Source organism: Nitrospira japonica, from assembly GCF_900169565.1.
Lineage (GTDB): Bacteria > Nitrospirota > Nitrospiria > Nitrospirales > Nitrospiraceae > Nitrospira_C > Nitrospira_C japonica_A.
On sequence record NZ_LT828648.1, the window covers coordinates 1,429,954 to 1,485,124 of the forward strand.

Annotated in this window: 61 protein-coding genes and 1 tRNA gene (2 of these 62 running past the window's edge); 37 read left to right on the forward strand and 25 right to left on the reverse strand. The window is 58.7% G+C overall.

What is annotated here, in order from left to right:
• Positions 1-320 carry the 5' portion of a hypothetical protein gene (locus tag NSJP_RS06820; protein WP_080886164.1) on the reverse strand. The gene continues 214 nt to the left of window position 1, outside the view, so 320 of the gene's 534 nt are visible here — the first part of the coding sequence; the start codon lies at positions 318-320; the stop codon falls past the left edge of the window.
• 243 nt (positions 321-563) lie between these two features.
• Here NSJP_RS06820 and NSJP_RS06825 point away from each other — a divergent pair, with 243 nt between their 5' ends.
• Positions 564-869, forward strand: a complete 306-nt coding sequence (locus tag NSJP_RS06825; RefSeq protein WP_080886165.1) for a group I truncated hemoglobin — start codon at positions 564-566, stop codon at positions 867-869.
• 35 nt (positions 870-904) lie between these two features.
• On the opposite strand, the gene NSJP_RS06830 is transcribed toward NSJP_RS06825, so the two are convergent.
• From NSJP_RS06830 to NSJP_RS06850, 5 genes are all read right to left on the reverse strand, one after another.
• On the reverse strand, positions 905-1,177 hold the full coding sequence (locus tag NSJP_RS06830) for a hypothetical protein (protein ID WP_080886166.1): 273 nt from the start codon (positions 1,175-1,177) through the stop codon (positions 905-907).
• 82 nt (positions 1,178-1,259) lie between these two features.
• Entirely contained in the window at positions 1,260-2,516 is a 1,257-nt protein-coding gene (locus NSJP_RS06835) for a Glu/Leu/Phe/Val family dehydrogenase (RefSeq protein WP_231989505.1), read from the reverse strand.
• On the reverse strand, positions 2,509-3,252 hold the full coding sequence (lipB, locus tag NSJP_RS06840) for a lipoyl(octanoyl) transferase LipB (protein ID WP_080886168.1): 744 nt from the start codon (positions 3,250-3,252) through the stop codon (positions 2,509-2,511). The genes NSJP_RS06835 and lipB overlap by 8 nt, the downstream gene beginning before the upstream one ends.
• Complete coding sequence (locus NSJP_RS06845) at positions 3,249-4,304, reverse strand: S1C family serine protease (RefSeq protein WP_080886169.1); 1,056 nt, start codon at positions 4,302-4,304, stop codon at positions 3,249-3,251. The genes lipB and NSJP_RS06845 overlap by 4 nt, the downstream gene beginning before the upstream one ends.
• Positions 4,305-4,420: 116 nt before the next feature.
• A complete protein-coding gene (locus NSJP_RS06850; protein ID WP_080886170.1) occupies positions 4,421-5,677 on the reverse strand; it encodes an RNA polymerase sigma factor RpoD/SigA in 1,257 nt (418 codons plus the stop codon).
• A 403-nt stretch (positions 5,678-6,080) separates the two neighbouring features.
• On the opposite strand from NSJP_RS06850, the gene NSJP_RS06855 reads away from it, so the two are divergent.
• The 5 genes from NSJP_RS06855 to NSJP_RS06875 all read left to right on the forward strand — a co-directional run bounded on the left by NSJP_RS06855 (position 6,081) and on the right by NSJP_RS06875 (position 9,391).
• Complete coding sequence (locus NSJP_RS06855; protein ID WP_080886171.1) at positions 6,081-6,947, forward strand: tRNA (adenine-N1)-methyltransferase; 867 nt, start codon at positions 6,081-6,083, stop codon at positions 6,945-6,947.
• Positions 6,944-7,699 (forward strand): SDR family NAD(P)-dependent oxidoreductase, encoded by a 756-nt coding sequence (locus tag NSJP_RS06860; RefSeq protein WP_080886172.1) that lies wholly within the window; start codon positions 6,944-6,946, stop codon positions 7,697-7,699. Before NSJP_RS06855 ends, NSJP_RS06860 begins: the two co-directional genes overlap by 4 nt.
• Positions 7,700-7,894: 195 nt before the next feature.
• A complete protein-coding gene (locus tag NSJP_RS06865; RefSeq protein ID WP_080888529.1) occupies positions 7,895-8,749 on the forward strand; it encodes a shikimate dehydrogenase in 855 nt (284 codons plus the stop codon).
• Positions 8,746-9,246 (forward strand): shikimate kinase, encoded by a 501-nt coding sequence (locus NSJP_RS06870; protein WP_080886173.1) that lies wholly within the window; start codon positions 8,746-8,748, stop codon positions 9,244-9,246. Before NSJP_RS06865 ends, NSJP_RS06870 begins: the two co-directional genes overlap by 4 nt.
• 68 nt (positions 9,247-9,314) lie before the next feature.
• Positions 9,315-9,391 (forward strand) — tRNA-Arg (locus NSJP_RS06875).
• Between the two features lie 146 nt (positions 9,392-9,537).
• On the opposite strand, the gene NSJP_RS06880 is transcribed toward NSJP_RS06875, so the two are convergent.
• The 4 genes from NSJP_RS06880 to NSJP_RS06890 all read right to left on the reverse strand — a co-directional run bounded on the left by NSJP_RS06880 (position 9,538) and on the right by NSJP_RS06890 (position 11,757).
• Positions 9,538-9,942: a response regulator gene (locus NSJP_RS06880; protein ID WP_080886174.1), complete on the reverse strand. Its 405-nt coding sequence runs from the start codon at positions 9,940-9,942 to the stop codon at positions 9,538-9,540.
• A 101-nt stretch (positions 9,943-10,043) separates the two neighbouring features.
• Complete coding sequence (locus NSJP_RS19195; RefSeq protein WP_155969958.1) at positions 10,044-10,337, reverse strand: hypothetical protein; 294 nt, start codon at positions 10,335-10,337, stop codon at positions 10,044-10,046.
• A gap of 442 nt (positions 10,338-10,779) precedes the next feature.
• Complete coding sequence (locus NSJP_RS06885) at positions 10,780-11,172, reverse strand: response regulator (RefSeq protein ID WP_172834212.1); 393 nt, start codon at positions 11,170-11,172, stop codon at positions 10,780-10,782.
• Positions 11,173-11,331: 159 nt separating this feature from the next.
• Positions 11,332-11,757: a response regulator transcription factor gene (locus NSJP_RS06890; protein WP_080886176.1), complete on the reverse strand. Its 426-nt coding sequence runs from the start codon at positions 11,755-11,757 to the stop codon at positions 11,332-11,334.
• A 737-nt stretch (positions 11,758-12,494) separates the two neighbouring features.
• On the opposite strand from NSJP_RS06890, the gene NSJP_RS06895 reads away from it, so the two are divergent.
• From NSJP_RS06895 to msrA, 5 genes are all read left to right on the forward strand, one after another.
• Positions 12,495-13,376 carry an SGNH/GDSL hydrolase family protein gene (locus tag NSJP_RS06895; RefSeq protein ID WP_080886177.1) on the forward strand — a complete coding sequence of 294 codons (882 nt, stop codon included), beginning with the start codon at positions 12,495-12,497 and terminating at the stop codon, positions 13,374-13,376.
• Between the two features lie 840 nt (positions 13,377-14,216).
• Complete coding sequence (locus NSJP_RS19200; RefSeq protein WP_155969960.1) at positions 14,217-14,363, forward strand: hypothetical protein; 147 nt, start codon at positions 14,217-14,219, stop codon at positions 14,361-14,363.
• A 213-nt stretch (positions 14,364-14,576) separates the two neighbouring features.
• Positions 14,577-15,269 carry an OmpA family protein gene (locus NSJP_RS06900; RefSeq protein ID WP_172834213.1) on the forward strand — a complete coding sequence of 231 codons (693 nt, stop codon included), beginning with the start codon at positions 14,577-14,579 and terminating at the stop codon, positions 15,267-15,269.
• A 104-nt stretch (positions 15,270-15,373) separates the two neighbouring features.
• Positions 15,374-15,724 (forward strand): PilZ domain-containing protein, encoded by a 351-nt coding sequence (locus NSJP_RS06905; RefSeq protein ID WP_080886179.1) that lies wholly within the window; start codon positions 15,374-15,376, stop codon positions 15,722-15,724.
• Between the two features lie 136 nt (positions 15,725-15,860).
• Positions 15,861-16,397, forward strand: a complete 537-nt coding sequence (gene msrA / locus NSJP_RS06910; protein ID WP_080886180.1) for a peptide-methionine (S)-S-oxide reductase MsrA — start codon at positions 15,861-15,863, stop codon at positions 16,395-16,397.
• Between the two features lie 16 nt (positions 16,398-16,413).
• Here the strand turns inward: msrA and NSJP_RS06915 are convergent, their stop codons facing one another.
• Together NSJP_RS06915 and ttcA are read right to left on the reverse strand one after the other, a co-directional pair.
• The gene (locus NSJP_RS06915) at positions 16,414-16,848 is read right to left on the reverse strand and encodes a hypothetical protein (RefSeq protein WP_172834214.1); all 435 of its coding nucleotides are present in this window, start codon (positions 16,846-16,848) and stop codon (positions 16,414-16,416) included.
• 11 nt (positions 16,849-16,859) lie between these two features.
• Positions 16,860-17,738, reverse strand: coding sequence for a tRNA 2-thiocytidine(32) synthetase TtcA (gene ttcA / locus NSJP_RS06920; RefSeq protein ID WP_080886182.1), 879 nt, complete (start codon positions 17,736-17,738; stop codon positions 16,860-16,862).
• A gap of 317 nt (positions 17,739-18,055) precedes the next feature.
• Here ttcA and NSJP_RS06925 point away from each other — a divergent pair, with 317 nt between their 5' ends.
• Together NSJP_RS06925 and NSJP_RS06930 are read left to right on the forward strand one after the other, a co-directional pair.
• Entirely contained in the window at positions 18,056-19,090 is a 1,035-nt protein-coding gene (locus NSJP_RS06925; protein ID WP_080888530.1) for a putative zinc-binding metallopeptidase, read from the forward strand.
• Positions 19,087-20,109 (forward strand): D-alanine--D-alanine ligase family protein, encoded by a 1,023-nt coding sequence (locus NSJP_RS06930; RefSeq protein ID WP_080886183.1) that lies wholly within the window; start codon positions 19,087-19,089, stop codon positions 20,107-20,109. Before NSJP_RS06925 ends, NSJP_RS06930 begins: the two co-directional genes overlap by 4 nt.
• 181 nt (positions 20,110-20,290) lie before the next feature.
• Here NSJP_RS06930 and NSJP_RS06935 read toward each other — a convergent pair whose 3' ends face one another.
• Positions 20,291-20,845, reverse strand: a complete 555-nt coding sequence (locus NSJP_RS06935; protein WP_172834215.1) for an outer membrane beta-barrel protein — start codon at positions 20,843-20,845, stop codon at positions 20,291-20,293.
• A gap of 123 nt (positions 20,846-20,968) precedes the next feature.
• On the opposite strand from NSJP_RS06935, the gene NSJP_RS06940 reads away from it, so the two are divergent.
• The gene (locus tag NSJP_RS06940; RefSeq protein WP_080886185.1) at positions 20,969-21,445 is read left to right on the forward strand and encodes a hypothetical protein; all 477 of its coding nucleotides are present in this window, start codon (positions 20,969-20,971) and stop codon (positions 21,443-21,445) included.
• Positions 21,446-21,460: 15 nt separating this feature from the next.
• Here the strand turns inward: NSJP_RS06940 and NSJP_RS06945 are convergent, their stop codons facing one another.
• On the reverse strand, positions 21,461-22,066 hold the full coding sequence (locus tag NSJP_RS06945; RefSeq protein ID WP_172834216.1) for a 2,3-bisphosphoglycerate-dependent phosphoglycerate mutase: 606 nt from the start codon (positions 22,064-22,066) through the stop codon (positions 21,461-21,463).
• Between the two features lie 138 nt (positions 22,067-22,204).
• Between NSJP_RS06945 and NSJP_RS06950 the strand changes: the two genes are divergently transcribed.
• On the forward strand, positions 22,205-23,029 hold the full coding sequence (locus NSJP_RS06950; protein ID WP_080886187.1) for a hypothetical protein: 825 nt from the start codon (positions 22,205-22,207) through the stop codon (positions 23,027-23,029).
• A gap of 13 nt (positions 23,030-23,042) precedes the next feature.
• Here NSJP_RS06950 and NSJP_RS06955 read toward each other — a convergent pair whose 3' ends face one another.
• Complete coding sequence (locus NSJP_RS06955; protein WP_080886188.1) at positions 23,043-23,687, reverse strand: DUF2628 domain-containing protein; 645 nt, start codon at positions 23,685-23,687, stop codon at positions 23,043-23,045.
• 107 nt (positions 23,688-23,794) lie between these two features.
• Between NSJP_RS06955 and NSJP_RS06960 the strand changes: the two genes are divergently transcribed.
• The 8 genes from NSJP_RS06960 (at position 23,795) to dapB (ending at position 31,958) form a co-directional block, all read left to right on the forward strand.
• Positions 23,795-25,006 carry an acetylornithine transaminase gene (locus NSJP_RS06960; protein ID WP_080886189.1) on the forward strand — a complete coding sequence of 404 codons (1,212 nt, stop codon included), beginning with the start codon at positions 23,795-23,797 and terminating at the stop codon, positions 25,004-25,006.
• A 16-nt stretch (positions 25,007-25,022) separates the two neighbouring features.
• The gene (gene argF / locus NSJP_RS06965; protein ID WP_080886190.1) at positions 25,023-25,994 is read left to right on the forward strand and encodes an ornithine carbamoyltransferase; all 972 of its coding nucleotides are present in this window, start codon (positions 25,023-25,025) and stop codon (positions 25,992-25,994) included.
• A complete protein-coding gene (locus NSJP_RS06970) occupies positions 25,991-27,202 on the forward strand; it encodes an argininosuccinate synthase (protein WP_080886191.1) in 1,212 nt (403 codons plus the stop codon). Before argF ends, NSJP_RS06970 begins: the two co-directional genes overlap by 4 nt.
• Positions 27,202-28,608 (forward strand): argininosuccinate lyase, encoded by a 1,407-nt coding sequence (gene argH / locus NSJP_RS06975; protein ID WP_080886192.1) that lies wholly within the window; start codon positions 27,202-27,204, stop codon positions 28,606-28,608. The genes NSJP_RS06970 and argH overlap by 1 nt, the downstream gene beginning before the upstream one ends.
• A complete protein-coding gene (locus tag NSJP_RS06980; RefSeq protein ID WP_080886193.1) occupies positions 28,605-28,847 on the forward strand; it encodes a hypothetical protein in 243 nt (80 codons plus the stop codon). Before argH ends, NSJP_RS06980 begins: the two co-directional genes overlap by 4 nt.
• 65 nt (positions 28,848-28,912) lie before the next feature.
• Positions 28,913-30,175 (forward strand): diaminopimelate decarboxylase, encoded by a 1,263-nt coding sequence (gene lysA, locus NSJP_RS06985; protein WP_080886194.1) that lies wholly within the window; start codon positions 28,913-28,915, stop codon positions 30,173-30,175.
• 80 nt (positions 30,176-30,255) lie between these two features.
• Positions 30,256-31,128 (forward strand): 4-hydroxy-tetrahydrodipicolinate synthase, encoded by an 873-nt coding sequence (gene dapA, locus NSJP_RS06990; RefSeq protein ID WP_080886195.1) that lies wholly within the window; start codon positions 30,256-30,258, stop codon positions 31,126-31,128.
• Positions 31,129-31,154: 26 nt separating this feature from the next.
• Positions 31,155-31,958, forward strand: a complete 804-nt coding sequence (gene dapB / locus NSJP_RS06995; RefSeq protein WP_080886196.1) for a 4-hydroxy-tetrahydrodipicolinate reductase — start codon at positions 31,155-31,157, stop codon at positions 31,956-31,958.
• A gap of 719 nt (positions 31,959-32,677) precedes the next feature.
• Here the strand turns inward: dapB and NSJP_RS07005 are convergent.
• Positions 32,678-32,989 carry a hypothetical protein gene (locus NSJP_RS07005; protein ID WP_080886198.1) on the reverse strand — a complete coding sequence of 104 codons (312 nt, stop codon included), beginning with the start codon at positions 32,987-32,989 and terminating at the stop codon, positions 32,678-32,680.
• Between the two features lie 194 nt (positions 32,990-33,183).
• Here NSJP_RS07005 and fsa point away from each other — a divergent pair, with 194 nt between their 5' ends.
• Positions 33,184-33,834, forward strand: a complete 651-nt coding sequence (fsa, locus tag NSJP_RS07010) for a fructose-6-phosphate aldolase (protein WP_080886199.1) — start codon at positions 33,184-33,186, stop codon at positions 33,832-33,834.
• Between the two features lie 79 nt (positions 33,835-33,913).
• Here the strand turns inward: fsa and NSJP_RS07015 are convergent, their stop codons facing one another.
• Positions 33,914-34,606: a uracil-DNA glycosylase gene (locus NSJP_RS07015; protein ID WP_080886200.1), complete on the reverse strand. Its 693-nt coding sequence runs from the start codon at positions 34,604-34,606 to the stop codon at positions 33,914-33,916.
• Positions 34,607-34,743: 137 nt separating this feature from the next.
• On the opposite strand from NSJP_RS07015, the gene NSJP_RS07020 reads away from it, so the two are divergent.
• The 6 genes from NSJP_RS07020 to NSJP_RS07045 all read left to right on the forward strand — a co-directional run bounded on the left by NSJP_RS07020 (position 34,744) and on the right by NSJP_RS07045 (position 42,382).
• Positions 34,744-35,811 carry a lytic transglycosylase domain-containing protein gene (locus NSJP_RS07020; RefSeq protein WP_080886201.1) on the forward strand — a complete coding sequence of 356 codons (1,068 nt, stop codon included), beginning with the start codon at positions 34,744-34,746 and terminating at the stop codon, positions 35,809-35,811.
• Positions 35,812-35,921: 110 nt separating this feature from the next.
• A complete protein-coding gene (locus tag NSJP_RS07025) occupies positions 35,922-37,259 on the forward strand; it encodes a glycerate kinase type-2 family protein (protein ID WP_080886202.1) in 1,338 nt (445 codons plus the stop codon).
• Between the two features lie 14 nt (positions 37,260-37,273).
• Positions 37,274-39,892, forward strand: coding sequence for a PEP/pyruvate-binding domain-containing protein (locus NSJP_RS07030; protein ID WP_080886203.1), 2,619 nt, complete (start codon positions 37,274-37,276; stop codon positions 39,890-39,892).
• A 160-nt stretch (positions 39,893-40,052) separates the two neighbouring features.
• Entirely contained in the window at positions 40,053-41,441 is a 1,389-nt protein-coding gene (gene rmuC, locus NSJP_RS07035; protein WP_080886204.1) for a DNA recombination protein RmuC, read from the forward strand.
• Positions 41,431-41,841: a pyrophosphohydrolase domain-containing protein gene (locus NSJP_RS07040; protein ID WP_080886205.1), complete on the forward strand. Its 411-nt coding sequence runs from the start codon at positions 41,431-41,433 to the stop codon at positions 41,839-41,841. Before rmuC ends, NSJP_RS07040 begins: the two co-directional genes overlap by 11 nt.
• Before the next feature lie 34 nt (positions 41,842-41,875).
• Positions 41,876-42,382 (forward strand): PilZ domain-containing protein, encoded by a 507-nt coding sequence (locus tag NSJP_RS07045; protein ID WP_080886206.1) that lies wholly within the window; start codon positions 41,876-41,878, stop codon positions 42,380-42,382.
• A 6-nt stretch (positions 42,383-42,388) separates the two neighbouring features.
• On the opposite strand, the gene panC is transcribed toward NSJP_RS07045, so the two are convergent.
• The 4 genes from panC to NSJP_RS07065 form a co-directional block, all read right to left on the reverse strand.
• Entirely contained in the window at positions 42,389-43,273 is an 885-nt protein-coding gene (panC, locus tag NSJP_RS07050; RefSeq protein WP_080886207.1) for a pantoate--beta-alanine ligase, read from the reverse strand.
• Positions 43,270-43,824, reverse strand: coding sequence for a 2-amino-4-hydroxy-6-hydroxymethyldihydropteridine diphosphokinase (folK, locus tag NSJP_RS07055; RefSeq protein ID WP_080886208.1), 555 nt, complete (start codon positions 43,822-43,824; stop codon positions 43,270-43,272). Before folK ends, panC begins: the two co-directional genes overlap by 4 nt.
• 18 nt (positions 43,825-43,842) lie before the next feature.
• Entirely contained in the window at positions 43,843-45,018 is a 1,176-nt protein-coding gene (locus NSJP_RS07060; protein ID WP_080886209.1) for an LL-diaminopimelate aminotransferase, read from the reverse strand.
• An 84-nt stretch (positions 45,019-45,102) separates the two neighbouring features.
• Entirely contained in the window at positions 45,103-45,783 is a 681-nt protein-coding gene (locus NSJP_RS07065) for a type 1 glutamine amidotransferase (protein ID WP_080886210.1), read from the reverse strand.
• Between the two features lie 121 nt (positions 45,784-45,904).
• Here NSJP_RS07065 and NSJP_RS07070 point away from each other — a divergent pair, with 121 nt between their 5' ends.
• Together NSJP_RS07070 and NSJP_RS07075 are read left to right on the forward strand one after the other, a co-directional pair.
• Complete coding sequence (locus NSJP_RS07070; protein WP_080886211.1) at positions 45,905-46,408, forward strand: hypothetical protein; 504 nt, start codon at positions 45,905-45,907, stop codon at positions 46,406-46,408.
• A 110-nt stretch (positions 46,409-46,518) separates the two neighbouring features.
• Entirely contained in the window at positions 46,519-47,352 is an 834-nt protein-coding gene (locus tag NSJP_RS07075; RefSeq protein ID WP_155969962.1) for a hypothetical protein, read from the forward strand.
• A gap of 124 nt (positions 47,353-47,476) precedes the next feature.
• Here the strand turns inward: NSJP_RS07075 and NSJP_RS07080 are convergent, their stop codons facing one another.
• Positions 47,477-48,190 carry a class I SAM-dependent methyltransferase gene (locus NSJP_RS07080; RefSeq protein WP_172834217.1) on the reverse strand — a complete coding sequence of 238 codons (714 nt, stop codon included), beginning with the start codon at positions 48,188-48,190 and terminating at the stop codon, positions 47,477-47,479.
• Positions 48,191-48,459: 269 nt separating this feature from the next.
• Here NSJP_RS07080 and NSJP_RS07085 point away from each other — a divergent pair, with 269 nt between their 5' ends.
• A complete protein-coding gene (locus tag NSJP_RS07085; RefSeq protein WP_080886214.1) occupies positions 48,460-49,077 on the forward strand; it encodes a hypothetical protein in 618 nt (205 codons plus the stop codon).
• On the opposite strand, the gene NSJP_RS07090 is transcribed toward NSJP_RS07085, so the two are convergent.
• Positions 49,067-49,411: a hypothetical protein gene (locus NSJP_RS07090; protein ID WP_155969964.1), complete on the reverse strand. Its 345-nt coding sequence runs from the start codon at positions 49,409-49,411 to the stop codon at positions 49,067-49,069. The two genes, NSJP_RS07085 and NSJP_RS07090, sit on opposite strands and share 11 nt — an antisense overlap.
• An 85-nt stretch (positions 49,412-49,496) precedes the next feature.
• Here NSJP_RS07090 and NSJP_RS07095 point away from each other — a divergent pair, with 85 nt between their 5' ends.
• Positions 49,497-49,982, forward strand: a complete 486-nt coding sequence (locus NSJP_RS07095) for a hypothetical protein (RefSeq protein ID WP_080886216.1) — start codon at positions 49,497-49,499, stop codon at positions 49,980-49,982.
• A 75-nt stretch (positions 49,983-50,057) separates the two neighbouring features.
• Here NSJP_RS07095 and NSJP_RS07100 read toward each other — a convergent pair whose 3' ends face one another.
• Positions 50,058-51,095 (reverse strand): WD40/YVTN/BNR-like repeat-containing protein, encoded by a 1,038-nt coding sequence (locus NSJP_RS07100; RefSeq protein ID WP_155969966.1) that lies wholly within the window; start codon positions 51,093-51,095, stop codon positions 50,058-50,060.
• Positions 51,096-51,441: 346 nt separating this feature from the next.
• Between NSJP_RS07100 and NSJP_RS07105 the strand changes: the two genes are divergently transcribed.
• Positions 51,442-52,002 carry a YdeI/OmpD-associated family protein gene (locus tag NSJP_RS07105; RefSeq protein ID WP_080886218.1) on the forward strand — a complete coding sequence of 187 codons (561 nt, stop codon included), beginning with the start codon at positions 51,442-51,444 and terminating at the stop codon, positions 52,000-52,002.
• A 378-nt stretch (positions 52,003-52,380) separates the two neighbouring features.
• Here NSJP_RS07105 and NSJP_RS07110 read toward each other — a convergent pair whose 3' ends face one another.
• Complete coding sequence (locus NSJP_RS07110) at positions 52,381-53,508, reverse strand: lipocalin-like domain-containing protein (RefSeq protein WP_080888531.1); 1,128 nt, start codon at positions 53,506-53,508, stop codon at positions 52,381-52,383.
• A 173-nt stretch (positions 53,509-53,681) separates the two neighbouring features.
• Between NSJP_RS07110 and NSJP_RS07115 the strand changes: the two genes are divergently transcribed.
• On the forward strand, positions 53,682-54,371 hold the full coding sequence (locus NSJP_RS07115) for an LON peptidase substrate-binding domain-containing protein (protein ID WP_080886219.1): 690 nt from the start codon (positions 53,682-53,684) through the stop codon (positions 54,369-54,371).
• A gap of 5 nt (positions 54,372-54,376) precedes the next feature.
• A protein-coding gene (locus NSJP_RS07120; RefSeq protein WP_080886220.1) for an ATP-binding cassette domain-containing protein crosses the window boundary here: on the forward strand, positions 54,377-55,171 show its 5' portion. It continues 177 nt past the right edge of the window; only the first 795 of its 972 coding nucleotides appear in the window; it begins with the start codon at positions 54,377-54,379; its stop codon lies beyond the right edge, outside the window.

The window sequence follows — 55,171 nt, forward strand, 5'->3', positions numbered from 1 at the left end:
AGGTCGACTTTCCCGTCCTGAACCCGCACGCCGGCCATCGGGCCTGTGGGTTTTCGCTGGTCCAGAAGAAAAATAAACAAGGCCTCCTGTTCAACCTTCACCCCCGGGATCTTCTCGTTGACCAGTACATCGAGAGCCTTTGCTTCGCTGTCGCCAAGCTTCACCCCGAATAGCGACACCTCGGAACTTTTGATGCTCTTGGCATCCATCACGTCGTTCTTGCTCAATTCATAGGGTTCCGCGGATCCTGCTGAAACGGAGAGGCACATGGCGGCTAAGGACATACAGGTCAGCATCGCAGCTCGCACGATTGCGCTCATTCATTCCTCCTTGAGACACATACCCGTATGACTGTGGGAAGCCACTGCTTCAGTGCGGGGGCACATGGGCAGGCTCATTTTAACGAAGGCAAGAGGTAACTTGCAAGGAAAGGCTTGGATTCCTGAATGGTTAGGCCTAGAAGGAGGGGTGCTTCTTGGCCGCAATCTTGTGGGCTGGACGGCGGATACCGGCTGAAAGGCGTCCCGGTATCTCGTCCATGACCGTACGGCAGAGCAGGCCAAATTCCCGCGCCGCGAGGTTTTGATAGTGGCCGGTCTTGTAGGCCAAACCAACAGGATGGTGCGGAATCGGATCGTAAGCAGCATCTGGTGGACCAAGTATGTAGTGGAGCCGGAGGACTTTGCATCTACAAGGGGCGGGACATGAAAACGACACATGCAGGAATGAAGATCTCGGAAGCAGAATTCGGAGCGTTAATAGGGGATCTTGTGAAAGCGCTCACTTCATTCAATGCGCCGTCCCGTGAGCAACAGGAACTTCTCGCCGTTTTGGGCCCCATGAAAAAGGACATCGTCGAATATCCGTAGGATCGGAGAGAGAGTCCTGCAAGAGAACGCCGGTGTCAGGTAGTGATTAACAGAAGGGTTCCGATCTCGCGCAAACGGCCAAAGTAGGAGCGGCACTCGTCGTTGATCTCGATTTCGAGGGTGTCCAGTTCTGCCAGGCAGTCGCTTACGATGGCTCGCCGCTGTTCATCGAGATCTTCTTCGCCGTCGAGCACATAGACGACGCATCCGCTGATGACCGTGTCCAGTGTCATCAGCGGACCTTCTTGGCCCGTTTCGACATGGGGCCACTCATCGTTCTTATGCGCCTGCCACAGTTTGATCAGCATCTCTCGGTTCATGGGGTCCCCTGTCTCATAGTCCCATTCCCCCCAAGGCCGCGGCTCACGATCTTGACGGGCTATGACGATCTCATGGATACAGGCCTCGATGCTGATGCGCTTGAGCGACCTTGTCGATCCCGCTCATGAGGGCCGCCATGCGCATCGAGGTCCGTCTGGTTTCCGCGAATTGCAGGGTTCGTTGGAAGGCGGCTGTCATCAAGTCGTGCAGCCGTTCCTGGATATCCGATGCTTTCCAAAAGAACCGCTGGGCATCCTGTACCCATTCGAAATAGGACACGATCACGCCTCCAGAATTGGCCAAGATATCGGGAATGACGAAGATGCCCTTGTCCTGGACGATTCGATCTGCTTCCAGCGTGGTCGGACCATTGGCTCCTTCAGCCAGAATCTTGCAACGCAGCATTGAGGCATTTCGACCGGTAATTTGCTCGGACAACGCGGCCGGTACAAGCACGGTGCAGTCAAGCTGCAGAAGTTCCTCATTGGAAAGTGCATCACCCAGCTTCGTTTCACCCAAAGGCGTACCGGCTTCCTTGTACCGAGAGAGCAATAGGGGGATATCCAGGCCTTTTGGATTGTAGATGCCTCCGCCGACGTCGCTGACGGCAATTACCCGTGCGCCGCATTCCTGCATGATACGGGCCGTATGTGCCCCGACATTCCCGAATCCTTGAATGGCTACCGTGGCCTTCTGAATATCCAAGTCGAGATGTCGGAGGGCTTCGAGCGTCACGTAGACGACCCCACGTCCGGTCGCCTCCTCTCGTCCGAGGCTTCCGCCGATTGAAAGGGGTTTTCCCGTCACGACTCCCGGCACCGCATACCCCACCTGCTGGCTATAGGTGTCCATGATCCAGGCCATTACCTGCGCGTCGGTCCCTACGTCGGGCGCGGGTACGTCCTTGTCGGGACCGATGATGGGAAGAATTTCGGCGGCATAGCGACGCGTCAGGCGCTGCAGTTCGCCCGATGTCAATTGCTTGGGATTGACGGTGACTCCTCCCTTGGCTCCACCGTACGGCAAGTCGGCCAGCGCGCATTTCCACGTCATCCACATGGCGAGTGCCGCGACTTCGCCGAGGCTGACATCAGAATGGTACCGGATTCCTCCTTTTGACGGTCCCCTTGAGGTGTCATGCTGCACGCGGTAGCCCGTAAAGACTTGGACCCTGCCGTCGTCCATGCGAACAGGAATGCTGACGACTAGCGATCGCTGAGGATACTTGAGGCGCTCCCTCAAATTGGGATCCAAGCCCATGGCCTCCGCTGCCTGGTCGAATTGCGCGACGGCGAGACGGAAGGTCGGGGTATCAAGTTCATGCATGATGAGCGTGCTCCTCAGCGAATTCCGTGCCTCCGGACAAAGCCTCGAGGTCCCAGGTCAGCTTGAACGTAAGGGCGAACTGTTCTGCCACCTGCCGCGCGACCTGATGGATCGGAACCGATGAACGGCAGAGGGCGGCCATAGAAGTCGGTCGATAGGAGTTCAGCCCACAGGGAATAATGCGTGAAAAGGGCGTCATGTCCAAATCCACGTTCAGGGCAAATCCGTGCAACGTCACGCCGTGCTCCACCCGTACTCCGATGGAGGCGACTTTTGCGGTTCGTCCCTCGACGTTGACGAAAAGTCCGGGCGTCTTGCTGATACGATGGGCCTCGATCCCCCAATGGGCCAGGGTACGGCACAGGGTTTCTTCCAACAACCAGACGTATTGTTTAGGACCTGACGCGCTATGCGACAGTCGGATGACGGGGTAACCGACCAGCTGCCCGGGGCCGTGATAAGTCACGGACCCGCCGCGATTCGTGACTGCAACTTGAGCACCCGTTGCCCGAAGTGCGGACTCCCCTTGCGGAAGATGGGCAGGAAGGGTACGCCGTCCCAGCGTATAGACCGCATGATGCTGTAACAATAGCAACGTATCTGATCTTCGGTCGGCAACGCGTTCGGCATGGAGTTGCTGTTGGAGGAGCCACGCGTCGGCGTAATCACGAGGCTCGGCCACGATGAGCAGGCGGCCCGGTCTGGTCGCTTCTCGACGCGTCGACGGTTCGTTCACGGTGTGGTCCTAATCGGCGCCGGAGGCTTGGGAAGTTCCAGCGTGGCAGGGCCGCTCTTTCCATGCAATGTCAACTGGACGGTCGGCTGATCGCCCGAGCGTAGCAATGCGTGCCAGAAGTCTCCGGTGTTGAAGATCTGACGTTGATCGACGGCCGTGATGATATCGTGGTCTTGAAGCCCTCCGATCGCGGCCGGCTTGGTGCCGTCTACTTCAAGCGCCAGTACGCCACGGTCTCCGTCCAAGCCGAACGTCGCCATGATACTGGGGGTTACCGTCACAGGCACGAATCCCAGGTCGGGTCGGTAGATCGAGCCCCGCACGATCATAGACTGGATATGTGGGTAAATCGCATCCATTGAAATGGCATAGCTGATGGCCTGCGCCGACGGTGCGATCGCCACGTTGATTCCGATCACTCGACCTGACAGATCGACCAACGGACCCCCGCTGTTCCCGGGATTGATCGCTGCGTCGGTTTGGATCAGATCGTACAACGTCTCGCCATCCGGCGTCAGCACGGACCGATCGAGCGCGCTGACGACCCCGACCGTCACGGTCGAGCCGCCCTTGAGGGGATTGCCGATCGCCACGACTGACTCACCGATTTCCAATGTGGGCGAAGGGCTCAAGGCGGCGGGAACCAGATCCTGCGCGTTGATTTTCACGAGCGCAAGGTCGAGCAGGAAATCGCGTGCCACCACCCTCCCCGGCGTCATCCGACCCGTTGAGAGCCCGACGACGATGCTCTTTGAGCCGGTCACGAGATGGTTGTTGGTCAGAATGTAACCGCCCTCGTCGATAATGACACCGGAGCCGGATCCGGATTGTGATTGAGTCGGGGAGGCAGCTGGAGCGCCGCGCGTCAAAATCGTGACGACCGACGGTCTGACCTTGGCCACGACAGCTGGTACCGAAAGAGTCTTGTCAGAAGCTGAGACGGGAGCCGATCCCGGATCACCCCAAGAGGGCGAATTAGACATGACGCCGAACACGCAGAGGAGAAAGCATAGGCGGCAAGATTTGTGGAAGAGGGTCATGACGCGCATCATCTCCGGCGCTCATTCTGGCATAACCGCTCCCTCGAGTGAAGGCACGGACGAAAAAGGGGACGGGAAAGCTTCCCGTCCCCCCCAGGACCGTGATTACCCGATTGATGTATGGCGTACTACTGAATCGATGCAAACATCTCCTTGATGGCCGGAGTTTTCAACTTCTTAAGCGCCTTGGCTTCGATCTGTCGGATTCGCTCTCTGGTGACCGAAAGATTCTGACCCACCTGCTCAAGGGTCGATGGTTGATCATACCCGATGCCGAAACGCAGCCGGATGACGGTCTGCTCTCTCGGTGTCAGGGTGTTTAGAATCCGGTCCAGTTGATTCGCCATTTCCGTCCGATGGACGTGCGCATCTGGCGGTACTGCGTGTACATCCGGTAGCAGCTCGCCCAATTCGGTCGTCCCGTCCCCCACAGGATGTTCGAGCGCGATCGGTTCCTGAAACGCCTGAACGGTTTCATGAAGCCGCTCCGGCCTCATTCGGAGCACTTGCGCGATCTCTTCCAGTTTGGCCGGGCGACCCAGCTGCTGGCCGAGACGTCTGGTCACCCGCATGATGCGGTGCGATGCTTCAGTCTGGTGCACGGGAATCCGGATCGTCCGAGACTGATCGGCCAGCGCACGCGTAATGCCTTGCCGGATCCACCACGTTGCGTAGGTACTGAACTTGAAGCCTTTTCGATATTGGTAACGCTCGGCGGCCTTCATCAGGCCGATGTTGCCTTCCTGCACAAGGTCAAGCAACGTCAGCCCTCTACGTGTGTAATGTTTCGCCACATCCACGACCAGACGAAGATTGCATCGCACCAATTCGTCTTTGGCCGTTTCCAACACACTTCTGGCTTCACGGATGATTCCGAGCGACTGCTTGAGTTGCCGTACGACTCCGGCCGGAAATTTGGCTTGTCCGGAGGAATTTCTGATTAATGCCGCCAAGCACAATTCGGCTTTGTCTAACGCCGTGGCCGACAGACCGCTCAAACGACGCACCAGTTGCAACGTCTGGCAGGCCTCTATTACCGCATCCGAACGTCTTGCATGCGACAGGACCTTAATGATTGAACGGAGGGTGGTTCGAATAGATGCGGTTCCTTGATCGATGCGTTTAGCTAACGCGGTTTCCTCTTCCCTCGTCAACAACGCCCGCTCGCCGAACGATTGAAAGTACAGCGACTCCAGCATAAAAGGTCCATCGGTCGCCGCCTGGCGCCTGGACGGTTGCGCGGCATCACGAGATGTCCGTTCACCGGCCGAGTCGCGGCCGATCATATCGAGGAGATCACTGGCTTCCGGATTATCTGCGTCGGTATCCTTCTCGACCGGTGTGTTCTTTTCGGCTTCTTCGACGGGGAACAATTTGTCCTTCATATTGCCCTCCCTGCTCCTGACCTCCGCGTACCCTGATTCAGCACCGCGATCAATCTGACTAAGTAAGAGCCTCGTCTCTGCAAAACGATTCACACCGCACCACTTGTCTCAGGAGATCTACGGAGCAAGTCCTATGCTGGATTGTTCATGAGAAATTCATCGCGCGATCATGCTGAAAAGGCGAGTTTATTAGAGTCGCTTAATGAAAAAAACCTGTGTCGCCTGAGGCGATCCTGTAGGAATTCATCGGGTATCGAGGACACGTTGGTTGCGCATTCGCCACAGTGTACTGAAGCAGCGGAGCGACCGACGCGAGAACAAGCCGGTGCTGGCCGGCTAGGGATAGATGATGGATAAACGGTGGTGGCGCAGCTTTTCCTCATGCTGCTAGAATGGCCCCCCTATGATCACCCTATGTCACGGAGAACGGATTCATCTCGTGGATAAAAAGGGGCGGCACTACGCTCTGACGCTGAAGGCCGGGGAGACGTATCAGTTCAGCGGGCAGACCATTCCCCACGACGAACTCATCGGCAAGGCGGACGGGACATTGGTTACCCTCTCAGGCGGCAAGGCGATGTTGGCCCTGCGTCCCACCTTCGGCGAATACGTATTGAAGATGCCCCGCGGCGCACAGGTTCTCTACCCGAAAGATCTCGCGCTCATTACCATGTGGGCGGACATTTACCCGGGGGCCAGAGTGTTCGAGGCGGGAACCGGCTCGGGCGCCCTGACCATGGCACTCTTGCGCGCCGTGGGACATCGTGGGCTCGTCGTGACCTACGAGGCACGGGAAGATTTTTCCCGGACCGCCTTGATGAATATTGAACGATACATGGGCGTCGCGCCGAATCTCGTTCCGCTCCGTCGAAATGCCTATGAAGGCATCGATCTGCCGGAAGACCGGTTGCCGTTCGATCGCGTCGTGCTCGACTTGCCGGAGCCCTGGCAAGTGGTGAGCCATGCGGCCTCCGTGCTCCGTTCCGGAGGAATTTTTCTCAGCTTCGTCCCGACCGTCCCGCAGGTTCAGCGAACCGTCGAGGCATTGGAACGGGCCGCGGTATTCGGCATGCCGGAGACCTTCGAGACACTGTTGAGAACATGGTCTATTCAAGGCCGCAGTGTGCGACCCGATCATCGCATGGTCGCCCATTCCGGCTTTCTGACGGTGGCGAGAAAAGTCGACCCTGGCTTCTGTGGAGGCGCCGAGGTTCCGTGTCACGACGGGGTCGACCAAGACGAACGTGCTGATCACGAGGACGCTCCATGAGCCGAATGCTGGGCAAGGTGGCGATCATCACGGGGGGCAACGCGGGGATTGGCGAAGCCGTCGCCAAACGGGTGGCTGCGGAAGGCGGCCTCGTCGTGATCACCGGCCGGCGCCAGGCCGAATTGGATCGGGTCGTTCTCGACATTGAGTCGAAAGGCGGTCATGCCCTGGCCGTCGCCGGATCCGTCGCCGACGAGGCGCATGCTCGTGACACGGTCGCCACTGCGCTGAAGACCTTCGGTCGGATCGATGGGCTTGTCAACAATGCGGGTGTCGGCGATTTCGGAAAGCGCATTCATGAGACGGATGATGCGACGTGGGCGAACGTCATCGATGTAAATGTCACCGGCGTCCTGCGCATGACGAGGGCGGTCGTCCCGCACATGTTGAAGCAGGGGCGCGGATCGATCGTGAACATCTCTTCGATCGCCAGTGTCGTGGGGATTCCGGCCTTGCCGGCGTATGCCGCCTCCAAAGGCGCCGTTGATGCATTGACTCGGGCCATTGCCGTCGATTATGCGCAGGACGGCATTCGATGCAACGTCGTCAACCCGGGCCTGATCGACACGCCGATGGCGGCGCCGCTCATGGCCAATCCCGAACAGCTCGCCCCGATTCTGACGCATTATCTGCTCAAACGGCCTGGAAAACCCGAAGAAGTTGCATCGATGGTCCTCTATCTTCTCTCTGATGAAGCGGCGTGGGTTACGGGGGGAACCTACATGATCGATGGTGGGATGACTGCCTGGTAGGGGGGATGATGCGAGCCCTATACGCGGTGCTGCTGGGTCAACTTCGTTATGCGACATCGTGTATGGCCGTCGCAGGGGACGGGATGGGATTTCCGGGGACGGTGCTGACAGAGGATCACCCCAGGGAAAACTGGCCGTCCCTTGCTTTTCGAATCACCGGATAGCCATAGCCGCAGAAAGGCCCAAACGAAAATCGTGAACATCGATGCCCATACACAATTCTGCGGAGTAATCGGCAATCCGGTCGAACACTCCTTGTCGCCAGCGATCCACAACGCTGCCTTTCAACGGCTTGGGCTGAATTTCGTCTATCTCGCTTGGCGGGTCGAATCGATCGGGGACGCGATCCGAGGTCTTCGTGCGCTGGGGAATTTCCGTGGCGCGAGCGTCACGATTCCGCACAAGGTGGGAGTGATGCCGTTTCTGGACAACGTGGAGCCGGTCGCAGGCCATATCGGCGCGGTGAATACCATCGTGTCCGACAAGGAAGCGCTTGCCGGCTATAACACGGACGCCACGGGAGCCTTGCGTGCGCTTCGGGAGGGAGGCGCTCCGTTGAAAAATGAATCAGTGGCCGTCCTCGGTTCCGGAGGCGCGGCGCGCGCGATTACCTTCGCTCTTGCAGGACAGGCCGGAGTCGGGCGGATTCATCTCTTGGGGATTGAAGAACAAGAACGGGTCGCATTAGCGCGTGAATTGAGGGATAAGACAGCCGTGGACATTTTGGATGCGGTTCTGGAGGAGGCCGTCCTGCGACGGATCCTGCCTGAAGTACGAGTCCTCATCCATTGTACTCCGGTGGGAATGTCCCCGAAGGTCGGAGCAAGTTGTGTCCCGGCCGGGCTGTTGCATCGCGATCTTACCGTCATGGACATCGTGTATAACCCGCGACATACTCGACTGCTCACGGATGCCGCCGCCGCCGGCTGCCGCATCATTGCCGGACTGGAAATGTTTCTATACCAGGCTGCCGCGCAATTCGAGCTGTGGACCGGTCGACCCGCACCGATTGACGTGATGCGCGGGGTACTGGAATCGCACTTTTCATGAACATCGTGCTCATTGGATATCGAGGCGTGGGTAAGAGTTCCGTGGGTAAAATTCTCGCCTCGCAGTTGAAGCGAGAATTGATTTCCACGGACGCAGAAGTCATACGACGCGCGGGCCAAACGATACCCGCGATCGTGGAGCAACATGGATGGGAATATTTCCGTGAACGGGAATCCGACGTCTGCCGAGACCTCTCCGTCCGGGACAACCTCATCATCGATACCGGCGGCGGGGCCATTTTGCGACCGCACAATGTGGACGCCCTGAAGGCAAATGGGAAACTCTTTTGGCTCACGGCGTCAGTCGAATCGATTGCAGCTCGAATCGGCGGTGACACCCAGCGGCCTTCATTGACCGGTACCAAGTCTTTTGTCGAAGAAATCGAGGAAGTGCTCAGGGAGCGTACGCCAAAGTATCGGGCGGCAGCCGATTGTATCGTTACGACCGACGGCCAACTGATTGAGCAGGTGGTGGAACAGATTATCGGAGACGTCTGAATCCCGGAGACAGGCGAAGGCCACCATTCTTGACAACTTCTCCTTCGAGGTGGTTCAAATACCTATGTGCGCCCGTAGCTCAGTTGGATAGAGCGTCGGGCTTCGAACCCGCAGGTCGCAGGTTCAATTCCTGCCGGGCGCACCAAATGTTTCAAGCACTTCGACGCGCAGAACCTGCCACCCTAACCTCAAAACCCACAAATTGTCCGTGAAAGTGTCCGTGTCGATTTCTTCACCTCGTTCGCTCCTCACTCAGTGGACCCTTACGCTTCCGGCGATTGACATGCGGCGCTAATGGAAGGCCGTCGACCGCCTGTGCACGGATGTTAGGATTTCAGTGCGCAACTGGTTCACGGCCATGTCTTTTGAGATAACGGTGGCAGTGCCGGCCAATCGCAGGACCTGGCACGTCTCATCAGTCGCATAAGCGGAAATCCCGATAATGACGATGTGCGGAAAGATCTGCTTGATCTTCACCGTAGCCCTGATCCCATCCAATCGTGGCATGTTGATGTCCATCACCACGACGGATGGCTTGACTTGGGGCACTCGCAGGACGGCTTCTTCACCGTCACAGGCTTCGCTTACCACTTCCATGCCGGGATAGGCAATCAAGATACTGCGTAGCGACTCCCGCATTTCTTTGATGTCGTCGACGATGAGGACGCGAATGAGGCCTTGCGTATCGTGCCCCATTTACTTCCTTCCTGGGAGACGCAGAATGGCTATCTCGCCTCAACGCTATTCTGGGTCGGTAAGTGGTCCGAATGCTCGTCAATCCAGCGACGTGTCCGTTCCTATTCTCCGTAAGGAGTCGCGGGCATAAGGTTATGCTTTTCAGGCTTCGCCCGCTGCATGAAATCGGCATGACACCCGGAACAATAGGTATGGGTAAACGGGCTTCCGACGAGACTGACGCCATAGGTTTGTTCGTAGGCACGTCTAGTAACCCACCGATCAGGATCCTGGCTATGGGTCTTCTTACTTCGAAGCAACCCACACACGCAGCAGGTGGCAATCAGTGATGTCTCGGTGCGAAGCCCTCGGCGCTTGGTCTGTGTGGTTCCAGCGATCATTCCAGTGCTGTACATGCGCATCCTCCTATTGTGGTCATGGAACTGCGATGCATTCATTCACTAAGCGTAGCTGATCAATATAATGCGAGGCTCGGGAATCCCCCAGCTTGGTGCCCTGGTAGCCACGGTTTTAAAAAGGATAGATCCTAGTTCGAATTCACATGTTCCCCAGGTTCCCAGGAGCCGGCTGTACCCAACAAGCCTGCTGGTGTCCGTAAAGTCTTCGTGTCAATTTTTTCACACCGCTCACTCCTCACGCCCTCACATAGAAAACCTCACCCATCCCGGTTCAGATCTGTCCTCATCTACGGGCACAGAGCCAATGCGACTTCTGCACACAAACGACACGCGAAGGAGTTTCGATCTTAGGCAAGTGAGTGCGTGAGTGAACCCGAATCCGCTGGCTATCCAGCACGCCCATCAAGGCATCAAAGGCAGGGAGGCCAGACAATGGGGATCAGCGCCGGGTTTCCTGTGCGGCGAGGCGGATGGCGGCATGCAATTGTTCGACAATTTTCTCTTTTGGGACCACGGCAGAAGCTCCCACGGCCTGCATGGTGTCTCGCTGCTCATTTGCGTACGCTGACAAGCCAACAATGGCCATCCGAGGGAAGCGGGTTTTGATGTGGCGAGCCGCATCGATTCCGGTCATGCGTGGCAGATAGATATCCATCACAATGACGTCCGGTTGGAGTCGTGCCGCGAGACGAATCGCTTCCACGCCATCGTCTGCTTCCCCTAAAATCTCGATATCGCTCTGATTGGCGAGAACGCCGCGGATGGCGATTCGGGTCATGGCATGGTCATCGACAAGAAGGAGTCGAATCGAGCGGCCCGTGATGAACTGCATCTGTGGCTGTTCGCGTCCCATGTATCGTGCGGTACGTGTGGAATTGTTCGCAAGACTATCTACTATGAGTAATAGGCAAACTGAACCGAGACGGGGACTCGGAAAATCCCGTGTCCTAGATACCCTCTCTGTCGCATTTGCGTAGGACGGAGATTACATTCATTGCTGAGATTCCCTACTTGTCGGATTCGCCCACTTGATCGCTCTCCTGATCGTCAGGTCCAGTTCGTCGACGGACGTATAGCCTTTTAAGAGATAGGCTTGCGCCCCGTTCCACTTGGCTAAGTTCGAGAGCCTCGCCAATACGAGTTTTGTGAGCATGACGACAGGCACGATTGCTGTAGATGTCGGCGGACAGAGATGCATGAGCACCTCAAATCCAGAAAGGTCAGGCAATACCGCCTCCAACACCACGCAGTCGAAGGTGCGAGCCTGACACAGGTCCAGTGCAGACTGTCCATCTAACGCTTCAGTGATGACGTAGCCTGGAGACGCGATCTTGAGACCGGTGACCCAGTACGCTCGGCTCTCGGTATCCGGGTCGACAAAGAGGAGAGAAATCGGCGCGGAGCCATCCTCCGACATGGGAGCACCGCCTTTCTCCGCGACAACATGGGCCACTCACGCCCACCGATATCTGAACAAGCGCGGGCGAAATGCAGACGGCCGAGCCTGCAAATTAACCATGCGTTACACGTGCCATGTCAGACAGAAGACGTTAATCACGGATGATTTATCTAGTGGCAGTACCCTATCCATGCAGGCAAAACCCGGCTTGCCGGTGTCCGGAAGGTATTCGTATACTGGGGGCGACTGGGACATATGGCTCGCATGGGAACGGGGCAGAAGGGAATGCGAATTGGTGAGGTGAAGACGAGGCGCAATGCCATTTGAACGGTAATTCGTGGCTGACGCATCATAATTACGCAGCCGCATCGCTGCTCCTTGCGTCGCAAGACGGAACCAAGAACTTCCCCGAGGACGTTGGTTCTCACACATAGCCTTTTCCTGCAGTCCGCGCATTATAGGACTGAGTGGACGGGAACGCGCTCGTCGGTCGTCGGTAGGTTCAGTAGACGGACGGTATCGTTATGTTAAACAAAGACGCTCCTGCCCATATCAGTTCAGATCCTGTTCGCGCGATCGTTGAAATTCCTCAAAGCCCACAACATCCAAACAGTCGTGGCGTGAGACGTCTGGCGCTCTATGCGCTCTCATTCGGCCTGAGTTTGTTCGTGGCCGTCGTCTGCTCTGAGCTGATCTTGCGGAGCACAGGCCATAGGCCATGGACTTATGACACGTTGGACCGCAATGAGCCAAGGATGAATGAACCGGATCCTGAGTTGGGCTGGCATTCCAAGAGAGGGACTTATACGGTGCCCCCGTACGTACCAGCCGGGCAGTCCACCTCCGTGACCGTCCTGGACGGCGGCCGACGGGCCACTGGAACCACTGACCCTGGCGGCAGGCGAGAAATCGTATTCGTCGGGGACTCATTTACGTATGGTTTGGCGATTTCCGACCATGAAACGTATCCCTGGAAGCTGCAGCAGATGTTTCCGTCTTTCAAGGTCCTGAACTATGGGACGAGCGGATATGGAACGTATCAGTCGTTGTTGGTACTCGAACGCGAGCTTCCGTTGCTGACTTCCCCGGCGGTGGTGGTGTTCGGATTTTTCTTCCATCAAGAGGTCCGGAACGTGGCGACACCCGAATGGCTGCGTGGATTGTCACTCCATCAAAGGCGAGCCCATGTATATTTACCCTATGTGTCACTGGACAGCGACGGGACGCTCGTCAGGCACCTACCAGTCCGGTATCCGATCCTTCCGTTCATGGAACAGTCGGCGCTCATGACGTTTATGGTGGACCGCTATGTCCGGTTTACGGGAGAACGGCGAAGGGCACAGGGACGGCAGGTGATGGAACGTTTAGTCGTCGAGATGAAACATCTGTCCGAAAAACACGGAGCACGGTTTCTGGTCGCCATGCTCGACGGCCCCAAAGAGACGATGGCCTACTATACCGAACGGTTTCAGCATCATCAGATCGAGTTGGTGGACTGCAATTTTCCCTTGACCGACGACATGCGGGTTCCGGGTGAGGGCCATCCCAATGATCAGATGAATACACTGTGGGCTCACTGTATCCAACAGAAGCTCGTCAATGGCGTGCTCTCGTCTACCGAATCCCCGGTCCACTAACCCTCGCTTTTCAAAGGACATCGATAGTGCAGGTCGGAGAGGCCCGCATTTTCCTGCCGCCTAGAGTTTTTTCCAGCCCCCCTGCTTACAATGGTGCGCATCCAAAGGTCTTCCCAGTGAAGATTGCGACGATTCAAGGACGCATCGTATTGGCGATCGTATTGGTGGGAGCAATCCCGCTCTCTCCTATTGCCGGAACGGCTCTTTCCCCCTAGCCTCGTGACGATCGCATCCTCCAATTTCGATGATACGGTCGAATATCCTATCGATCAGCACAGCCTCGCCAAGCTTCAAGACCCACACTTAACTACAGAAGGATTCCAGCGCATCTACCACCAACTTACGTGGCCGCCGAAAGAAATCCAGCGACGATACTGAGCGAGTCCTGCGTCAATGCTGGTCTGTGTCGGCATCGGTGAAGGCGCCGATCTCAACTGTTCAGCCTACACCTCAATAGGGATTCTCAGTTTCCTGCCAGCTAGGGTGTTTCCCAGACTCCGTACAGCCTGTAACGAGATAATAATACGATTAGAAGAGCCGATCGCTTAGAAGATCGCGCACATAATCGTACCTTCTGCAAATAAGTCCCCCAAAAGCTGCATAGATTTTCGGGGGCCTCCGGAGGTATCTTGCATTGTACAAGCCGCAAGACGCTGGAGGTGGAAGCGTGGTAATCTATAAGCAGCATCAAAAAGCGATCAGACAGTACCGGCAGGCATGGACAAGACATTGCCCATGTTGCGGTAGGTGGCTAAGGAAGCAAGATCCGTTGGCTCCATGGACATGTGCATGTGGTTGGCATAGCTGATTGCGGCTTGTTCCCGAGATGAAGGAGGCATCATGCAACATTACTTCCTCCAAGATGTTCGTGCAGGGTTCTTTCTCATGGTCGGTTTTGCGATGCTCGCATTGATTTGTGCGGTGGCAGCTTTGAGTACGGTGATGCGCCCGGTTCGCTGGGCTGACCGTCGCGGGAGTCACTATTAAGTAGTCCAGTGCTAGATTCTCGTCTCCCATCCTCGTTTGCCAGCCTCCCTCAGACTCCTCCTTAAGCTGAAGCCTCATAGATCCTTCAACCCGTTGATCGTAAAAGTATTTGTCCTGTCCCCTCGCTCGTCCGGACCTCTTCAGAAGCCGGTGCTATAGTTGTTCTACGCGCAGTAATTCACCATATCGATGAGGGGATCTATGAATTGCAGAATGGGGACCATCGGCCGTGTTACGGCCATCTGTGCCGTGCTGATGACTAGCTCGGGCTGCGGAATAAAATGGCTACAATCGGATGGTGCCGAACAAGCCGAATCCCGGAATGGCCGGACGGATAGCGCGAATGGGGCAACCGATGGTTCAGGCCAATGGCAAGGACTTGGCGTCAATCCGAACTTCCCGGACATTGCACGGGAAAACCTGCATGGTGGCGAATTGAGCGGATTCTCCAGCAATCCCGCCGAAGAGCGGCTCGCCTCCGGATATGCCGCCTCTCCCAGAGCGTATGCCGGCATGAATGTTATGCAACATGCCGAATTGACGAAAGAAGAGAGAGCGGCGATCGACGCCGGGCTTCAGGACGTCTTTTTTGGCTACGATCAATGGACCCTTTCCGAAAACGGCATGGCCTCACTCAATCATGATGCAGCCTGGTTGAAACAACATCCCGGCGCGCTGCTGAAGGTCGAAGGGCACTGTGACGAAAGAGGAACCACCGACTATAACGTCGTGCTTGGCGACAAGCGTGCGAAGAGTGCCCGCATCCACTTGATTGAGTTGGGGGTGAATCCCAAACAGGTGGCGATTGTTTCGTATGGCAAAGAGCGCCCGTTTTGTCAGGACCACACGGAAACCTGCTATCAGCAGAATCGTCGAGGACACGTATTGCTGAAGCTAAAGAAGTAACTCCAGCAGCAGGCTGTTCCAGCGAACCTCGACGTCAAGTCTCGTAAAGGCGTCAAGGTTCGCTCCTTTTTGTCACTCTCATAGAACGGAAGCCAAGGAGCATTATGGCCTTAAGAGCGCAATCGGTCCGAGAAAGTCAATCTATCGATAAGCGAACACATCCCCGCTTTACGGCGCAGTTTCGAAGTACCTTTTCCGGGGGCCAGCGCGAGGGACAGGGGAAGACGTTGGATCTCTCGGACGGGGGTTGCCGAATCGAAAGTGAACACGTGGTCGTCCTCGGCGCGACATTCGAATGCAGAATCCACGTGCCGGGTTTGAACTGGCCACTTCGCATCGATGAAGCACAGGTTCGGTGGGTAAAAGGAAACGCGTTCGGCGTCCAGTTCACTTCCATCCAGCCTACGGAACGGGTAAAGCTGAAGCAAGTCATCGCGCATCTGACCCTTCAATAGTCTTGCCTGCCTTGTATTGTCCGCGCGCGATCAGTGATTATCTGACTCGCGTGGAGTCGGCAAACTCGAGTTCAAGTCGAGTTCCGTGATATACGTGATTCACGGAGACGGTCTGCGCCTTCAGCCCGGAGATCATATGGAACACAATATCGCCATTTTGGCCGGCGGATGCTTCTGGTGTCTTGAGGCCGTATATGACCAGCTGCAAGGAGTGCATTCCGTCGAGTCCGGATACATCGGAGGGAAAACGGAGAACCCGACATATGAGGCGGTCTGCGGAGGACAAACGGGGCATGCTGAAGCCGTGAGGATCACATTCGACCCGCGAGTGCTCGACTATCGAACATTGCTGCAAATATTTTTCGTCATCCATGACCCGACAACACTGAATCGCCAGGGCCATGACGTTGGAACTCAATACCGATCTGCGATTTTCTACCAGACGCCTGAGCAGAAGCGGATAGCGTACGAAACGATCGCCTTGCTCACAGCACAACAAATCTATGCGAATCCGGTCGTGACGGAAGTCGTTCCGGCTGGACGATGGCACGAAGCTGAGCCCTATCACCAGGAATATTTCGCCCGAAATCCCTTTCAAGGATACTGCACGGCAGTGGTTGGACCGAAGGTGGCAAAGTTTCGAAAGCAGTTCGCGGACAAGCTGAAATCCTAGTATCAACCCGTCGCACTTATCTCCGCAATTTCAACCAATCGGAAACGCGCTGTGCGGCTCGCCCCAACAGAGCCGGCTTCTGCGTGATTTGCTGCATCGTCAACAGCACTTCAGCTTGTGGCGGACAAAACGGCCATTCGATCATGGTCTTCCCTTGAACCTTCGCCAGAATGAGCCCGTCGACTCGTTCCACTGGCTGTGTAATCACCATCAAGGGGTCCTCAGGGTCAAGAAGACAGGAGCCATCGAATCTGGCGCGGTCATAAAGAAGCGGATGCGCCAGAGGAACCGTAATAGAACCTTCCGAGAAGATGGTGTCTCCTTCCCGAATGGGGCCTGATGGCGCGATGGAGTAAATGATCAGCGGCGTTACGATCATCAACAGCACAACCAGTCCCATGGCCCACAGCGGGGGGCCAGAATCCGGCCGGTCATCGGGAAAGGAAGGCATGGATGTGAGATTCAGGCAGACGTCTCGTGTTCTTCGTCAAGCCAGGCATCCTGGTTCCCGCCATCTTCACTCAAGTCCAGAGAGGAAAAGTCAAATAATCGTCTATCCAGCAAGAGGGACGGGGCGACATTCGACAAGGCCGCGAACATACTGTCCGTACATCCCGGGATGCGCTGTTCCCAGTTACGCAGGAACTCTTTGACTTCCTTGCGCTTGAGATTTGGTTGGGAGCCGCACAGATCGCAAGGAATGATGGGAAACCCCCGTAGCTCGGCATAGCGAGCCAGATCGGCTTCCCGGACCGCAGCCAAGGGCCGAATGACCACGTGTCTCTTATCCTTGGACAACAACTTCGGGGGCATGGTCTTCAGTTTCCCTGTAAACAGCAGATTGAGCAACAGGGTCTCGAGAACATCGTCCCGATGATGGCCCAGGGCAATCTTTGTCGCGCCCAGTTCTCCGGCGATGCGATAGAGATGACCTCGTCTGAGCCGTGAGCAGAGAGAACAGGTCGTTTGGCCTTCCGGAATCAGGCGCTTGACGATCGAATAGGTGTCGCGGGCTTCAATATGAAAAGGCACCCCTAAAGCAGTAAGATACTCCGGCAATACTTGAGCCGGAAACCCTGGTTGCTTCTGATCCAGGTTCACGGCAATCAATTCGAATCGAATCGGAGCCTTCTTTTGAAGGACGAGTAACAAGTCCAGCAGCCCATAACTGTCTTTTCCGCCGGACAAGCACACCATGACCCGGTCGTCTGCTTCGATCAAACCATAGTCGCCAATCGTTTGGCCGACTTGACGCAGCAAGTGAATCTGAAGTCGCTCCGTGGCTTCGTCAAATTTTGACGCGAAGGCGGCGCGATCGGGCGAGTGCGGCATGGGCCGCATTGTACAAGCTCAATTGCGAGTCTGTCGATCTTCGCGAGAGGCAACTCCGACAGTTCTGATGCTTTGGGGCGTCGATTCGCTTTCCACGTCTGATTGCGGCGAACTTCTCCACGGAGGTCGAAGGCTGGGACCGGATCCATGCAGAGTGCGTCCGCAAGGCTCCCAGTTCGTTCTTGGACGTTTGGTGACAAATTTTTACCATGAAACAGAAAAGCCGACCCGCGAGGCCGGCGATGGCCTGGCCCGGCCTGCTATATTTTATCTGTCACTCGCGAAATCCCGCGGTTGGGCTGGCGAAGATCGACGACAAGGGGAACATGAATCAGCATTCCGGTCGAACGGAACCTCTGTGGGCGACATGGGGAGACGAACGGCTCCTGGATCTTCCGATCAGGCGGTTGGGCGTGAATCTTCACAGCCCATTCTTGACCGCACAGATTGAACGCTTGCATCAGGAGCTCGAAGCCAAGCGGCTGAGGTTTCGTCCGCATTGTTGGCTGTCGAACGAGTGGTTTACTCCAGACGGAGTACCGGGGATCGCCATTCCGTTCTATCTGGCCCATCCGCGATTGATCAAGCTGGAACTGAATCAGATGCTGGAGGTCGAAGGCGGCACGTCTGAATGGTGCATGAGAATTCTTCGCCACGAAGCAGGGCACGCGATCGAAAATGCCTACCGGATCAGAAGGCTGCATAGCCGTCAGCGGATTTTCGGACGGTCATCGGAGCCCTATCCGAAATATTACAGCCCCCGTCCCTACAGCCGGAGTTATGTGCGGCACCTGGACCTATGGTATGCGCAAAGCCATCCCGATGAAGACTTCGCCGAGACGTTTGCCGTCTGGTTGACCCCTGACTCGATGTGGGCCGACCGTTACAAAGGGTGGCCCGTGCTGCGCAAGCTTCACTACATGGATGGTCTCATGCGGGACCTCGAGGGAGTCGCACCGAAAGTGACGACCACGGAGACCGTCGATCCGGTGCATTCCCTCAAGCGAACATTGCGGGAACACTATGACCGCAAGCGAGTCCACTACGGGATCGAACGCCCGTCGTCCTACGATCCGGACCTGAAGCGACTATTTTCCGAAACGTCCCTGCACGCGGATCGGACGAGCGCGGCCGTATTCTTGAAGCGCTTTCGACGGGAAGTCCGCCGTAAAGTCGCCGGATGGACCGGCGAATACCAGTACACGATCGATCAGGTCCTTGAAGACATGATTCTCCGCTGCCAGGAATTGCGGTTGAGAGTTCCTTCTCCGGAAGAGCAGGTCAAGCTGGATTTTACGATTCTGCTTACCATGCATACGATGAACTACCTGCGAAGCGGACGCCATAAGGTGGCCGTATGAGGCGACTCAGAATACTGGTATTGATGCATGAGGACCTCGTCCCCCCGGAGCACTTGACCGGACAGGACGTGAAAAGTGTGCAATGGAAGACCGAATACGATGTCGTCAGCACGCTCCGAAAACTCGGCCACGACGTCAGACCGTTGGGCGTCAAGAGCGATTTGGGAGCCATTCGGACCGCGGTCGATGAATGGAAGCCCCACATTGCGTTCAATCTCCTGGAGGAATTCGACGGGGTAGCGGTCTACGACCAGAACGTCGTGTCGTATCTTGAGTTGCTCCGGGTCCCTTATACCGGATGCAACCCTCGCGGACTAATGCTTGCCCGCGACAAAGTTCTGTCGAAGAAACTCTTTTCGTTTCATCGTATTCCATTCCCCGATTTCACGGTCGTGCCGCTGGGACGAAGCGTCAAACGGCCGAACTGGCTGTCGTTTCCACTCATCGTGAAATCGGTGACCGAGGAAGCGTCGCTTGGTATTTCCCAGGCGTCTATCGTGGAGGACGATGAGAAACTCAAGGAACGGGTGGCCTTTATCCATAATAGTTTGGAGACGGCGGCGCTCATCGAGCGCTACATCGAAGGACGGGAATTCTATGTCGGTGTCACGGGCAACGGACATCTTCATGTCTTTCCGGTATGGGAGCTGAGAATGGACAGGCTTCCTGAAGAGGCACGGCGCATTGCAACCGAGCGTGTCAAATGGAGCCGCAAGTATCAGGAGAAATACGGGATCACGTCCAGGGAGGCCAGAAACCTGCCAGGCGGGAAAGCCGAAGAAATCCAGCACCTGGCGAAGCGTGTCTATCGGGCATTAGGGCTCAGCGGATATGCACGTATTGATATGCGCATGGACGAAGTCGGGCGATTGTACGTACTGGAGGCCAACCCGAATCCCCAAATCGCACAAGACGAGGACTTTGCCGATTCAGCCGGCAAAGCTGACTATCAATACAAAGATCTGCTGCAAGAACTGCTCAGTGTTGGACTTCGCTGGCGGCCTACCAAAGCCGCCTAAGCCCCTTTCCCATTCATTTCGTGACGCGGCAATCGCCTGAATCTATTCTTCGGACAGTCCCGATCCCCCGTCCATGAGTGTTTCAATCGAACGGCCTGGGTTCCGCTACCGAAAAGGCCTGGAAGGAATTTGGACGAGATACGTATCAATGAGTATGTGATGAGGAGGAATCAGGCACCTGTCACGGACCGAAGTTGAATCCGAACAGCAAGGTCACGCTCGTGGTGTCGTGGTCCGGCAGTGATGGGGAGAGGTTGATGTCATGCAAATTGACGATCAGGCTCGACGTCAACGCGATCTTTCTGGCAAGTTGATATTCCAGCGAGAGGCCGATGGGAAGGTACCAGCTTGTATCATTGCGATCGATGCTGCCGGGTCCCGTCCCCTTATCCAGGTCCACATGGATCAAGCCGAATCCGATAAATGGAACCAGATTGATACCATTGTCCAAACGAAGGTGATATCGTGCCGCCCCGGCAAACGCAATCTGAAAAAGGTCTCCCGTCGGCGTGAGCAACATCATCGGTCCCACGGAAAAATCCCGATCGAAGTAGTAGTCCAAGTTAAAGCCGAGGGTAAACACGGTATTGTTCACGGTCCCGGCGGTAAATCCGAGACCGCTGCCGAACCCCCAACGGTCATCGGCAAGAGCCGGCCGGCTTACGACCATCGAACCGGTGAGGATCGCAGCGACAATCGACGTTCGAATGAATAATGATGAAAGGAATGAGGGCATGCAGCGCGGCATGCTAACACAGGGGGCACACACCAACAAGCTGCTTGAGCGGGAAAACGAGCTGAGCTATTCTCGCCTCAACAGTGGACGGCCGTGTGATGCCGGTAAACAGGAGCCTAGTCCATGACGCCCAACGAAGCGGCCGCGGCATTGATCGCGGCATTGCCCAAAACCGTCACTCCCTCAAATCTGGAAGAATATGGAATCGAGGCAACGACGGAACGAGCGCAACAGATCTCCTGTGAGCTGCTGTGCCTGAATCTGTTTTGGATCTCCGCCGCCGTCGCTGCGCACATCCCCAAAAAGTATCAGCCGCTTGTAGGGGAACTCGTTCTCCAAGCGGTGGGATCCTGGTGGACACCGACTCCTCCCTTGGGCCCTATCACATGGGAATTATTTCTTGCCGAATGGGAAGATCGGTCTCGACGGTACGATCAGGTGCTGCAAGAGTCGGGGAATACCCTGGCGGTTCACACAGAAGCGACAGAGTATTTGGAGGAACAGCGGATCGTAAGCCAGGATGAACGCGGCAAGCTCCTTGCTTTTTTCTTGGACTCAGTGCCGGTCGACGGCTACGGCCAAGTGCTGCAAGATATTTGAAGGAACTCCGGGAAACTACAAGTAGCGGTGGCTCCGGACCTTCCCGCCGCCGTCCAGTTCATAGAGCAAGGGCGCTCCGGTCGGAATGTTGAGTTCCAGCACCTGTTCGCGCGACAGCTGCTCCAACTCCATGACCAGGGCGCGCAGACTGTTCCCGTGGGCGGCGATGAGGATGGTCTCCCCCTTGAGAAGGTGGGGCTTGATCGTCTTTTCATAGTACGGCAGCACCCGCTCGGCCGTATCCTTCAAGCTTTCCCCGCCCGGCGGGCGGACATCATAGCTGCGACGCCAGATTTTTACCTGCTCGTCGCCGTACTTTTTAGCGGTTTCCGCCTTGTTCAGCCCCTGGAGGTCCCCGTACATTCGTTCATTCAGGGCCTTGTCCTTTTGAATCGGAAGCGCCGTTTGCCCGATGGTTTCCAGCGCGAGGCGCAATGTTTCATTGGCTCTCATCAATACCGAAGTGAACGCGCGGTCGAAGGTGAAGCCTCGGAGTTTTTCACCCGCGTTTCTGGCTTCCTGGATTCCGCGTTCCGATAACGGGACGTCAACCCATCCCGTAAAGCGATTTTCGAGATTCCATTGCGATTCTCCGTGCCGCAGCAATACCACCCGGGCCATAGCCATGCTCCTCAGATCAAGTGCGTTGCCAAAAACTACACAAGGATACTGGATCGTGACTTCAAGTCAAGCATTGCTTTCGCGAAGGCAGGGCAGTACCATGCCGCTCGTTTGCCTCAAGAAGAGTCTGTGCCCGGCATGAATTCCATCCATTCCCCTGGCGGCAATCCCGATGCCCTCGAGACCTGGTGGGTCGCGCTGGCCGAGCGTCTGTGCGTGGCAGACCGCGCGCGGGTGTTCCTCAGCGGCGTGAAGTCCGGCAATCTGCTGCAGCGCATTGAACAAGTCGGCGGCCAGGTCGAATATGTTCTCTTTGTCATGGTGCGTTATTGGGTCCCCACCGTCCTGCCGCCGCCCGGACGCGAGCGGCTCACCAAGAACGACCCGGACTACTGGCTGGAGTCAGAGCAGATTCTGAAAACCGCGGCCGCACGACTTCGCGAACTCAAACCCATCATCGAGCTCCTGACGACGCCCCACCAGCAGATTGATCCTGCCGCGGCGAGTCAGGGCAACCCGTCACCCGTCATGGAATTGGAACTCGCCAACGTGGTCGAAGGATTGGCTGAAGCCGCTGGAACCTACGGAGGGCCCGATTACACGTCAATCGTCAAGGCGTTTGATCCTGTCCCTCTCAGGCAAACCCAGCCGTTCAAGCACAACAAGAAACATAGCGCGGAACTCTGGGTTGTTTTTCTGCTCCGCGAACATTTCCGGAGCCTGGGTTTGGGAAAGGACCGCTACTGGCCTCTGATCGCGCCGCTGTGCACGGCCGCCGGAATCTTGAATGCCAATGGGCAGGCGTACGGTCCGGACGAACTCAAGTCCTGGTGGCAAAAAAATTGGCCCAGGACGTATACGCGATTGGACCAAAAACAAGAGGCGGCCGATTCGGGCGGCGCGGCGTATGAACAGGATTTTGCATGGTTTCAGGGGTGGATACGCTGGCAGCAACGACGATGATCGCGGCCGGTCGCTACGTTTCAATCAGCGCCGCCGGTTTGGCGGGCTTTACAGGTTGACGGTCCTTGTCCGAGAGCTCTTCTTGGGCCATCTTGAACATGACCAGTAAGAAAAGCACATAGAATGCGACCCCGACCCAGACGACATAGGATTGGACTCCGCCCGTCTCCCGGATCGCCTGTTCTCGCTTTGCCGGATCTTCTCCGCTCTTGCGTTTGATCTCACCGATCTGTTCGCGGCAATGCCAGTAGTAGACGTAATTGCCCGTTGCGCCGGCCATGATGCTCCACACGATGCCGACCGTGACATCTCCGGTCAGATACGTGGAAACCATCGGGCCGATGGCATAGACCATCGCGTAGAGATACATCTTCCGGTACAGAAACCAGAGAAAGGAGATGAACAGGAAGGCAGGCCAGTTCCACGTCAGTGCGAACTGGGGCGCCTGCGCCGACCCGAACTTTTTGAATTGCTCAACATACCGATCCGCATGGGGGCCGATAAAGGCCTTCCACAGCTCTACGTCGGTCAGGGTCGTGCCCTCAGCCGAGGAAAAAGCCGGTTGGGTCTCGACGGCCGAAGAAAGATTCGCTCCGCACTGGTAGCAGTATTTGGAATCGTCCTGATTCTGTTGCGTGCACTGAGGACAGGGTTGCATCGGCTGAGACTATCACATCGGGAGACTGGCTGGGAGGGAGGCTTCACGGTTGCTTTCAGGGGCGTCCTATGCTAGCGTCCCTTTCTTTACAAGGGGATACGACTGTCATGCCCACGGAAGAACTCAAGAACACGTCCGATCAGATCTTGATGGGCACCTACACCCGTCAGCCGATTTCGATCGTGAGAGGCCGCGGGATGAAGGTCTACGACCTCGAAGGACGGGAATACACCGACTTCGTCGCCGGGGTGGCCGTCAATGTATTGGGACACGGCCATCCGGATCTCGTCGCGGCCATTCAGAGGCAGGCGGCTCAACTCATCCATGCGTCCAACCTCTATTATACCGAGCCGCAGGTAAAGCTGGCCCAAATGCTCGTTGATCACTCTTTTGCCGAGAGAGTCTTCTTCTGTAACAGCGGTGCCGAGGCCAATGAAGCGGCGATCAAACTGGCTCGGCGCTATTCCCACGGCAAGTACGGGCCGGGTCGGCATGAGATCGTGACCATGAAGAACTCGTTCCATGGCCGTACGATGGCGACGCTCACGGCGACGGGACAGGACAAAGTGCAGAAGGGATACGAGCCGTTGCTGCCCGGCTTTTCCTATGTCGAGTTCAATCATTTTGCGAAGCTGGAGCAGGCCATAGGGGACAAGACCGCGGCGGTCATGATCGAACCGATTCAGGGTGAAGGCGGCGTGCACGTCGCCGATCGTGAATATCTCAAGGCGGTGCGCGAACTGTGTACACGCCGGGACATGCTTCTGATTTTCGACGAGGTGCAAACCGGTATGGGGCGCACCGGGACACTCTTCGCGTACGAGCAGTTCGGAGTCGAACCGGACATCATGACCTTGGCCAAAGGGCTCGGCGGAGGCTTGCCGATCGGCGCGTGCCTCGCCAAGGATTCGGTGGCGCAATCCATGCCGCCGGGTTCGCATGGGTCCACGTTCGGCGGTAATCCGCTTGCGTGTGCAGCGGCCCTGGCGGTGTTCCGCGTGTTGCTCGAAGGCCGGGTGCTCGATCATGCCCGACAGATGGGCGACTATTTGGCAAAAGGGCTTCTCGAATGCAAGGACCGTCATCATGCGGTGCGCGCGGTGCGGGGGCTCGGCCTCCTGCAAGGAATGGAAGTGGAGATCGACGCCAAGAGCGTCGTCAGCGAATGTTTGCGGCGTGGCATGCTCATCAATGCGACCAGTGAGCGCGTCTTGCGATTTATCCCCCCGCTGATTGTCACCGAGCGTGACATCGATCGGTTGATCGAGGTCCTGTCTCACGTATTCAACCGGCATACGATGGAATCGCCGGGACATTGACCGTCTGGGTATCCGAATGACGCGACGATCTCGCCGCACGTCTGGATTGGGAAAAGATCTGCTGGATGTTGCGGCGATCCCGCGCGGCGAGATCGAATACCTGCTGACCCTCGCGGCCCGCTTGAAGGACAAGCAGCGTCGAGGCCTCCCCCATCCGTTGCTCCAAGGCAAAACCCTGGGACTCCTGTTTCAGAAGCCTTCGACGCGCACCAGAGTGTCATTCGAAGCGGGCATGAATCAGCTGGGCGGCCATGCGCTGGTCCTGCCGATGGGCGACATTCAGCTGTCACGCGGCGAGAGCGTCGCCGACACGGCGCGGGTATTGTCCCGATATCTGGACGGGATCGTCATCCGCACCTACAACCATGCGACCGTGGAGGAGTGGGCCGCCGAAGCCACCATGCCGGTGATCAACGGATTGACCGACCTGAGCCACCCGTGTCAGGCCCTGTCCGATTTGCTGACGATCCGCGAAAAAAAAGGAAGGCTTCGAGGCCTGAAGATCGCCTACGTGGGCGACGGCAACAATGTCGCGAACTCGCTCATCGAAGCAACCGCGAAGACGGGCATGACGATCGCGCTCGGCTGTCCGTCCGGCTATCAACCGGACCAACACGTCATCGATCGGGCGAGGCTGGAAGCGGCCGGTACGGGAGCCGCGATCGAACTGGGGCATGATCCGCAGATCGCCGTCAAGGAAGCCGACGTGATCTATGCCGACGTGTGGATCAGCATGGGTCGTGAACGGGAACAGGCGCGACGACTCAAAGTGCTGGCTCCCTACCAGGTGAACGCCCGTCTCGTCGGCCGGGCGAAGCCCGACGCCATCGTCATGCATTGCTTGCCCGCCCACCGGGGTGAAGAAATTACCGAGGAAGTGCTGGACGGTCCGCAATCCGTCATCATCGATCAAGCCGAGAACCGGTTGCATATGCAGAAGGCCATTTTGACCAGGCTCCTGGGGAAAAGGAAACAACGCGCATCATGACTCGCCCTATCAAGAAGGTGGTGCTCGCCTATTCCGGCGGGCTCGATACGTCGGTGATCCTCAAGTGGCTTCAGGAAACCTACGAAGCCGAGGTCATCGCGTTCTGTGCCGATCTCGGACAGGGAGAAGACCTCAAGGCCGTCAAAGCCAAGGCGCGTGCACTCGGAGTGAAAAACGTCTACGTCGAGGACCTTCGCGAGACGTTCGTCGCGGATTATGTGTTTCCGATGTTGCGCGGCAATGCGATGTACGAAGGGTCCTATCTCTTGGGGACCTCGATCGCCCGGCCGTTGATCGCCCGCCGTCAGGCTGAAATCGCCTTGAAGGAAGGGGCCGAGGCCGTCTCTCACGGCGCCACCGGCAAGGGAAACGACCAGGTCCGGTTCGAGCTGACCTACACCGCGCTGGCTCCCCGACTCAAGGTCATCGCCCCATGGCGGGAATGGAGCATGAGGTCCCGCCGGGAATTGATCGAATACGCCGAGCGGCACCATATTCCCGTCACGGCGACGAAGGCCAAGCCGTACAGCATGGATCTGAATCTGTTTCACGTGAGTTACGAGGGGGGCATTCTGGAAGATCCCTGGGAAGCGCCGCCGGATGAAATCTTTCAGATGACGGTCTCACCGGAACAGGCGCCGAACCGGGCGATCGAAGTCGCCATTGGCTACGAAGCGGGAAATCCCGTGGCCGTGGACGGAAAAAACATGAGCCCGGCCCGGCTGCTGGCCCACCTCAACAAGCTGGGTGGAGCGCATGGGATCGGGCGCGTCGATCTCGTCGAAAACCGCTATGTCGGCATGAAGTCGCGCGGTGTCTATGAAACGCCGGGAGGCACGATTCTCCACGTCGCCCATCGGGGGCTCGAATCCCTGACGATGGATCGGGAGGTGCTCCATCTCAGGGACAGCCTGATCCCACGCTACGCGGATCTGATTTACAACGGATACTGGTTCAGTCCCGAGCGGGAAATGATTCAGGTGGCGATCGATGAGGCCCAGCGAGACGTGACCGGCACCGCGCGGGTCAAGCTCTATAAGGGGAACTGCATCCTCGTCGGTCGGCGGTCGAAACAGTCGCTCTACCGGCTCGATATCGCCACGTTCGAGGAAGACGAGGTGTACAATCAAAAGGACGCGGAAGGCTTCATCCGTTTGAACGCCTTGCGTCTGAAAATCCGGGCGCAGCGGAAGAAGGCCTCGTCCTGATGGCCGGCAGGGGCAACCGTCAGCGCCGGGCCGCAGCCGGAAAAGCCTGGGAAGGGCGGTTCCGCGAAAAGACGAATCGGCTGGTGGAGGCCTTTACCGGGTCAGTCGGCGTCGACGGCCGCATGTATGCCGAGGACATTCAGGGCAGCATCGCCCATTGCAAAACGCTGAGAAAGGCGGGTGTTCTCTCGGCGGCCGATACCACCGCCATCGTTCGCGGCCTGGAAGCCGTTCAGACCGAATTGGACCGCGGACGGTTCCGATTTTTACCCGAAGACGAAGACATTCATATGGCGATCGAACGGCGATTGACGGAGATGATCGGTCCGGTCGGCGGGAAGCTGCATACCGGTCGAAGCCGAAACGATCAAGTCGCATTGGACATCCGGCTCTATCTCCGCAGTCATTTGGGGCATCTGCAGGAGGCATTGCAAGAGTTTCAACGGGTCCTCGTCGCCAAAGCGAAGGCCAATCGCACCGTCGTCATGCCGGGCTATACGCATCTGCAGCGGGCTCAGCCGATACTCTTTGCGCATCACCTGTTGGCCTATGTGGACATGATCGCGCGCGACAGGAGCCGGTTGGAGGATGCCTATGCCAGGCTCAACGTCATGCCGTTGGGATCGGGAGCCTTGGCCGGGACGAATTATCCCATAGACCGCCGCTACACGGCGGGGTTATTGGGATTTCCCGCCGTGACGACGAACAGCCTCGACGCGGTGTCCGATCGCGACTTCATGATCGAAGTCGCCGCCGCTCTGTCGATCGTGATGATGCACCTGTCCCGCTTGAGCGAAGAATTGATCGTCTGGTCGTCGCAGGAATTCCGGTTTGTGGATTTACCGGACGGGTTCTGCACCGGCAGCAGCATGATGCCGCAAAAGAAAAACCCGGACGTACCGGAACTCATCCGCGGCAAGACCGGCAGGGTGTATGGGCAGTTGATGAATCTGTTGACCACCTTGAAGGCGTTGCCGCTGAGTTATAATAGAGACCTCCAGGAGGACAAACCGGCGCTGTTCGATGCACTGGAGACGGTCATGTCCTCGGTGCGGGTCATGGCCGAATTGATGCGGCGATTGAAGATGAATCGAGAGGTGCTGGAAGAAGCGGTTCGGAAGGGCCATCTGCTCGCCACCGAGTTGGCGGATTATCTGGTGGCGCGGGGCGTGCCGTTCCGCGAGGCTCATGCGGTCACCGGCCGCATCGTCCGAAGCGCGGTGGACAGCAAGCGGGAGCTGTCCGATTTTTCCCTGGAAGAATTTCGGACGTTTTCCGACCGCATCGAAAAGGGAGTGTTCACCCGTCTGTCCGTTCCGGCTGCGATCGACCGGAAGGCGCAGGTCGGCGGGACGGCCAGGGTGCGAGTCGAACAGCGCATCAGGGAGTTGGAGCGGTCGTTATGACCGTGCGATGGCTCCTGTGGCTCTCAGTCGGGCTTTCCGCGTCATGCGGGACGGTCGGAGCCCCCATCGCACCTGAGAATGTGGGGGTCGCGGTGACCATCGAACAACAGAAACGCCTCGACGCTTCGGGGGGGCCGAGGCCCGGCGCCGTCGCTCCCGTGGAGCGTCGTGACTCCGATCCTGTCCCGGAAGGTCAAGACGTGAATTTGCCGCCATTGCGGCCGGTTGGCGGCCGATAGCGGCCGAGAAGGCATTACAGGATTGTCCCTGGCCGGGTTGGAAATTTTGAGCGAGGATTTTCAGAATGCATAGCTTCGAATATCGCCACGGTGAACTCTATTGCGAGCAAGTGCCGGTCAGCCGGATCGCCAAAGAGGTCGGCACCCCCTGCTATGTCTACAGCCACGCGACGTTGACCCGTCATTTCCGAGCCTACGACGGGGCCTTCAAGGACATTCCGCACGTTGTCGCCTTCGCGATGAAGGCGAATTCCAATCTGGCGATCTTGCGTCTGATGGCCAAGGAAGGCAGCGGAGTCGATATCGTCTCCGGCGGAGAACTGTTTCGCGCGCTAAAGGCCGGGGTGCCCCCGTCGAAAATCGTATTTGCGGGAGTCGGGAAGAGCGCGGACGAGATTCGCGATGCCTTGAAGGCCGGCATCCTGATGTTCAACGTCGAGTCGTCCGCCGAACTCCGGGCAATCGACGGAGTGGCGGCCTCCGTCGGGAAAAAGGCGCGGGTGGCTTTGCGGATCAATCCCGATATCGATCCCAAGACCCATCCGTATATCTCCACGGGACTCAAGAAAAGCAAGTTCGGCATCGCCGCGGACAGGGCGTTGGAGGAATACAAACTGGCGTCCTCGCTGGACCATATCGAAATCGTGGGCGTCCATGCCCATATCGGATCGCAATTGACAGAGGTGACGCCGTTTGTCGAGGCCTTGAAGAAAGTCGTGGCCCTAGTCGAATCTTTGAAGGCTCAGGGCATCGGAATTCAATACCTGAACGTCGGAGGCGGTCTCGGCATTACCTACTCGGACGAGAAGCCGCCGCTGCCCAAGGACTTGGCCGAGGCCATTTTCCCCTTGGTCAAGGACCGGAATCTGACGCTCGTGATGGAGCCCGGCCGGGTGATCGTGGGCAATGCCGGCATTCTCGTGACGCGCGCGCTGTATCAGAAGGACGGAGAGGCCAAGCGCTTCGTGATCGTCGATGCGGCGATGAACGACTTGATCAGACCCAGTCTCTACAGCGCGTACCACGATATCCGTCCCGTCTCGGAATCGTTGCTGGCCAGGCCCAAACATTCTGTCGACGTCGTCGGACCCGTCTGCGAGTCCGGAGATTTCCTCGCCAAGGATCGCACCCTGCCCGAGGTGAAGCCGGGCGATCTCCTGGCCGTCATGAGCGCGGGCGCCTATGGGTTCGTGATGGCGTCCAATTACAATTCCCGACCGCGGGTGCCGGAGGTCCTGGTGAAGGACGCCGACATTCATGTGATCCGCGCGCGGGAAACCTACGAGGATTTGGTGAAAGGCGAGACGATCCCCTCGTTTTTGAGCTAAGTGATCGGCGGCTCGACTGTTTACCAGGGAAGAAGTGCCGGAAAGCGCCGTCCCCAAGGGGGCTTGGCAAAGGAGCCATCATGTTTACCGGTTCATTAGTGGCCATCGTCACGCCGTTCAAGAGCGGCAAGGTGGATGAGAAGGCTTTCGGCGACCTGATCGAGTGGCAAATCGCCAGCGGTACGAATGGGATTGTTCCCTGCGGGACGACCGGAGAATCCGCCACGCTGTCGCATGAAGAGCATCATCGGGTCGTGAAGCTCACCGTCGAGGTCGTCCGGGGTCGTATTCCGGTCATTGCCGGAGCCGGTTCCAACAGCACGGCGGAGGCGATCTCCCTGACCAAACACGCCAAAGAAGCCGGGGCCGACGGGGCGCTCCTGATCACTCCGTACTACAACAGGCCCACGCAGGAAGGCTTATATCGTCATTACAAGGCCATCGCCGAGGCCGTCGATTTGCCGCAGGTGCTCTACAATATTCCCGGGCGGACGGGCGTGAACATGCTGCCTGCGACGGTGGCGCGTCTGTGCGGGATGAAGAACATCGTGGGAATCAAGGAAGGCAGCGGTTCCGTGCAACAGGCCTCCGACATCGTCATGCATTGCCGTGAACGGTTGACGGTTCTTGCGGGCGACGATTCCCTCACCCTTCCGATGATGGCGGTCGGAGCGAAAGGCGTCATCACCGTTGCCGCGAATCTGGTTCCCTCCGAGATGGCGAAGCTGGTGTCGACATTCTTATCGGGACACCTTGAAGAGTCACGCGGGATCCATTTCAGATTGTCCCCGCTCTTTGCCGCGTTGTTCTATGAAACCAACCCGATTCCCGTCAAAGAAGCATTGGGTCTGATGGGCAAGATGACCCCTGAATTGCGGCTGCCGCTCTGTCCCATGGGGACCGAGACCAAGGCGCAACTCACGGGCGTGCTCAAGGACCTGAACCTTGTCTAACCGCTGATCGATCCATTCTACCGTCTATGACCAACGTCATCATTGCAGGAGCTGCCGGGCGAATGGGCTGCCGCCTCGTTTCCCTGCTGAAAGAATCGACGACCCTGAAGCTGGCCGGCGCGATCGAGGGTGCCAAACATCCGACCCTGGGACAGGATGCCGGAGAAATCGCCGGATGCGGACGAGCGGGAGTCCCCATTACCGATGACCTCCCCTTGCTGCTCGAACGGGGCGACGTGGTCGTTGATTTTTCCTCTCCCCACGCGACGCTGGACCATCTCCGTGTCGTTGCGCAACACCGCCGGGCCATGGTGATCGGGACAACCGGGTTTTCGGCTTCCGAAATCCAACAGATCCGTGACTTTGCCGCTCAGATTCCCTGCGTGCTGTCCCCCAACATGAGCGTCGGCGTCAACCTGATTTGCAAGGTCATCGCAGAGATGGCGAAAACGCTGGGCGATGGGTACGATATTGAGGTGATTGAAGCGCATCACCGGCTCAAGAAGGACGCGCCAAGCGGCACAGCATTAAAGTTGGCCGAAGTCCTGGCGGACGCCGTCGGCCGGAACCTTGCGCAGGTGGGGGTATACGAACGGAAGGGATTGATCGGTGAGCGCAAGAACACGGAGATCGGGATTCAGACAGTCCGTGCGGGCGACATCGTCGGCGACCATACCGTTCTCTTCGGAGGCATAGGCGAACGGATCGAAGTCATCCATCGGGCCAGCAGCCGGGATACCTTCGCGAGTGGAGCTCTTCGTGCGGCTGGCTGGGTGGCTGGGCGGCAGCCAGGTTTGTACGATATGATGGATGTGCTGGGATTGCGTTGAGTTGACGGAGCGCGCCACCTCAACAGCATCGTTGGGATGTCCCCACGGAAGGCCGCAGTGGGCCCCCGCGAGGGATCGTCGGTCTTGCCGGTCAGGTCGATCTCAATGTCTCGCCGTCAGGGGACGCGGCTCTTGGTCTGCAGCCTTCCGGCGGCCACAGTTCAAACAGGCAAACACGGTGATCGCCAACCCGGCATCCAAGTCCACCGCCCGTTCCGGCAACATTGTTCCACGACATTTGTCACAAGTCTTCATGCGCGCACTCTAGCATTCCAGAAAATGGATGCATATCCATCAGAAGTACTGGGCTTGTCGCGAACAAAAGCCCCAAGCGGCCCTACGTCTAGGCCCTTTGCTCTATGGAAGAAGGACAACAAGACTAGGAGCATTGCTGAGGATATCTGCCGTCACGATTCTTGACACGGTATCTCTCGTCCCATAGGATTGTGGGTCTGAGGCTGTCATCCCCCTATGTATAGAATAATTTTCATCCTTATCCTGTTGATCATCCTCTATTTTCTCATCCGGAGTGCCGTGCGTGAGCTCAAGGGACGTGGGGCCCCGGACCGGTTACCGGCTGATAAGAACCAGATGGTGCAGGATCCCGTCTGTCACGTATTTGTTCCGCGCGGAACGGCAGTCACTGAGGTCATCGGAGGGCAAACGTATTGCTTTTGTGGACGAAGCTGCGCCGATAAGTTTCAAAAACAAATGGCGAGCTAACAGCCGGAATAGCTGTAGTCCGACAGCTTCTCTTCTTTGTCGAATTTCAAGGTGATCTGACACTGATTGGGCGAGAAATTGAACAGCGGCGCGCTGGTCTTACCTCCGGCGATGCGATAGTAGGTCCAGGTTTCACCTCCGAAGAAACGCGGGGACTTCCCGTCCGGCGCTCCCCAATTCTTCTCGAACCAGGCCTTGTCCTTGCCTTGCATCTCCGCCGGCTTCAGCGAAGCTTCCAGATAGGGGTTGTCGCCACCGCAGGCAGTGAGAAGCATGCAGAGCGCCGGAAGCCAGAGCAAACGTTTCATAAGGAACTCTCCTCGGTAAGAGAAGACCGTGAAGTAGAACACGACGCGGCGAATTGTAGCCGCCGGTGCATGGGCTGTCAAACGGCGTTGCGCGGTTGCGGCGGCCCTGACGTTCTCCCTACAATGGAAAGTCGTGTCGAGGGCGGGGCAGCGTCACAGTGGACCTGGTTTATTTGCCATGAAAGGATCACGCCATGAAATTCTATCTCGATACAGCCAGCGTGAAAGAAATCCAGGAGGCGGCAAGCCTCGGCTTGCTGGACGGAGTCACGACCAACCCTTCCCTCGTAGCCAAGGAAGGCCGTGTGTTTCGAGAAGTCCTGGTCGAAATCTGCAACATCGTGGACGGCCCGATCAGCGCCGAAGTCGTCAGCATCGAGGCGGACGCGATGGTCAAGGAGGGGCGGGAACTTGCGAAAATCCACAAGAACATCGTCGTGAAGATTCCCCTGATTGCCGAGGGACTCAAAGCCACCAAGCGGTTGACCGCGGAAGGCATCCGCGTCAATGTCACCCTGTGCTTTTCTCCGACACAGGCCCTTCTGGCCGCAAAGGCCGGGGCTTGGTGCGTTTCGCCCTTCATCGGACGGCTCGATGACATCAGTTCGAACGGGATGGAACTCATCCGCCAGATCATCACGATCTACAAGAATTACGACTACAAAACGTATGTCCTCGTGGCGAGCGTGCGTCATCCCCAGCACGTGGTCGAAGCGGCTTTGGCGGGCGGTCACATCTGTACGATGCCCTTTACCATCTTCCAGCAGATGGTAAAGCATCCCCTCACCGACGCCGGCCTGAAGAAGTTCTTGGCCGATTGGGAGTCTCAAAATAAAAAGAAATAGTTTCCGCTAGACATGGTAGCCAGACATGGTGCGGTCCTTTCGCTCAGGAGAGGACCGCGCTAAGCCTTCGAGCCGTGGATCAGGGCCCGTGCCAATCGATGATCTGTTTGGCCCGGCGGAAGATGGCATGGAACATCGGTCTCGTCAGTTTTCCCGTGAACGTATTCTGCTGGCTCGGATGATACGATCCGATCAGCGTGACGCGCCAGGGCATGAGGTATTCCCGTCCATGGCCGAAGAGGGGTAGCGGAGACGGAGGTATGAAACCCTCTTGTCTGCAGGTCTTCAGGTAATGGTCGAAGGCGATCTTGCCGAGCGCGACGATCACCTGCACATTTCGCAACAGCCGGATTTCCTCGCGAAGGAAGGTCCGGCAGGCGTCGAATTCATCCGGCGCGGGTTTGTTGTCCGGCGGCGCACAACGAACCGTGGCGCCGATATAGGCGTCCGACAAGGCGAGTCCGTCAGATCGATGCTGGGAAAGCGCCTGGTTCGCGAATCCGAAGCGATGCAACGCCTCGTACAGCCAGTCGCCGCTGCGATCTCCCGTAAACACCCGACCGGTCCTATTCCCTCCGTGGGCGGCGGGAGCCAGCCCCAATACATACAACCGTGCCTTGGCGTCGCCGAACCCAGGAACCGGCCGTCCCCAATAGGTCCAGTCTTGAAACTGTCTTCTCTTCGTCCGCGCGATCGCCTGCCGATAGTCGACCAGCCGCCGGCAGGCGGTGCAGGAGGCGATTCGATTGTTCAGCACCGTGAGCGAGCGCATGGCGTTGGGAGTGTATCAGGTGACCGCGATTGTCCGCCAGGCGCGGCGAACATCGAACTGCTTGCCGCTCAAGAGGCTTGCTGTTAGCATGGAAAATTATTCGTGAATCGTCCGTTCAACCTGGAGAACATTGCGTTATGGCACGGTGGCGTCGTCGGTTCCTGTACCTGCTTCCGCTTGTGATGGGCGTACGACTGTTTCTTGTCTCCGGTGCCTGGGCCGAGTCCGACCCGGTCACGCCAAAGGAAGGGATGCCGCGCCTGGGCGCCAATGGAGAGTCGGAGCGTGATCTGCTCCCGGGCGAGGTCATTGACGGGCAAATGGAGCCGGAAGAGCGTCTGGTTATTCTGCCCGAGATCAAGCGGGAAGGAGAGCGGTTTTTTCTCAGTTCGTTCAAGCTGCCCGATAAATTGACGTTCGCGGGGCAACCGATTCCCATGGACAACTGGCAAGTTCGGGAACGCATCGAATACGAATTTTACCAGTTTCTCGAGGACCAGGGCGAAAGCATTATCCTCGCCAAGCGCATGGGGCGCTGCTTCCCTCCGGCCGAGAAGCAACTCGCGGAAGCTGGACTGCCCGACGATCTCAAATACATGCTGTTGGTCGAGAGCAAGTGCATTGCCGCGGCCTATTCGCGCGCCAAAGCCTCCGGTCCGTGGCAATTTATTCCTTCGACCGGGCGTCGCTACCGGCTCAAGAGCGACTCGGTCCGCGACGACCGACGGAACCTGGAAATGTCCACGGAAGCGGCAGTCAAGTACCTCAAGTACTTGAAAGACTTCCAGCAGAACGACTGGTTTCTGGCCATGGCTTCCTACAACGCGGGAGAGGAACGGGTCCGCAAACTATTGAAGGATCAAAAGATCAACGACTACTGGCGAATGCACGGCCCTCGGGAAACCATGCGTTATGTTCCCCGAATCATCGCCGCCAAGGAAATCTATTCCCAGCCGGAGAAGTATCTGGGACTGAGCAAGAAGGATTTGTATCTCCCCCTGGAGACTGAAACGGTGACCGTGACCGTGAAGGAGTCTCAGCGGGCGCTGACTTCCATCGCCGAGGAGTTCGGGACGTACTATTTGGAATTGCGAATGCTGAATCCCGAGTTCAAGAAGGATGTGCTTCCGCACGGGGTCTATCAGATTCGAGTCCCCCGCCAGACCTGTCCAAGCCGGTGTTTCAAACAGGAGAAAACCCCCTAAGCCGGAATGGCGGCCGAGCTTCCGTTTTTGCTCCGAAACCGTCATCCTATCCGACGTCCCGGCTCGGCTCACCCCCCGAGTGGGCCTCTGACCGCTCGGGACGCAGGTTTATGACGATTCGACTGCCCACATCTCCGGTCAGCACTCTCCTCAAGCGAGTACTCGGACGAGCGATCAATGTCGCGGAGGGCGGGGCGGCCGTCAAGCGCGCCGTCGGCAGGCGCGGCGACGTGCTGACAATCGCATCCCGCCGATTCGACCTCCGACGATATGACCGGGTAGTCGTACTCGGTGCGGGGAAGGCCGCAGCGTCGATGGCCCGCGCGCTGGAACGGTTGCTGGGCAACCGGCTGGAGGGCGGACTCGTGGTCGTCAAGTACGGCCATGCAGTTCCGACGCGACGCATCGTGGTCTATGAAGCCGGCCATCCCTATCCTGACCGTGCCGGATTCCACGCCGCACGGCGGCTGATGCGCGCGGCATCCACGCTGTCCAAGCGCGATCTCCTGATTGTGTTGCTTTCGGGCGGCGCCTCCAGTCTGTTGCCCGCGCCCGTCCCCGGCATTAGCTTGTCCGACAAGCAACGGGTGACCAGGCGGCTGTTGCGAAGCGGAGCAGGCATCCAGGAGGTCAATACCGTGCGCAAGCACCTCTCGGCCCTTAAAGGGGGCAGGCTTGCGGCGATGACCTCCGCCAGAATCGTCACCCTGATCCTGTCCGACGTACTTGGCGACGATGTCAGCGCCATTGCGTCCGGTCCGACGGCCCCCGATCCCTCCACGTTTCGTCAAGCGGTCCTGTGTCTGAAGCGCCGCCGACTCTGGTCTTCCGTGTCTCCCTCGATGCGGAAGCATTTGGATAGGGGGTGCCGCGGCTTGGAAGTAGAAACGCCGAAGACCGGCGCGCCCTGCTTCAGGCATGTGCTCAACGTGTTGATCGGGAGCGGCGCATTGGCGGTGTCGGAGGCGGCGCGCGCCGCTCGAGAGGCCGGCTTCAGGACCGTGATCCATTCAATCAACTTGACCGGTGAGGCGCGTTTGGCAGGAGCGGAATTCGGGGCCATGGCACGGGATCTCCGCCGCCATGTCAAACCTGGCCGCAAACCCTGCTGTGTCATCACCGGGGGAGAAACGACCGTGACGGTGTCAGGCCAGGGACGGGGAGGCCGAGCGCAGGAGTTTGCCGTCGCGGCGGCGCAGGCCATTGCCGGGCTTCCAAATGTGTGGGTCGCGGCGGTTGGTACCGATGGGACGGACGGTCCGACCGACGCGGCTGGTGCGCTCGTGAGTGGACAGACTGCGGCGCAAGCCCTTCGAAACGGCATCGATCTCAATGCGGCGCTGAAGCAGAATAATACCTATCCCATACTAAAGCGCCTGGGGGCTCACATCATGACCGGTCCCACGGGCACCAACGTCAACGATCTTTACGTCCTGCTCGTCTTCTAGGTACTATCCCGACGATGGAGCGTCCGCTGGTTCTTCCCCTTGCCGCCTGTACGGATTCCTCACTGGCCGGGGGCAAGGCCCGGGGCCTGGCGCAGCTGATCGCCGCCGACATGTCTGTTCCATCCGGGCTCTGCGCGACCACCGCGTTCTACCGGGAATTCCTCAGACAAGCCGGCCTCACCGGGGCCGTCGATTCGCTGCGTGCAGCTGCGCTGTCCGGAGGCGATCGGGCGCCGCTTGCCCGTGACCTGCGCCTGCGTATTCTGAAGGCTCCCTGGCCGGGAGATCTTCGTCATGAGCTTGAGACCTCCGTTCTGAATCTCGGATTGAACGAAGCCACATTGTGGGCGGTGCGATCTTCGGCGACGAACGAAGACGCAATGCAGGCGAGCTTCGCGGGGCTGTATCGCACGCATCTCGGTATCCGCTTCTCCGGCATCCTGGCCGCGGTTCAGGACCTGTGGTCCTCTCTCTGGGAAGAGCGGGTGCTGGCCTATCATCGGAAGACTGCGGAGGCATCGTCGCTCCCGGAAATGGCCGTTGTCATTCAACCGATGCTCGATGCGACGGTTGCCGGCGTAGCCTACTCGATCGATCCCGTCACCGGCGAGAACCATATCGTCGTGGATGCCCTGCCTGGATTGGGTGCCCCGCTCGTCGATGGAACGGCGACGCCCGATCACTACGTCGTCCGTACGGAGTCTCCGGCGACCGGCGATGCGGTGATCACACGCGACATTATTGTGAAGTCTTCGGCCTTGCGGGTGGGACCGGACGGACTGCGGACTGAACCTCTCCCACACGACGCCGGCGCGTCTTCGTCGATGTCCGACCGGCAATTGATCGAACTCGCCGCAGTGACGAAACGGATCGAAGCGTTGCTCGGACATCCCGCCGACGTCGAATGGGCCATCGATCAACAAGGCCTCTGGCTGCTTCAGGCCAGACCTGTAACGGTCGCCGTCGGGGGCGGGCAGACGTCTGCCGGCGAGTGGGAATGGTCGAGAGCCAATCTCAAGGAAACCATGCCGGAAGTGCCGAGTCCGATCGGACTCTCGTTTCTTGAGCGCTTCATGGATGCCTATATCATCAAGCACTATCGGCGTTTGGGGTGCCGGATTCCTGAAGGAGCGTGCTCCGTTCGCGCCTTCCACGGGCGTCCCTACATCAACACCACGCTCTTCCACAGTCTCATTTTGCAGTTGGGAGGCGATCCTTCGTTGAATGCCGAGCAGATGGGCGGGGAGCCTGTCTCGATCGTTCAGCCGGAATCGGTGCTCGGACCACTCGTGCGTCTGCGCGCCGTCCGGCTGATGTGGCGCGAAATGAAGCGAGCCGTTTCCGATTCCCCCCGCTACTTTGCGGACATGAAGCAACAGGCATTGCGATATCAGCCTGACAACATCCGGGACTGGAAGGCAGACGATCTTGACCGGCACTTGGAAGAACTGGGCCGCAGACTCGACCGTCAGGAAATGACCTTTGGGATCGTGCTCGGCGTCGGACAATGTCTGCAGACCTTCAGCACGCTTTTGCCCGAGTGGCTGGGCGAGGATTGGCGAGGTCTGCTCAACGCGGCCTTGCAGGGGAAGGGCACGGTCATCAGCGCCCAACAGATCCACAGGGTGGCGGAATTGGTGGCGGCCGTCCGTCAGGACGAGACATTGCTCCATGGCATCGTGAACGAGAAGTGGGATCTGGCGACGCTCCGGCGGCAGGCCCCGCGTTCGCCGTTTCTCGCACGCTTTGACCGGTATCTGGAGGAGTTTGGCCATCGGGGGACAGGGGAGTCCGACGTAATGTCTCCGCGGTTTGCCGACCGGCCGGACGTGGTGCTCGACGTCGTTCGAGTCCAACTGAGCGGTCCTGTCGCCCGGCCGGAAGACATCGTCGCCCGACAGCGTGCGACGCGTGCCGCCGCCCTGGAGACGATCCGCGCCAGACTGGGCTGGCGGCTGGATCGGCTGGCGGTGTTTCTCTGGTGCTACCGCCGCCTCTGTCGGTTCCTCGCTCTGCGCGAAGCCAACCGCCACCATCTCATGTACTATTCCGCGGCGGTCAGGAACTTGTTGTTGCGGTTTGGTGCCTGCCTGGCGGCGCGCGGGACGCTTGCTGCCCCCGATGACGTGTTTTATCTCACATTGGAAGAGCGGGCATCCGTACTTTCGGCGGCGGAACGCGACTGGAAAGAAACCGTGCGTCTGCGCAAAGCGGATCGCCTGCGGTGGCTGGCGGTGCAGATGCCCGATACGATCCGCAACAGCCAGAACAGAACAGGCGGGGAGTCCGGGCCGACCGACGGCAGCTTACGAGGAACGCCGATCAGCACCGGCACGGTGATCGGGCCTGCCCGCCTGGTTCGGTCGATGGCGGATTGGCCCAAGGTGAGGCCTGGAGACATCATCGTGGCGCCGGTCATCGATCCCGGCATGGCACCTCTCTTCGGCATTGCGGCGGGGCTGGTGGCAGAAATGGGCGGCACCTTGTCGCACGGAGCGATCATCGCCCGGGAATATGGGCTGCCTGCCGTCGCCAACGTGTCCGGTATCGTCGGTCTGCTGAAGGATGGTGAACGGGTCCAGGTGGACGGCGGTTCAGGACAGGTGCACATCGACTCCGCTGCCGGCAATTGATTGCCGTGATGAAACCTCGCTAGAGCCGAATGACTCTAGTTGTGCGTGCTTGACCTTTGATTGGAATTTCCGTACGCTCAAACGCAGTCCTCTTCATCATCACCACAACGTCCAACTCGTCGTTCGGTAATACCCACGATGGTCCCGCGGATCACGTTCGATGATTGAGAGCATCCCCTTCAGCTTGGGTCTTGCCGTCGGAGCCGTCGTCGGATCCGTTATCGCGTGGTTGGCGGTGTCCGCCAAACTGCGTTCCGTCTTCCACGGCCAACTGACTTCAATCAGTGAACGAGCCCAGCGTGCCGAAACTCTGTCGGAAGAGCTGCGGCGGCAGCGCGAGACCGAACAGACCGAACATGGTCGACTCCGGCAGGAATTCCAGGACATGTCCCGTTCCTGCGCCATTGCGGAGACTCGGGCGGCTGAGGCGTTCAGGCATGCCGAAGAGCAAAAGACCCTGCTGTCCCAGGCGCGCCAGGAATTGGCGGACTCTTTCCGTGCCCTGTCGGGCGAGGCACTCAAACACAACAACGAAGCATTCCTGAGCCTCGCCAAGGCAACCTACGAGACGCTGCAAACGGAGGCCAAAGGCGATCTGGCGCAGCGGCAGCAGGCCATCGACGAACTCGTGAGGCCGTTGACCGAGTCGCTGCACCGGTACGATGAACAACTGCGCGCGATGGAGCAGTCCCGTCAGGCCGCGTACGGCGGCTTGGATCAACATATGAAATTGCTCGCCGAGTCTCAGCAGCGCTTGAAGGAAGAAACCGGCAATCTCGTGAACGCGCTGCGTGCGCCCGCCGTGCGGGGTCGTTGGGGGGAAATTACGCTCAAGCGCGTGGTAGAACTGGCTGGAATGGTCGCGCATTGCGATTTCACCGAACAAGAATCGGTGGCCGTGGAAGACGGGCGCCTCCGCCCCGACATGATCGTGCAGCTTCCGGGAGGGCGGCAGATCGTCGTCGATGCCAAGGCCGCATTGAACGGATATCTGGACGCCTACGAAGCGTCCGGCGAGGACCAGCGGCGCGAGGGGCTCCGGCGGCACGCCGCCCAGGTCCGGACCCATATGGGCCAGTTGAGTCTCAAGGCCTATTGGAGCCAGTTCGCGCAGGCGCCGGAATTCGTCGTGCTGTTTCTTCCCGGTGAGCAGTTCCTCGGGGCGGCCCTCGAACAGGATCCCGGACTCATCGAGGATGGATTCGCGCAAGGCGTGGTGCTGGCGACCCCGACGACGCTGATGGCGTTGTTGCGGGCGGTCGCGTACGGGTGGCGCCAGGAACGGCTCACCGCTCACGCCGAAGAAGCTGGACGGCTGGGGAAGGACCTCTATGAGCGAATGGCGGTGCTGGCCGAGCATCTGAACGACGTCGGCCAGGCGTTGGGCCGGAGCGTGACGGCCTATAACAAGGCGGTCGGCTCGCTGGAAACGCGCATCCTTCCCGCCGCGCGGCGGTTCAAAGAATTGGGGGTCGCCTCCGACAAGGATATTCCCCTGCTCGGGCCGATGGAGATCGTCCCCCGCAGGACTTTACCTCATGACGAATAAGGACGAATCCATGCACGATGCCCAGGCCATGGTGGAAGCGTTTCATCGTATGTTCGACATCGTGACCAATTCGACGCCGACGGCGGTCGGTCCGGACACGCGGCAATTGCGCATTCGCCTGATTCAGGAAGAGTTCGACGAGCTGCGGGAGGCGTTGGAAAGCGACGACTTGCCGGCGGTCGCCAAAGAGTTGGCGGACCTGTTGTATGTCGTCTACGGCACCGCCGTGTCGTACGGCATCGACATGGATCCGGTCTTTCGAGAAGTCCACCGTTCCAACATGAGCAAAGTCGGGGGACACAAGCGGGAGGATGGAAAGTGGGTGAAGCCGCCGACCTATTCGCCCGCCCTCATCGGTCCGATCCTGGAGGGCCTGAGAGCGGAGGGAAAGCTGCAATAAGCGCAATGACTGCCGAGGAGGCCGTCTGACCGGTATGAAGTCTCTGCGCTGCCCAAATTGCGGAACGCCATTTGTCCGGGTGACTCCGCACGAAGGAACGGTCGAACGCCTTCTGAGCCGGTTCAACATGTTTCCATTCCGGTGCCAGCTGTGCACGAACCGGTTCCGCGCCTTCTATCCCGGTGCCCGGCAAAATACCCAGACATTCGACCGTCGCGAGTTCAAACGGCTTTTCGCATCCATCGAGGCGCAAGTCCTCGACGAGCGGCAGTCGCCCTTCCTCAACCGCATCACCGATATTTCAATGGCGGGGTGCACTCTCGTGGGAACCGGTTTCGCCAAGGGCGCCTTTGTGGAATTGGTTCTGAAACCGACGTCCGGGAGCGAGGAGATCCGGATCGAAACGGCGATGGTCTGCTCCATCCATCCCGCATCGGTCGGCTTGCGGTTTCTCGAGGTGGAGCAGGCCGACAAGGAGCGTCTCAGCCAGGTGGTGCTCGGGTTGTTGGTGAGTCAGACCAATCCGATCATGAACGTGTAACGCGCATTAAGCAGATCTCCGTCCCCTCCGGGCCGATCCTGCCGATGGGACCGCGACCGTGACGTTGTCGATCAATCGGACTCGGCCGATCCGGATCGCTCCCAACAGGACGACCGAACCGGAGACCTTCTTCAGGGGTTCGAGCGATGCGGCGTCGCAGACCGCCAGATATTCCGGTCTCACGATCCGGTCTTCCGCCATCATCCGCTTCATGATGCGATCCACCTGCCGGCCGTCGCGCAGGCCGTCCAGAATGGCCTGACGCCCGGCCGATAATGCCCGGTACAGGACCGGCGCGCGACGGCGGTGATCCGGTGACAGATACACGTTGCGTGAACTCATAGCCAGTCCGTCCGGTTCCCGTACCGTCGGATGAACCGTGAGGCCGACGGCCAGGTTCAGATCCGCGATGAGCCGCCGCACGAGCGCCGCCTGCTGGAAATCCTTCTGGCCGAAGACCGCATGATGGGGACGGACCAAGCTGAAGAGTTTCACCAGGACCGTCGCGACGCCTCCGAAGTGATGCGGGCGGGCGGTCCCTTCCCAGCGGCCGGCCAATTCCGGAACCATCACCGAGGTTTGAAACCTTTCCGAATACATGTCAGCTGGTGTGGGTTCGAAACAAACGTCGACTCCCTCCGCTCGGCACAACCGGCGATCCCGCGCGATCGGGCGTGGATAGCGCGACAAGTCTTCTTTGGGCCCGAACTGCGCCGGATTCACGAAAATACTCACGACCAGGGCATCGCACCGCAGTCTCGCGGCGCGGATCAAAGCCCGGTGGCCGTCGTGGAGTGCCCCCATCGTGGGGACAAATCCGATCGTCACACCCTCTCGCCGGAGGCGATCGCTCCACAGGGTCATCGCATGGAGATTGCGGATGATCTTCATGAGTGTGGAGGAGGACTGCACGAGGGGCGGGAGCCGTATCGGGTTGACGGCTGAGGAAACAGGAGGCGGACGTCGGAGGAATCCTTGACGTCGGACAGGAGCCGGCTGACGGTCTGTCCCATCGTCGGATGGACCAGAAGCGGATCGAGCTCATTGAGGGGAATCAACACGAACCGCCGCTGGTGAAGCCGCGGATGGGGGACCCTCAATCCCGGTTCGTCGATCACGCGGTCTCCATAGAACAGCAGATCGAGATCGATGGTGCGGGGACCGGCCCGGTCGGACTCGTCGCGGCCCAGTGATCGCTCGATTTCCCTGAGGACGGAGAGCAGACTGTGCGGCGTGATGTCCGTTTCAATCTGCACGACGCCGTTCAAGAACCAGCCCTCTCCGGGATGCGCGCCGTCCTGCACCGGTTCCGTCTCATACAGCAAGGACACGCCCGACAGGCGGCTGTGCGGCAACAGGCTCAACAGCGTGACGGCGCGGTCGCACAAGTCGATGCGATTGCCGACATTGGAGCCGAAACCGATGTAGACCGTTTCGCTCATGCAAATAGCGTTGAGTGTTTAAAACCCGGCCTTCTTTATCCGTTCCACCGCCTCCGCCAGTCGTTCTTTCGTCGTACAGACGGTCATCCGGATGTACCCTTCGCCCGGCGTGCCGAATCCGTTGCCCGGGGTCGTGACGATCCCGGCCTTTTCCAGCAGATGAGCCGTGAACGACGCGGAGGTGTAGCCTTTCGGAACCGTGACCCAGACATAGAAGGCGGCAGGAGGCGGATCGACCTCCAGGCCGAGCTTCTTCAAGCCGGGCACCAGCGTGTCGCGGCGCTCCTGATAGATCTTCCTGAGCCCGTCGGTAACGGTATCGTCCAGTCCGAGCGCGGTGATGCCGGCCGCCTGCACGGCTTCGAAGACTCCCGAGTCCAGGTTGCTCTTCACTTTCCCGAGTCCCGCCAGCACGCTCTTGTTGCCGACGACAAAGCCGATGCGCCAGCCGGTCATATTATAGGTCTTCGAAAGCGAATGAAATTCCACGCCGACGTCTTTCGCGCCGTCGACTTCGAGGAAACTCGAAGGCCGTTTCCCGTCATAGAAAATTTCCGAATAGGCCGCGTCGTGGCAGACGATCACATGGTATGTCTGCGCAAACTCGACGACACGTTTGAAATAGTCCTTGGTCATGATCACGGAGGTGGGATTGTTCGGGCTGTTCAGCCACATCAGCTTGGCCTTTTGGGCGACCTCCTTGGGGATCGCGTTCAGATCAGGCAGGAAGCCGTTGGCTTTCGTCAATGGCATGATGTGCGAGACGCCGCCCGAGAAACCGGTTCCCACGGGATAGACCGGATAGCCCGGACTCGGTACCAGCACCACGTCGCCGGGATCGACGAACGCGAGGTGGATGTGCCCGATGCCTTCCTTGGAGCCGATCAGGGTCAGGACTTCATCGGCTGGATCGAGCGACACGTTGAATCGCCGCTTGTACCAATCCGCAACGGCTTTACGAAAGGCCAGCATGCCCTCATAAGAAGGGTACTGGTGGTGCTTTGGATTCTTGGCGGCCTGCGCGAGGCTGTCGATGATGGGGCCGGGCGTCGGCAAATCCGGATCGCCGATTCCTAGATTGATGATGTCCACACCCCGGGCAATCGCTTCTTGTTTCATCTTGTCGATGGCGGCAAAGAGATAGGGGGGGAGTGTCTTGATGCGATTGGCGACTTCAATCGGGAAACCAGCCATTGCTGATGCTCTCCTTTTCTAATCGAGAATGGACAGGGGGCAGACCAAAAGAGCCCCTAGACTACTAGAGGAACGATCCGGCAATCAACGTTCGCACGGGATCAAGGCGCCGACCAGGCTGTCGGCGAATCGCTGCAGGGCAGGCAGGTGCGGCCACGCGGCCTCCGTGATCTGCTGGGCCGTCATTCCGGTCCGGGCCAGATCCACGGCGCATTCGCGACACAGTTGATCGATTCCAGCCCGCTCCATTTCCGGGTGAAACAGGAGCCCATACGCCCGGTCGCCGTATCGAAAGGCCTGGAGGGCGATGTCGGACGCTGCCAGGGGCATGCAGTTTTCGGGAAGCTCGAAGATCTCTCCGTGCCACTCGAAGACATCGAATGAGTTCGGCAACCCGCTGAAGACGGGGTCGGACGTTGCCTCAGGGGTGAGCCGAACGGGCGTCATGCCGATTTCCAATGCCTTGCCGGGCCGTACCACCGCTCCGAGCGCCTTCGCCATGAACTGACTTCCCAGGCAGACGCCGATCACAGGGTTGCCGGCCAGCAGCGCTTTTCGGATGAACGCCGTCTCCTTTGCGATCCAGGGATCGGAATCGTTGGCCGACATCGGTCCTCCCATCACGATCAGCAGATCACCTGAATCGTCCGGCAGGCCGTCTTGAGGAACGAGATGGCGTTCCAGGAGGACGCGTCGCCGCCGGAGGGACGTTTCGAAAACTCCCGGCCCTTCGAACGGCACGTGCTGGAGACAGACGGCGCGCATTGACACCTCGAGAAGACGGCACTACGCTCTGCGTGCCGGAAGGCATAACCCGAGTCACGTCCGACTGCAACCGAAATGTTCGTCCTCGGGACATCTTGACGGGACGCGCGGCGGAGGGATCTTGAAAGAACCGGATCTTGATTGGCTGGTCCACAACAGGTCGGCGATCCAGGAGCTTCTGCTCGAACTCTGGAAGGAGTTTCCGGAAACGCCGTCGGCCGATTCGCAGCCTGGGGCCGCACTCCAGTTGCTCGTCGGCGTGACGTTTTCTCTCTGGCGCGCGGTCTTTCTGGCCGAGAGCCCCCGTGATTGGCAGGAGCACGCCAGTCATGCGAAAAAATTCCTCCATCTCGTCGTCAAGGAACAGACGATGGGGCACGCCCAGGAGCGCGAGGCCCGCTACTGGACCGTCGGGTATTATTTGACCAGCGCATTTCTTCGGTTGGAATCGGCCTACGCCATGTTGAATTACGATTCGCCGCTGAGAGGCCTCGTCACCCGATTCATCGTTCGCCGGGGCGGTACGATCGATGAGGCAGCAGACCCGAAAGCGCCGTGGGAAACGGCCGTCGGTGCGGTGAGGGACCTGCTGGGCGAGGCGCGCCGGCGCCTGGCCGGCGAATGATCGCGGACTCTCTGCGCCGTGGACGATGCGACCGGTCGTTGTCAAGCGTTCCCGGCGTAGTTCGGCTTCTCCGCTGGTCGTTCGCCTGCGGCTGCGATACAATCTTCGTTGTGAAACAATCCATTAAACAGGTCGACGACCTCCGGTGGCTCTTGGGTCATACGGGAGGGTTCCGGGGCGGGTACGTCACCGACGTTCAGATGTCCAAGAGGCGGCTGTTCGACGAGGGATCCGCACGCGAAGTGCTGGCCGACACGAGCGTCACCGTCGTGGTTCGCTACCGACTCCGGCAGATGGAACGTGTGGCGAAGCTCACGATGACCGGAGTGACCGATTTTTCTATTTTCGAGCAGGAAGGCGCGGACTGTTCGTCTCTGAGCACGATCCAGGCTGAATGTACCGCCGGAAAGTTACGGTTTTGGTTCGACCCGCAGGGTGAACTCTATGTCGTCTGCGATGAGGCCCAGTTCGAGGAAGTGGCGGTACCGTTTCGCGACGAGACGTTTCGGGATCAACCGGCCCAATGGACGTTTCAAAGTCCCGTCGCAGAGTGGCCGACGGTGGAATGGCTCCTGAAGGGCCTGGAGGAGTCCGGTTTGCCCTGTACCTGGAAGCAGAGCAAGGCTTCCACCCGGCGCCAAGGGACCGTTCAGTGGGAAGGGGATCTCCTGCCGGCCGTCGAACCTGAGCGACCGGATGACGGTGGCGTCCATGCCATGCTGTACGGGCCGGTCGACGGTCCGGGATTCGGCATCGTGTTGCACGTAGCGGGAACGCAAAGCCCCGCCGCCTGCCGGATTCTTTCCAGTACGGCGGATCTGCTAGTGCGGCATTTCTGCGGCCGCTGTCTGGTGGGTAATACGATCATTCCCGGCGGCGATTGGCTGAACTGGAAATCGCTGGAACACCGGCGCCTGACCGGACCGGAGCCTCTCGAAGACTAGGAAGGACAACGCGCAGGGAAGGGATGCGAAACCTGCCGTCCGATGGAACAGGCGGATGCCGAGTCGTGCGGCGAGTCTCTGAAAAATGCGAGTATAGAACCGAGGAACGCTTTAACGTCCCAGCTCAGGCAAGAGCTTCTTCGCTGGCATGACCGGCGGTGCGATTGTCGCTGCTGGGGGAAAATACCGTCGTCCCGTTGAGGCGGGGTCTGCCGCTTTCGTGCTTCCGATTCACGCATTCCACCAACGCCCAAAACCGCAGCGGATTGACGTTCTGTTTGCGCGTGACGTGGAGGTTCGTTCCCTCCAGCACCGTATGCAGGGCCAAATCCGTGCGCCATCCGAGGTGTTTGGTCAACGGTGAAATGACCTTCTCCACCGCCGCGATGACTTTGTTCCCGTTGCTGAAGTGATTGAGCATGATGATGCGCCCACCGGGCCGGCAGACGCGAATCATTTCATTGACCAATTTTCGATGATCGGGAACGGCCGTGACGACGTAGGCGGCGACGACAGTGTCGAAACTGTTGTCCTCGAATTCCATGGCGCCTGCGTCCATGCGATGCAGGGTGACGTGGTCCATCTGGTGTTCGATCGCGCGTTTCTTGGCGACGTCCAACATGCCTTCGGAGAAATCGATACCGACGATCCGACAATGACGGGGGTACATGGGGAGAGCGAGGCCGGTGCCGACTCCGACTTCGAGAATGCGTTCGCTCGGTTGGACGTTCAGGTTGCGGATGGCGGATTCACGTCCTTCATGGAACACCTTCCCGAAAATCTTGTCGTAGACTCCGGCATAGGACGTATACACCCGCTCGATCTTGTGCAAATCCATAGTTCCTCCAACCCAGACATCATGTGTCCTGCCGCTTGGGAAGGCAGGCATCGATTGCGTCAGAATTCAGTGGAATCTGTCGTTTATGACGGCGGAGCGCCTGAAATGAAGCGAGGGACCCGCCTAACCAAAACAGGCGTACCATATCCAACTCGCGGGGTTGAGTCAACACAATACTCGCTCCGAGGCAGGGTTCTTGTCGTTCGATTCCAGGACGGCGGTCTCCCGGACTTGATTCGACCGCGAACGCTGTGGGATAGGTACGCCCCATGGTCCTGGCTGGTCTGTTTGCCGGTGTACTCTGCCTCGGGTTGATTCTCGGAGACTGGCTCTACTTCATCAGACTCACGCCCGATGCCATCCGCTACGGCTGCGGCATTGCGCGCAGCCTGGATCAGTTTCCCGCTGATCGGGTCGTCCACGTGAGCCGGCGGTTCGATGCGAACGGCGTGCTCTCGCTTCCGCACGGGATCGCCCGGTACTACCCGGAGCTCCGTCAGATCGCCATTCGTCCCCAATACCACCTGTTTTCCATGAGCTTCCGTACCGCCTGGCCGTTGAAAGGTCTGGTTCACCTGTCTGCCGATGCACCGCAGGCCACGGCCGTCTGCGTCAAGCGAATTCCCTGGTCGTCCGCCATCATCACCCTCGTCTGGTTCCTGCTGGTGAGTCTCGGGACCGCGGCGTTCCTGGTGACCTATGCACTGCAGGGCGGATTCAATTCGTTTACCGGGGTACTCATGGGGACGGGGATTCTCGGAATCGGGCTGCTCGTCCTCGCTTTCGGCGCCGTCACGGTCGTGTTTTCCTACCGGCTGGAAAACAGCCGCTTGATGAAGGTGTACGGCGAGCTGCTCGACGACGCCGAGAATTCCCTCAGGACGTGAAGAGAGACAAGAGCTGGTCGTACTCCTGGGAGAGATCGACGGACGCCCGGTCTCGGGCCAAACCGGCGATGATGCCGCGGTGTTTCTTGCTGAGGCCTGAGGCCTCGAAGGCCAGGCGGAACTGCGACCACTTCAGTGCCGGATCCGCCGCGACCCGCGCCTGTTCGTCTTTCGGAAGCGCATGAAGCGTTGCTGTGAGCGTTCGAATCGCCTTTTCCACGCTTTCATACGGAGGAGCGAGCTTCAGACGTCCGTAAAACGTCTCCAGATGAGAGCGGAATTCCTCTCGGAGTTGCTGAATCCATGGCGATGGGGCAGGTGACGAGTCCGACATCGGTGACGCCGATGATACGGTATGATGACGCACGGTGACAACGGTCCGATGAGGACCCATTCGGATATTCCTTGGGAGGTTTTCCATGCGGGAAGCGACGTGGGCGGTGTGGGGTTTGATCGGATTGGCTGTTTTGAGCGGGTGTTCAGCCGCAAGACATCATCACGGCATGATGGATCACGGGAAGGGCGAGGCCTATTGGCAAAAAGGCCAACAGGAGATGGCCGCATTGGTCGATCGGACGGTAAACGATCAGGACAAGGCTAAACGGGTCAAGGGCATCGTCGGCGATATCATCACGGAGCTCAAGGCGGGACGCGAGCAGGAACGTGCGTACCATCAGCAGCTCTTTGCGCTGAACGCGAACTACGCGGCTGCGCCGGAAGAGTTCATGAAGATCTTGGACGAGGCCAACAACCAACGGATGCGCACCGCCACGACGGTTCTGGGACAGCGGTTTAGGATGAAGGAGCTGATGACGGCGGATGAGTGGAAAGTATTGTCGGATCAGATGTCGGCCTATAGCGGCCGATACCAGCACGACGGTACCGGAGCGAAAACGGGCTACTGAAGGAGCAAGTGACGCGTATCTCGTGAAGCGTCGTTCGCTTGCAAGATACGAAATACGAACGACGAGATACTTCCGCTAGGTTCGAGCAGGCGCGGTTGTGAGAGGCAGAGGCGTCCACGTGGTGCCCCCATCCGTGGAGCGGTACAACCCGCTGCCGTTGGTTCCGACGTAGAGCGTTTGGGGGTTCTGGCGCGACATGGCCAGGGCCCGGATGTTCAGCGTGGACAGTCCCTGGTTCATCGCCTGCCACGTGGCACCGCTGTCGGTGGATTTCCAGACGCCGCCCGGGCCGCCGATGTAGACCACCGAGGGTTGCGTCGGATGAATCACGATGCTGCTGACAAAAGGGTCGGGCAGGGACTGGCCGATGCGGTTCCACTCGGTTCCCTTGTTTGCGGTGCGGAAGAGTCCTTTGGTCGTTCCGGCATAGACGACGTCGGGATTTATCCGGTCGATCTCGATCGCATTGACGCCCAAGGCCATGGAGGCCATCAGTTCACTTTCCGGGATCAGTCCAGTGTTCACCTTTTTCCATGACATCGCGGCGTCGTCCGAACGATAGACGCCGCCGGTGGTGCCTCCATAGAGAATCGTCGGATCCTTCGGATTGATCGCGATGGAGGTCACGATATGGACCTCTTTCATGCCGTTCATCCGTTCTTCCCATTCACGGCCCGCATCCTTCGTGTAAAAGGCGCCGACCGTCGTGGCCGCATAGATCTTCTCGCTCAGCACCGGGTGGAACACGAATTGGTTGACGAAGGAGACGTGTTCCTTGAGTCCGACATTGTGCGGGAGCCAGTGCTGTCCCCCGTCGGGGCTCTTATAGACCGCATCACCCATGGTGCCGGCGTACACGGTGGCGGGAAGCTGCGGATCGAGAGCCACCGTCGTCACGCGCCTGGCGCTGAAGCTTGGGAAACGTTCCCAGAGCCGGCCGCCGTCGCGGGTCTTATAGACGGCGTCGTTGGTGGCCACGTAGACAATGTTGGAGTTGGTCGGATGGAGCGCGATCGAGACGATCGCCTCGCTGTCCTTCTGGCAGCCGGTCATACAAACGATGAGCAGAAGGACGACGGGAACCAGCAGCGACATGCGAGGAATGAGACGCATGGTGGGGGGAGACGTAACCACAGGGGAAGAGGGGAGTCAACAGGGGGATTCAAGCGAAGGGATAGCGGGTCACTCAACTGACGCATCTCCTTGTCGCCTTGACAGACGAAGGGGACTTAAAGAGGATAAGCGGAATCGGCGTTGATGGAGAAGGAGTTCGGAAGATTGCGAGCCATTTCTTTCTCAGCTCGGTCACTCCGCTCGGGTCAACATCGTTGTCCGATAGCAGTCTCACCGCAGCCTTGGCTTATGTGGAGGGACTGACCCCGGCAGCCCAAGTTGCTGCACGCGACGTGCGAAACGCACGAGCGTGATGGCGGCCTTTCGGTGCTATTGGTAACCACCTATGAGCCAAGTCGCGAAAAGGTCGCGTTTCAAGGCAACACTGCTTCGCCCGGCCAAGTCGGGCAAGGCGAGCTCTTGGGCCTTTCTGGTTCTGCCAAAATCCGCAAGTGAAAAGCTGCCACGGCGCGGCAGAACAAGCGTAGAAGGAACGATCAACGGCCACCTTTTTCACGCCACGCTAGAGCCGGATGGGCAATTGAGCCATTGGTTAAAGGTCAGCAAAGCGCTGCGTGAAGCTTCTGGCGTAGAGATAGGAGAGACGGTTACGCTGAAGATTGCTCCCATGGCGAAGGAGCCGGAACCGAAGCTGCCGCCAGACTTCCAAGCAGCGCTTGCCGCTTCCCCGAAGGCCAAGGCGATATGGGATGCCACGACAACCATTGCCCGGATAGACTGGGTACACTGGGTTGAGTCTGCGAAACAGGCAAAGACTCGCAAGAGCCGGATAGACGATGCGTGTGACATGCTGGCTTCCGGGAAAAAACGGGTCTGCTGTTTCGATCCATCCGGGTTCTACAGTAAAAGCTTCAGCGCACCGACGCCACATCGCGGCGCGGCTTGATTCAGGCGTTGGGCGACGTCGAGACACGACGATAGGCAGGCTCGCAGAATAGCAATGAAAGACGGCGATCTTCCTACGACAGATGGTGAGCGCTGCTGGCGACTTGCGGGAGGTCGCAGGGGAGATCGGAGCTCGCCTACTTTCCCAGCCCTAGACGGTAGTAGAGATGGTGAGGCTCCTGCGACTTGCGCTTCGGCTCGGGTACCACATTTGTCGAGCGGATGCGACCAGCCATTGGCTGGCGATGTCGAGGTTCGATGTTTCGCTCAAGCGAAGCTTGGAGCGAAACGAGTTTCGACGTCGAGCAGACGAGAGACGTAGTGTGGTCGAGCCGGAGTGCCGGAGCAGGGGCCACATCGTCTCCACTCCAACCCACTCTTACAACTTCTTCGTGAACCGCTCCGCGTAGCCGGTCAGCTCCATGTATCCCTTTCCGGTGATCGGTTTTTCCTGAACCGTACCGGTGACGTCGATCGCTCCTTCCCAGTACGTAACCTGTGTGCTGCGGGTCGTCGTCAACTCCTGTTCGGCCATCAGCGGAGCCAATTCAAGCGAGAGTTGTTTTGACGCGACCGTCAGGCGCCAGCGTTGCGGATAGACGGCCTTGCTCGCCGGGCTCGTCCAACGGCTCAACGGTTCAAGTTTCAAGTCCTTGAAGGCCAAGTGCTGTGGGGTCCCGTCCTTGTCGATGAAGGTCCCGCTGGAGACCGGATCGGCCGATCCGTCGGCTCGGCGGAGACGATAGAGCATGAGCTCCGTGCGATCGGAGAGCTGCAGGCTGAACCAGTCCCATCCGACTACGTCCTCACCGAGATCGGCGGAGCCGAATTCATGGTCCATCCAGCCTGTGCCGGTCACGTCGAACGATTCGTGGCCGATCCTCAGTTGGCCGGCCGCAGCCATGCTGGTGAACGAATAATAATGGGAAGCCTGAGCCTGGGCCGCCCCTTTTCGGCTGATCCCGCCCGTGCCATGCACGACAGGCGGTTTGTCGGGCGTCAGATCGAGAGCGAGAGCCAGATCCTGATCGGCTGCCTGCAGCCGATGGCGCACCGGGTCCGGGTGCGCCTCAGCGCTCCAGCGATCGATCCAGACGTGCAACCGATCGGAATCCGCTCCGGCTTTGCCAAGTCCCGCCCTGCTGAGTTTCTCGGCGTACCGGAACTGTCTGCCGTCGAGGTCCGTCACGGCGAAATGGGCCAGGTAGAGGTGAGAAATGGACCACTGCGATGGAAAGGTTGTGATCTGTTCTTTCGGCACGCCTCGCCGGAAAAATGTGAGCTGGTAGCCGAACCGGCGTCCGGTCGCCGTGGCAAGGTGGCCTGTGTAGTACCACCACTCGGTACGGAACTCGTCATGTGACCCATGGTCGCGCGGGAACTGATAGACGTACCCCTTCGTGGCGGGTCGAAACTCGTCGGTGACCTTGGCCGCGAACGTGAGCGTGGCCAGCAGCGGCAGGGCGGGAAGAGCCCACCACCAGCATCGTCGGTTTGAAGTCTCCATTTGCATAAACGGTGAATGCCTGACGTCGTAAGATGTCGGAGCCATGCGCTTATAGCACGGCGGAGTGCAAGTGATAAATCCCCGCTATTGACAATATGTTTATGCGTTACGAATCGGGCTGATCCGTCACGTCCGCCGTTGACAATTTTGCCGGCCATCGGCTATCGTGAGCCATGCAAACCGATCAGGAACGGGATCCGCCCGGATCCCCGGGACGGGACCGTGGGCCGTCATTCCCCATTCCCAGCCGTATTCCTATTTTTGCATTACCGAACGTCGTCTTGTTTCCCAAGACCTATCTGCCGCTGCACATTTTCGAGCCTCGCTACCGTCAAATGGTTGACGATGCCGTCGTGGCCGGCCAATGTATTGGAATGGCCTTGCTCAAAGAAGGCTGGGAACCGGGCTACCACGGAAATCCTCCAATCTATTCGATGGGATGTGTCGGCCGGCTGGTGAGCGTGCAGCCTCTCGGGGATGGCCGGTCCAATATTCTTCTGCAGGGACTCGAACGGTTCGAGGTAGCGGAAGAGTCTTATGACAAGGCCTATCGGCAGGCCAATATTCAGGTCAAAACCAGGCCGTCGGAATCCGTGCTCGAAGAGGGCCTCCGCAAGCATCTCGTGTCGGTGCTCGAAGACTACCTCGAGACCCGCGAAGACGCGGTGGCCTGGCAAGGCTGGTTTCGTGATGACATCAGCGACGAGATCCTGGTTCATACCTTGTCGTCCTATCTGGGCTGTACCGCCTTGGAAAAACAATTTCTATTGGAAGCCGAAAGCCTTCATCAACAGGCGCGCCGCCTCTGTGATTTGATTCACTTTCTCATGCACGGTCGCCACGGCGTAAAGGGGTGGGGATAGACACTATGGACCGGGCGATCGCGATCGACGTCTCTCATCTGTCCAAATCCTACGACGGCCATGCGGCCGTAACCGACATTTCTTTTCAAGTCTATACGGGAGAAATCTTCGGACTGCTCGGGCCCAACGGCGCCGGAAAGAGCACGACGCTGCGCACGCTGATTACTTTGCTGGCGCCCACATCCGGCTCCGCGCGCATCCTGGGACACGACTCGGTCAGGGATGCCGATACGGTCAGGCAGTTGATCGGCTATGTCCCGCAGGAGCGGGCCATCGACCGGTTCTTGACCGGACGCGAGCATTTGGAACTGCTGGCCGCCCTCTACCATCTGCCGAAGGCCGAAGCGGGTCGCCGGATCATCGAATTGCTGAAGCTGGTGGAGTTGGAATCGCACGCCGACCGTCCGGCGAAGACCTACTCGGGGGGCATGAAACGCAAGCTCGACATCGCCTGCGGTCTGCTCCCGAATCCGAAGATTCTCTTTCTGGACGAACCGACGTTGGGTCTGGACGTCCAGAGCCGGCTCCGTATCTGGGATTACATCCGCATGCTGAAGGCCAGAGGAATGACCGTCGTCATGACGACGAACTATCTGGACGAAGCGGATCAGCTGTGCGACCGGTTGGCGATCATCGACGGGGGGACGATCAAGGTCATCGGTTCTCCGGTCGAGCTGAAGGTCGGGCTCGGCGGCGACATCGTCTCCCTGACGTTGAAGGAGACCGATCGCATTCAGGCCCTGACCTCTTCGCTCAAGGGTCAACCGGCGATTCGAGCCGTCAACGCGACGGCCACAGGA

Coding starts and splice junctions, on each gene's coding strand:
- panC (WP_080886207.1), bottom strand. CDS start 43,273: ATGAAGATCATCCGCAATCTCCATGCGATGACCCTGTGGAGCGATCGC.
- NSJP_RS07115 (WP_080886219.1), top strand. CDS start 53,682: ATGCAAACCGATCAGGAACGGGATCCGCCCGGATCCCCGGGACGGGAC.
- fsa (WP_080886199.1), top strand. CDS start 33,184: ATGAAATTCTATCTCGATACAGCCAGCGTGAAAGAAATCCAGGAGGCG.
- NSJP_RS06960 (WP_080886189.1), top strand. CDS start 23,795: ATGCCCACGGAAGAACTCAAGAACACGTCCGATCAGATCTTGATGGGC.
- dapB (WP_080886196.1), top strand. CDS start 31,155: ATGACCAACGTCATCATTGCAGGAGCTGCCGGGCGAATGGGCTGCCGC.
- NSJP_RS07105 (WP_080886218.1), top strand. CDS start 51,442: ATGAGCCAAGTCGCGAAAAGGTCGCGTTTCAAGGCAACACTGCTTCGC.
- NSJP_RS06895 (WP_080886177.1), top strand. CDS start 12,495: ATGAATGAACCGGATCCTGAGTTGGGCTGGCATTCCAAGAGAGGGACT.
- NSJP_RS06945 (WP_172834216.1), bottom strand. CDS start 22,066: ATGGCCCGGGTGGTATTGCTGCGGCACGGAGAATCGCAATGGAATCTC.
- NSJP_RS06970 (WP_080886191.1), top strand. CDS start 25,991: ATGACTCGCCCTATCAAGAAGGTGGTGCTCGCCTATTCCGGCGGGCTC.
- NSJP_RS06890 (WP_080886176.1), bottom strand. CDS start 11,757: ATGTCGGAGGATGGCTCCGCGCCGATTTCTCTCCTCTTTGTCGACCCG.
- NSJP_RS06940 (WP_080886185.1), top strand. CDS start 20,969: ATGACGCCCAACGAAGCGGCCGCGGCATTGATCGCGGCATTGCCCAAA.
- msrA (WP_080886180.1), top strand. CDS start 15,861: ATGGAACACAATATCGCCATTTTGGCCGGCGGATGCTTCTGGTGTCTT.
- NSJP_RS07015 (WP_080886200.1), bottom strand. CDS start 34,606: ATGCGCTCGCTCACGGTGCTGAACAATCGAATCGCCTCCTGCACCGCC.
- argH (WP_080886192.1), top strand. CDS start 27,202: ATGGCCGGCAGGGGCAACCGTCAGCGCCGGGCCGCAGCCGGAAAAGCC.
- NSJP_RS07005 (WP_080886198.1), bottom strand. CDS start 32,989: ATGAAACGTTTGCTCTGGCTTCCGGCGCTCTGCATGCTTCTCACTGCC.
- NSJP_RS07065 (WP_080886210.1), bottom strand. CDS start 45,783: ATGCGCGCCGTCTGTCTCCAGCACGTGCCGTTCGAAGGGCCGGGAGTT.
- NSJP_RS06905 (WP_080886179.1), top strand. CDS start 15,374: ATGGCCTTAAGAGCGCAATCGGTCCGAGAAAGTCAATCTATCGATAAG.
- NSJP_RS06880 (WP_080886174.1), bottom strand. CDS start 9,942: ATGGGGCACGATACGCAAGGCCTCATTCGCGTCCTCATCGTCGACGAC.
- NSJP_RS07040 (WP_080886205.1), top strand. CDS start 41,431: ATGACGAATAAGGACGAATCCATGCACGATGCCCAGGCCATGGTGGAA.
- NSJP_RS06955 (WP_080886188.1), bottom strand. CDS start 23,687: ATGCAACCCTGTCCTCAGTGCACGCAACAGAATCAGGACGATTCCAAA.
- NSJP_RS06930 (WP_080886183.1), top strand. CDS start 19,087: ATGAGGCGACTCAGAATACTGGTATTGATGCATGAGGACCTCGTCCCC.
- NSJP_RS06850 (WP_080886170.1), bottom strand. CDS start 5,677: ATGAAGGACAAATTGTTCCCCGTCGAAGAAGCCGAAAAGAACACACCG.
- NSJP_RS06885 (WP_172834212.1), bottom strand. CDS start 11,172: ATGCAGTTCATCACGGGCCGCTCGATTCGACTCCTTCTTGTCGATGAC.
- NSJP_RS07095 (WP_080886216.1), top strand. CDS start 49,497: ATGCGGGAAGCGACGTGGGCGGTGTGGGGTTTGATCGGATTGGCTGTT.
- NSJP_RS19195 (WP_155969958.1), bottom strand. CDS start 10,337: ATGTACAGCACTGGAATGATCGCTGGAACCACACAGACCAAGCGCCGA.
- NSJP_RS06870 (WP_080886173.1), top strand. CDS start 8,746: ATGAACATCGTGCTCATTGGATATCGAGGCGTGGGTAAGAGTTCCGTG.
- NSJP_RS06845 (WP_080886169.1), bottom strand. CDS start 4,304: ATGATGCGCGTCATGACCCTCTTCCACAAATCTTGCCGCCTATGCTTT.
- folK (WP_080886208.1), bottom strand. CDS start 43,824: ATGAGCGAAACGGTCTACATCGGTTTCGGCTCCAATGTCGGCAATCGC.
- NSJP_RS07110 (WP_080888531.1), bottom strand. CDS start 53,508: ATGGAGACTTCAAACCGACGATGCTGGTGGTGGGCTCTTCCCGCCCTG.
- NSJP_RS07085 (WP_080886214.1), top strand. CDS start 48,460: ATGGTCCTGGCTGGTCTGTTTGCCGGTGTACTCTGCCTCGGGTTGATT.
- NSJP_RS07020 (WP_080886201.1), top strand. CDS start 34,744: ATGGCACGGTGGCGTCGTCGGTTCCTGTACCTGCTTCCGCTTGTGATG.
- ttcA (WP_080886182.1), bottom strand. CDS start 17,738: ATGCGGCCCATGCCGCACTCGCCCGATCGCGCCGCCTTCGCGTCAAAA.
- NSJP_RS06925 (WP_080888530.1), top strand. CDS start 18,056: ATGAATCAGCATTCCGGTCGAACGGAACCTCTGTGGGCGACATGGGGA.
- NSJP_RS06900 (WP_172834213.1), top strand. CDS start 14,577: ATGGGGACCATCGGCCGTGTTACGGCCATCTGTGCCGTGCTGATGACT.
- rmuC (WP_080886204.1), top strand. CDS start 40,053: ATGATTGAGAGCATCCCCTTCAGCTTGGGTCTTGCCGTCGGAGCCGTC.
- NSJP_RS06860 (WP_080886172.1), top strand. CDS start 6,944: ATGAGCCGAATGCTGGGCAAGGTGGCGATCATCACGGGGGGCAACGCG.
- NSJP_RS07100 (WP_155969966.1), bottom strand. CDS start 51,095: ATGCGTCTCATTCCTCGCATGTCGCTGCTGGTTCCCGTCGTCCTTCTG.
- NSJP_RS06830 (WP_080886166.1), bottom strand. CDS start 1,177: ATGCTGATCAAACTGTGGCAGGCGCATAAGAACGATGAGTGGCCCCAT.
- NSJP_RS07080 (WP_172834217.1), bottom strand. CDS start 48,190: ATGGATTTGCACAAGATCGAGCGGGTGTATACGTCCTATGCCGGAGTC.
- NSJP_RS07090 (WP_155969964.1), bottom strand. CDS start 49,411: ATGTCGGACTCGTCACCTGCCCCATCGCCATGGATTCAGCAACTCCGA.
- NSJP_RS06835 (WP_231989505.1), bottom strand. CDS start 2,516: ATGCATGAACTTGATACCCCGACCTTCCGTCTCGCCGTCGCGCAATTC.
- NSJP_RS06950 (WP_080886187.1), top strand. CDS start 22,205: ATGAATTCCATCCATTCCCCTGGCGGCAATCCCGATGCCCTCGAGACC.
- NSJP_RS06935 (WP_172834215.1), bottom strand. CDS start 20,845: ATGCCCTCATTCCTTTCATCATTATTCATTCGAACGTCGATTGTCGCT.
- NSJP_RS19200 (WP_155969960.1), top strand. CDS start 14,217: ATGCAACATTACTTCCTCCAAGATGTTCGTGCAGGGTTCTTTCTCATG.
- argF (WP_080886190.1), top strand. CDS start 25,023: ATGACGCGACGATCTCGCCGCACGTCTGGATTGGGAAAAGATCTGCTG.
- NSJP_RS07045 (WP_080886206.1), top strand. CDS start 41,876: ATGAAGTCTCTGCGCTGCCCAAATTGCGGAACGCCATTTGTCCGGGTG.
- NSJP_RS07030 (WP_080886203.1), top strand. CDS start 37,274: ATGGAGCGTCCGCTGGTTCTTCCCCTTGCCGCCTGTACGGATTCCTCA.
- NSJP_RS06980 (WP_080886193.1), top strand. CDS start 28,605: ATGACCGTGCGATGGCTCCTGTGGCTCTCAGTCGGGCTTTCCGCGTCA.
- lysA (WP_080886194.1), top strand. CDS start 28,913: ATGCATAGCTTCGAATATCGCCACGGTGAACTCTATTGCGAGCAAGTG.
- NSJP_RS06915 (WP_172834214.1), bottom strand. CDS start 16,848: ATGCCTTCCTTTCCCGATGACCGGCCGGATTCTGGCCCCCCGCTGTGG.
- NSJP_RS07060 (WP_080886209.1), bottom strand. CDS start 45,018: ATGGCTGGTTTCCCGATTGAAGTCGCCAATCGCATCAAGACACTCCCC.
- NSJP_RS07025 (WP_080886202.1), top strand. CDS start 35,922: ATGACGATTCGACTGCCCACATCTCCGGTCAGCACTCTCCTCAAGCGA.
- dapA (WP_080886195.1), top strand. CDS start 30,256: ATGTTTACCGGTTCATTAGTGGCCATCGTCACGCCGTTCAAGAGCGGC.
- NSJP_RS06855 (WP_080886171.1), top strand. CDS start 6,081: ATGATCACCCTATGTCACGGAGAACGGATTCATCTCGTGGATAAAAAG.